Raw genomic sequence first — 56,782 nt, forward strand, 5'->3', positions numbered from 1 at the left:
ACGTGCGCAAGGCCACCACGGAGTTGCGGAACTCCTGCTGCTCCACCCCACCCCACGGCGGGGTGATGAAGATCCGCGACTTCTCCACAATCTCGATGGCCGGGTGCATCGCCAACAGCTCGTAGGCGCGTTCGATCTGTGCGGTGGGGCTGCCCACGTCGCCGGGCATGTTCGAGCCGATTCCCAGGAAGGCCGTGATCATCGCTTGGACCTCCGAGCTACCACCCGCACGTCGCCGAACGGGTGGGCGATCGGCGCCTGCGGCTTGTGCACCGTGACCTCCACGGCGTACACCCCGCCCAGCTCTGCGATCTGGTCCGCGATGTTCGAGGCCAGGGTTTCGATCAGGTCGTGGCCTTCCTGCACCTCCACCGCGTTCACCGCGATGTCAGCCAGCTGCACGTAGTTGATCGTGTCTTCCAACGAGTCCGAATCTGCCGCGGCGCGGAAGTCCGTCCACACCACCATGTCCACGATGAACTTCTGGCCGGTGTCCTTTTCGTGCGAAAACACGCCGTGGTGGCCGAAAGCCTCCACGCCGATGAGCTCGATGCGGTCAGCCACGTCGCGCCCTCCATTGCTCGTCGATGTCGGGGCCGCGTCCGGTGGCCATCGCGTGTGCGACGTCCACTGCGGCCCGTGTCGGGGCTACCTTATGCACCCGGACGGCCCACGCGCCAACTGCCGCCGCCAGCGCGGAGGTGGCCGCCGTCGCATCGTCCGCCGATTCCGGGCTGCCGGGGTTGCCGTCGCTCGCGGGGCGCAGCGCGGTGAGAAAACGCTTGCGCGAGGCCCCCACCAGCACCGGATAGCCCATCTGCACCAGCCGGTCGGTGGCGCCGAGCAACTGCCAGTTTTCCTGCGGAGTTTTCGCGAACCCGATGCCGGGGTCCAGGTAAATCTGTTTCTTTGTGACGCCTACCGCCTCCGCCGCTTCGATCCTCTGCTCGAGCCAACCGATGACGTGGCCGACGATGTCCTCGCCGTGGTCGTGGTAGCCCTCGGCTCCGGCGAAGTCCGCAGCGTTTCCCTTGTTCCAGTGCATCAGAATGATCGGCAGGCCGGATTCCGCGGCCAGCGGAAGCATGTCTGGATCCGCCAGGCCGCCGGAGACGTCGTTGAGGTAGGTGACGCCCGCTTTCCAGGCGGCCCGCGCCGTGGATGCCCGCATCGTGTCGATGCTGGTGGCGATTCCCCGGCGGGACAGTTCCTCGATGACGGGGGTGATGCGGGCGGCCTCGACCTCTGGGGCGACACGGGTGGCGCCCGGGCGGGTGGACTCTCCGCCGACGTCGATGATGTCCGCGCCGTCGGCGACCATCGCCTCGGCGTGAGCCAGCGCGGCCGCGGTGTCCGGGTAGGCCCCGCCGTCGGAGAAGGAATCCTCAGTGACGTTGAGGATGCCCATCACGAGAGTGCGCTGGGGGTTGTTCGCGCTGGGGTCAGTCACAACAGAACCCGTCACGGCCGAATCAGCGCCATTGCCTCTGCGCGGGAGGCCGCGTTCTTCTGGAATCCGCCACGGACCGCGGAGGTCACCGTGTTGGCGCCGGGCTTACGGATGCCGCGCATGGCCATGCACAGGTGCTCGGCCTCCAGGACGACGATCACTGCGGAAGGATCCAGCTTGTCCACCAGCGCGTCGGCCACCTGCGAGGTCAAGCGTTCCTGAACCTGCGGGCGCTTTGCCAGGCCGTCGATCAGGCGGGCCAACTTGGACAGGCCTGTGACCTTGCCGGATTCACCGGGGATGTATCCGATGTGCGCCTTGCCGAAGAAAGGCACCAGGTGGTGCTCGCACATGGAGTAGAAGGTGATGTCGCGCACGAGCACCAGCTCGCGGTGATCCTCGCTGAAGGTCTTGTTGAGAACCTCCGTGGGGTCCTCGTACAGCCCGGCGCACGTCTCGCGGTAGGCGCGAGCCACACGGGCCGGGGTTTCCTGCAGACCCTCACGGTCGGGGTCTTCGCCGATGGCGAAAAGGAGTTCGCGGATGGCCGCCTCTGCCCGCTCCTGGTCGAAGGAGCCGGGGTCGAGCGGCTGCTGTGGGTTATTCACTACTTGTCTTCCTGCCTGTGCTGGCCACCGGACTCGTTGCCGTTGTAGCCACCGTTGTGCTTATCCCAAGGGAACGTCTGCTCCGGCATCTCACCGCGGCGGTAACGCGCCTGCGATTCCTGTGAGTCTTGCGGACGCTGCTGCTCTGCCTGCGCGGACTTCTCTGCCTGTGGTCCAGGCTGCGCGGGCTGCACAGCTTGCTTCTGCTGCGCGGGCTTCTCCGGCTGGTGATCTGGCTGCTCGTTGTCGGGCAGGCGGAAGCCGCGCTCCTCCTCCGGCGCCACCGGGCGGGCGGTGCCCTGACCCTGCTGGGCGTGCTGACCCTGCTGGCCATGCTGCAGGCGCTCGGCCTGGCGCTGCTCGTTCTGCGCCTTGCGCTTTTCCATGCGGGCACGGCGGGCAGCGGAGAAGAAATTGGTCTTCTCCGGAGGCTCCTCGCCACGCTCGCGGGCCAGCTCGACCGGGGTCTTCACCGGCTCGCGGTGGTCGCACGGGCGATCCAGATCCTGCATCGGGAAGATGTCTGCAACCTCGCGGGTATCGATGCCCTCGAAGATGGCCTCCAGGTCCGGGCGGCGCAGAGTCTCCTTCTCCAGCAGCTTGGAAGCCAGGGTGTCCAGGTAGTCCCGGTTCTCACGCAGCACGTCGTAGGCCACCTGCTGGGCCTTGTTCATCAGCATGCGCACCTGCTCGTCGATCTGGTTGGCCACATTCTGGGACGGCTGATTGCCGCTCTGGCCGCCACGGCCGACAAACGGGTCGCCGTCGTCCTGGCCGTATTTCACAGCACCCACAACCGGGCTCATGCCGTACTCCACCACCATCGCGCGGGCGATGTTCGTAGCCATCTCAATGTCCGCAGAAGCACCAGTGGTCGGGTTGCCGAAGACCAGCTCCTCGGCAGCGCGACCGCCCATGGCGAAGACCAGGCGGGCGAACAGCTCGGAGCGGTTGTACATGCCCTTGTCGTCCTCGGGGGCGGTCATGGCGTGGCCACCGGTGCGGCCTCGCGCCAGGATCGTCACCTTGTAGACGCGGTCGATGTCCTTCATCGCCCAGGCGGCCAGTGTGTGGCCGCCCTCGTGGTAGGCGGTGACCTTCTTCTCGTGCTCAGAGATGATCTTCGAGCTGCGGCGCGGTCCACCCACCACGCGGTCGGTGGCCTCTTCCAGCGCGTCGGCGGTAATCACGTTGCCGTCCACGCGGGCGGTCAGCAGGGCGGCCTCGTTCAGCACGTTCTCCAGATCCGCGCCGGACATGCCCGCAGTGCGCTTGGCCAGCGACTTCAGGTCCACGTCCTTGGCCAGCGGCTTGTTCTTCGCGTGCACGTTCAGGATCTGCTCGCGGCCCGCCAGGTCCGGGTTGGTCACCGGGATCTGGCGGTCGAAGCGGCCCGGGCGCAGCAGCGCCGGGTCCAGAATGTCCGGGCGGTTGGTGGCGGCCATCAGGATCACTCCGTCGCGGTCGCCGAAGCCGTCCATCTCCACCAGCAGCTGGTTCAGGGTCTGTTCACGCTCGTCGTGACCGCCGCCCATGCCGGCGCCACGCTGGCGGCCGACCGCGTCGATCTCGTCGACGAAGATGATGCACGGCGAGTTCTCCTTCGCCTGCTTGAACAGGTCGCGCACGCGAGAGGCACCCACGCCGACGAACATCTCCACGAAGTCGGAACCGGAGATAGTGAAGAAGGGCACGCCTGCCTCGCCGGCCACGGCGCGGGCCAGCAGCGTCTTACCCGTACCGGGCGGGCCGTACAGCAGCACACCACGCGGGATTTTCGCTCCCAGCGCCTCGTAGCGGCTCGGGTCGGTCAGGAAGTCGCGGATCTCGTCCAGCTCCTCCACAGCCTCGTCGGCCCCGGCGACGTCGTCGAAGGTCGTGTCCGGGTTGTCCTTATTCAGCTGCTTGGCAGTGGACTTACCAAAGCCGAAGGCGCCCATGCCGCTGCCGCCCTGCATGCGGGACAGCATGAACATCAGCAGGCCGAAGATCAGCAGCATCGGCAGCAGCATCACCAGCAGGCTGCCCAGGAAGCTATCCTCAGTGACCTTGGTGTTGTACTTCTCCGCCTCGGACTTCTTCACCGCGTCGAAGATCTCAGGCGCGGCCCGGCCGGGGTACTTCGCGATGACCTGCTCGATGTCCTTCTTGCCTTCGACCTCGATAGAGTCCTTCAGCTTCAGCTGTACCTGCTGCTCACGATCGTTGATCTGAGCTTCCTTGACGTTCTTGTCTTCCAGCTGCTTCAGGGCTATTGAGGTCTCGACCTCGTCGTAGCCGCGGGCGTCATCAGTTAAAACACCGAACGCATAGATCGCGATGAGGATCACAGAGACAATGCCCGCGATCCTCAATACCTTCTTCTTGTCCATATTTCCTAGAGTGTTGTTGGTTTAAATTGCCGTGCGAACAGCGCTATTTGGAGCTTAATGGATTTCAGCCCAGCGCTTTACTGGTAAACGCGCGGGTTCAGGGTGCCCACGTAGGGCAGGTCGCGGTAGCGCTCGGCAAAGTCCAGGCCATAGCCCACAACGAACTCGTTGGGGATGTCAAAGCCGACCTCGGCCAGGTCGATCTGCACCTTCTGCGCCTCCGGCTTGCGCAGTAGCGTAACGACGGACAGGGACTTCGGGTTGCGGTTGCGCAGGTTCTTCAGCAGCCAGGAAAGGGTCAGGCCGGAGTCGATGATGTCCTCGACGATCACCACGTTGCGGCCCTCGATGTCGCGGTCCAGGTCCTTCAGGATGCGCACCACACCGGAGGAGCTAGTGGAGTTTCCGTAGGAGCTCACGGCCATGAACTCCAGCTGCGTCGGAATGTCGATCGCCCGCGCGAAGTCGGTGATGAAGAACACCGCGCCCTTCAGCACGCAGATCAGGATGAGGTCGTCTTCCTCGTCGCGGAAGCGGTCAGCTGTGGCTTTGGCCAGCTCGTTGATGCGGGCGTGCAGCGTTTCCTCGTCGATGAGGATACTTTCTAGATCGTCGCCGTAAGGGTTTTCCGGGACATTGAAGTTCTTCTCGCTGTGCATCGCAGACCTCGTTTTCCTCGTTTGTTTCGCAGTGCTTTCGCAGTGTGGCTTCGCTGACTTGGCTCCGCTGCATTGGCTTCGCCGTTTTGTGCCTGCCTGGCATTCTAGCGCGCAGCTACGACCTGGGGACAGTCGCTAACTGCAGGTACCCATCGCGACGTTGCACGACCAGGCGGTGGGTGCGCCGTTGCAAGGTGGATGCAGGTTGGTTCTGTGGCCACGGCACTGCTGCCCCTCCCTGCCCTTTCCATGCGATGACCAGCGCGTCTATCGCGTTGAGGTGCGCGCTCGTGAGGGGTCCGGCTTTGTCTGCCAGCCATTGTTTGAGCACCCTACGCCGCAGTGCCGCTGGTTGCTGTTGTAGTTCAGTGCAGTTTAATGACGCCCCCTCCTCCGCCGCCTGCAGCTCCCGTCCAGCGAGCTCGTCGAGTAGCTCGACGTCTTCGCGGAGCATCCGCGCGGTGCGGGCCATGTTCGCACCGATGTGCTCCCCGAGCGCATCTTGCAGGTAGGGCAGCACATGGGTGCGGATGCGGCTGCGCAGGAAGGTGTCGCTGGAATTGTGCGGATCCTCCCACCAACTAAGGCCGGCGGCGCGGCATTCTGCCTCCGTATCCGCGCGAGTGCAGTTCAGCAGCGGACGGCCGAGCCACACGGCCCCCGCGGCCACGGCCGCGTGGTCGGTGTGTACGGATCGCATCCCGGCGATGGCTTCCGCCCCGGATCCGCGGACCAGCCCGATGAGCATCCCTTCTGCGTCGTCATCCGCCGTGTGAGCCACCAAGAGAGGCCGCCCGGCGGCTGCCACGCCGAGGACTTCGTAGCGCGCCTGGCGCGCCGGCCCCTCCCCTGGGCCTTCCACTTCGACGGTGCGGATCTCCGCCGCCGCCCCGAGGGAGCGCGCGGTATCCGCGGCCTGCCGCGCCACCTGTGCGGAGCCTTCCTGCAGCTGATGGTCCACCACCACCGCGTGTACCTTCACCCCGCAGCGCAGCAGGCCGTGCACCAGAGCCAGGGAGTCTGCCCCGCCGGATAGCCCCACTGCCACCCCGGCGCGAACCTGTTCCGCGCGCGCTGCGAACTCGGGGCTGGTTTCCAGCTCTCGCAGCCATGCCCGGATCTGCGACTGCACACTCATGGCTTACTCGGCTGAACGCACCGCGTTCGCCAACCGATCCAGCGCCGGGCGGGCGGAGTTCGGATCGGACTCATTGGAGAGGAACGCAAACGTCAGCGCCCGCCCCGAGTCCGTCATAACAGTCCCGGCCAGGGCGTTCACTCCGGAAAGAGTGCCAGTCTTGGCGCGCACCCAACCGGCGGAGTCCTCCGCACCGGAGCCGGAACCATAGCGCGCCTCCAGGGTGCCCTCCACGCTGGCCACCGGCAGCATGTCCAGAATGTCGCGCACCTCCTTGTTGGAGAGCACCCCGTCTAGCTCGTGGGCAGTCAGGCGGTTCTTCTCGCTCATGCCGGAGTTATCAAAGAGCGTTGCATCCTTGGTATCGATGCCGTGTTCCTTCAGCACGTCGAGGGTCGCGCTCGTGGCGCCCTCGAAGGTCTGCGGTTTACCTCGAGCCTCCGCAATCTCCCGGCCAATGGCCTCGGCCATGATGTTGTCGCTGTGCACCAACATGTCGCGCAGGCGCACGCTCAGCGGCGCGGACTTAACGCTTGCGATGGGGTCTTGGTCACCGAGACTGGGCGTCACTTCCTTAGAAACAGTGACCTCCGCATCCGCGCCGAGCGCATTGGCGAGAGCGCGCCCCACATCCTCGCCAGGGTTGTGGGAACGGGCGGAGTCGGAGGTATAAGGATCGAGGCGCCCGGCATCGAGCATGACGGCATCCAGGTTGGCGACATTGCCGCCGTCGATATCCTCGCGATCCCAGGTCTTGTTGAAAAGGTCGCCGGAGCGGATCGAATTGTCCACGACGATGGAGGTCACGGCCTGGCCGCCCAGCTTCTTCTTCACCTTCTCGGCCAGCTTGGCTACCGAGGCGGCATCGGTGAAGAAGCCATAGCCATCGCGGGACAGCGAAATATCGCCATCGCTGCGCAGGATCAGCCGACCCGGATCGTTCGGATCCTGCAGTAGGTCGGTGGACCAGCGGCTATCTTCCTCCAGCGCCAGGATCGCGGCGGCCGCCGTGTACAGCTTGGTGGCAGAAGCCGGGGTGAGCTTCCGGTTCTCATCCTTCGCCCACAGCACCTCGCCGGTCTCAACATCGGTGACGGAGGCGGACAAAACTCCCAGCGCCGGATCCGCTGCAGCGCGCTGAATAGCGGCCTGCACATCCGGTACTTCCCCCTCGGGTGCGTGCATCGCCGGGGTGGGCTCAGCCAGCTGCTCGGCGGCCTGCACCTCGTAGCGACCGTTCAGCGACCACACCACAGCAGCCCCCACCACGACCGCGACAACGACCACGAAGGCGAGGATGCTCCACAGCCATACTTTCAGGGACTTCCGCTCACTCACTCGTTTCACCCTAGCCGAAAAAAGGCGCTCGGTTAGAATGGTGCGCATGAGCAAAAAAATCGAAGTAACCGTTGAAATCCCGAAGGGTTCCCGCAACAAGTACGAGATCGACCACGAGACCGGCAAGGTTCACCTCGACCGCTACCTGTTCACCCCGATGGCATACCCGGCCGACTACGGCTTCATCGACCACACCCTGGGCGAGGACGGCGACCCGCTGGACGCACTGGTGATCCTGCCGGAGCCGGTCTTCCCCGGCGTGATCGTTGAAGCCCGCCCGGTTGGCGTGTTCAAGATGACCGACGAGGCCGGCGGCGACGACAAGCTACTGTGCGTGCTGGACGACGTCCGCTTCGACCAGTTCCAGGACATCGAGGACATCGACCAGTTCACCAAGAACGAGATCGAGCACTTCTTCGTCCACTACAAGGACCTGGAGCCGGGCAAGGAAGTCAACGGCTCCGGTTGGGGCAACGCTGAGGAAGCAGTGAAGATCCTCGACGAAGCCATCGAGCGCTACAAGGGCTAACTCACAGCCGCTTGCCGGCGGGCGGCGATCTGGTGCACAACCTCAATGAGCACCGCCCCGCCCGCACCCACGGCCAACCCCGTGAACATCAGCTTCAGGTTGCCCGTGTGCAGAATCAACAACTCACGTAGCGGCGGCACCAGGAAGATCACCAGGTAGCCGCCCACACAGCCGGCCAGCAGAAGCACCTTCCACCAATTCAGCGGCCGCGCCACAATCCCCAGCACCCACAACCCCATGACGATCAGCGCCAGCAGCACGGCAGTACCGGCCTGTTGCCGCTGAATCTCCGGCACCTCCGCCCCGGGGTAAATAATGATCCACATCGTAACGCAGATACCTCCGATGAGCACACCGGAGGGAATCGCCAATGACAGCACGCGCCTGACGAACCCGTCCCGCGGACGCTCCGTGTTCGGAGCCAGCGAAAGTATGAACGCCGGAATGCCGATGGTGAACCAGCCGGTGATCGTCACGTGAATCGGCTGGAATGGGAAAGAGATTCCCAGCACCGCCACCAACAGCGCCAGCACCACCGAGTACACCGTCTTCGTCAGAAACAGGTGCGCCACGCGCTCGATGTTGCCGATCACCCGGCGTCCCTCGGCCACCACTCGCGGCAGTGCGGAGAACTTGTTCGTCAGCAGCACTAGCTGCGCCACGCTGCGCGTTGCGGGTGCGCCCGAGCCCATGGCCACTCCAATGTCTGCCTTTTTCAGCGCCAGTACGTCGTTGACGCCGTCGCCGGTCATGGCCACCGTGCGGTCCTGGCGGTGCAAAGATTCCACCATCTGCTGTTTTTGCTCCGGGCTGACCCGCCCGAAGACATTTCCCCGTTTGATCTCCGCATCGAAGGCTTCGTCGTCCAGGCTGTTCAGCGTGCGGGCGTCCACCGCCACGAGATCCCGGTCGGTTGCCTTGCGCGCGACCGCCGCCACGGAATCCGAGTTGTCGCCGGAGATCACCTTGATGTCCACGTTCTGATCGTCGAAATACGCGAGCGTTTCGCGGGCGTCGGAGCGCAGTTGCTGCCGAAGCACCACGAGCACCGGTTTGGTCAGCTGCGGGGCGGAATCCATGCTGAGGTCGTCCGTGTTGGCCCAGGCCTCCCCGTCGGCGCCTTCGAGCTTGCCGAACACGAGGATGCGCAGCCCCTGATCGCCCAGCTGTTTGGCCGTTTCTGCGGCGCGACCGCCTTCGCGCAGAAGCACGTCGGGGGCGCCCATGATCCAGGCGGTGGCGTCCGAGCAGGCGAACCCGGAGAACTTGTAGCGCGAGTTAAAGGGAATCTCGTGGCCCTGCCACTGGTCGGGCTCCACACCGCGCTCGCGCAGCCCGGCCACAATGGAGCGGGCAGTGTCGTTCAGGTCGTCCTGAGCGTTCAGCATGGAGGCGAGGTTGCGCGCCCAGGCTTCGTCCGCTTCGCTACCGTCCGCGGCGACGATGGAATCCAGCTCCATTTCATTGGTGGTGAGGGTGCCGGTTTTATCGGTGCATACCGTATCGACGCGCGCGAGACCTTCGATAGCGACGAGCTCATTGACCAGGGCTTTGTACTTGCCGAGGCGAATCACGCCCGCAGCGAAGGCGATGGAGGTCATAAGAACCAGCCCCTCCGGCACCATCGGGACGATCGCCGCAGCCATGGAAAGGATGGATTCGCGCAGACCCGTATCGGAGCGAACCAGCTGGGTCCAGATCGTAAGGATGCCGGTGGGGATAAGCAGCCAGGTGATTACCTTGAGGATGCTGTTGATGCCATTCATAAGCACAGAGTCGGTCAGCGAAAACTCGCTGGCCTGCGAGGCCAGGCGTGCGGCATAGGCCTCGTCGCCCACCTTATCTGCGCGGAAAACTGCGGAGCCTTCGTTGACGAAGGATCCGGAGAGGATCTCGTCGCCCTCGCCCTTGCTCACAGCATCGGCCTCGCCGGTCAGCTGGGACTCGTCGACGCGCAGCGAGCCGGCCACCACCGTGCCGTCCACCACGACCTCGTCCCCACTGCGCAGCTTGATGATGTCCCCGAGGACGACCTCGTGCTGCGGGATGGTCCTTTCCTCACCGTCGCGGATGACGGTGGATTCCGATTCGCCGACGATGCGCAGTTTGTCGAGGGTCTTCTTCGCACGCAGCTCCTGGACCACACCCACCGCGGAGTTAGCAATAATGAGCAAGCCGAAGGCGGCGTTGATGACCGAACCGGTAGACAGAACGATCGCGCACAGCACGCCGAGGATGGCATTGACGCGGGTGAAGATGTTGGTGCGCAGGATCTGCGCCACGCTCCGGCCCGTTCCGCGGCTCTGCGTATTCACCTCGCCGCGCTGCGTGCGCTCCTCTACTTCGGCGGCTGTGAGACCTCGCGAAAGGTCAGCCTGTTCTTCGGCATCGGCTTGCTCGCTGGCGTGCGCCAATTCAACCTCCTGCGTAGACGACCCGGCGGCATTCCACCGGGGTGCCCCATCCATTTAACTCCATCTCGCTGGTTGTCCACACCTTTGCCACCTTGCCTACAATGGGGCGCCATGAGTGATTTCGAAACAGTACAGCCCACCGATGTTCCTGCTGGCGCCCAGCTGATCGACATTCGTGAGGTGGATGAATACAACCAGTGGCACGCCGAGGGCGCGACCAACCTGCCACTCTCCGAGCTACAGGCCCGCTACGGCGAGCTGGATCTGAACGAGGACATTTACCTGATTTGCCTGTCCGGCGGGCGCTCTGCACGCGCCTGCCAGTGGCTGGAGCAGAACGGCATCGACGCGATCAACGTCGCCAATGGCACGGCCGGTTGGCGAGACGCCGGACTCCCCATCGTGGGGCAGCCCCACAATTAGACAAGACCCATGGTCGGCGTTATATTTGTGGCATGTCCGAAAACACGCCGCTACCCGCTGACTTGTTGTCTTCGCCCTCATTCCAGCTTGAGCGCCTACGCCGCCGCACCCGCGACTTCGTAGAGACCGCGCTCGCGGATAAGGGCTTCAACCTGCGCGAATTCTGGGTTCTTGCGTGCCTCGTCGATGGCGATGCAGCAAGCCAGGCCACACTAGGCGAAATCCTTGGAGTGGACCGCTCCGACATGGTTCGCCTGGTTGACTCCCTGGAAGAGCGCTCCCTTGCTAAGAGGGTTAAGGATCCCAAGGATCGTCGTCGCCAAATCATCTCGGTGACCAAGAAGGGCACTAAGACCTACACCAGTCTCTCCCCTCTGGTCGCCACCGCAGAGGATAAGGCGCTGGACGAATCCACTTCCAAGCAGCTTAAGCACTTGAGCAAGCTGGCAAAGGCCATTATCTCTACCGAGGAGGCCTAGGCGAAAGGTGCAGATTCCTTCCCGGTACCTCCGTTCCCACGAGGCACCGGAGCCACGCACGCTCATCGACATTGTGCGTGCGACAGCTTCGGCGTGCCCTGAAGCCCCCGCCATCGACGACGGCAAGGGGGTCATTACCTATTCCGAGCTGCTCGACGAGATCAACGAAACCGCCGAGTGGCTGCATAAACGTGGCCTCGGGCGCGGCGACCGCATCGGCATTCGTGTGCCCAGCGGTGATCGCTCGCTCTACATCGCTATTCTGTCCACCTTGGCCGTCGGTGCTGCCTATGTACCTGTTGACGCCGACGACCCGGAGGAGCGAGCCTCCCTCATCTTCGGCGAGGCCGGCGTGGCCGCGATTTACGGCGCTGACGGGCTGCAACTAGTCGACGCACACCTGCAGGCAGCCCCTGGGGCAGCCTCCAGCAAGGCATTCGGCCCGGACCTGGAGACCGATGCGTGGATCATTTTCACCTCCGGTTCCACCGGCAAGCCGAAGGGCGTGGCGGTCACCCACCGCAACGCGGCTGCCTTCGTGGACGCGGAGGCAGAGATGTTCCTGCAGGACGAGCCACTGGCCCCCGGAGACCGCGTGCTGGCCGGACTGTCCGTGGCCTTCGACGCCTCCTGTGAGGAAATGTGGCTGGCATGGCGCCACGGCGCCTGCCTGGTACCCGCCCCGCGCGCCCTGGTCCGCTCTGGCGTGGATCTGGGCCCTTGGCTGGTTTCCCGCAGCGTCACGGCCGTTTCCACCGTGCCGACCCTGGCCGGTCTCTGGCCCGATGAGGCCCTGGATGCCGTGCGTCTGCTGATCTTCGGCGGCGAAGCCTGCCCGCCAGAGTTGGCCGCCCGCCTGGCCACCGATTCCCGCGAGCTGTGGAACACCTATGGCCCGACCGAGGCCACCGTCGTGGCCTGCGGCACCACCATGGACGGAGTGCGCCCGGTTTCCATCGGCACTCCCCTGCGCGGCTGGGATCTGGCTGTCGTTAACGAGAACAACCAGCCGGTGGGCTGGGGCGAGACCGGCGAGCTGATCATCGGCGGCGTCGGCTTGGCCCGCTACCTGGATCCGGAGAAGGATGCGGAAAAGTTCGCGCCCATGCCGGAGCTCGGCTGGGAACGCGCCTACCGCTCCGGCGACCATGTGCGCCTCGAGGAAGACGGCCTGTACTTCGTCGGTCGTATCGACGACCAGGTGAAGATCGGTGGGCGTCGAATCGAACTCGGTGAGGTAGACGCCGCGCTGTCCGCCCTCCCCGGAGTACGCAGCTCCACCGTCGTGGTGCAGACCACCGGCGGTGGCGACAAGGTGCTGGTGGGCTACGTCTCCACCGAGGGCAACGTCGAGGACTTCGACCAGCAGCAGGCGCTAGACCAGCTGCGTGATTCCATGCCCGCTGCCATGGTTCCTCGCCTGTGCGCGCTGGACGAGCTGCCGGTGACGACCTCCGGCAAGGTGGACAAGAAAGCCCTGCCATGGCCGCTGCCTTCCAGTGGCAACGCGGAGTTCGACAACCCCACCCAGCAGTGGCTGGCGGGGCTGTTCGCCGACGCGCTCGGCACGGCCGTAACCAGCCCGGATGCGGACTTCTTCAACCTCGGCGGCACCTCCCTGGGTGCGGCCACGCTGATCAGCCGCGTGCGCCGGGAGGTTCCGACCGTCAGCGTGCGTGATCTCTACGATCACTCCCGCCTGGGCGCGCTGGCAGACCACATCGACTCTCTGCGAGAAAAGTCCGGCAGCGCGGGCACTGGCCAGGCCGCACAGGCTAAGGACGTCACACCCGCCAAGCCGGTGGGCATCGGCACCCGCCTTGCGCAGGCCCTGATCCAGATTCCGGCGCTCACCCTCGCGGGCGCGCAGTGGGTCACCTGGATCCTGGTATTCAACGCGATCCTGTTCCACGGTTCCTCGTGGTCGGGCGACGTGCCGTGGGTGGTAGACGTTCCTTGGGCCGTGGTCATCGCCGCGGTGATCGTCTTCGCCACCCCGCTGGGCCGCCTGCCTTTGTCCGCACTGTTGATCCGCCTGATTACGGCGGGCATCGGCGAGGGCGACTATAAGCGCGGTGGCTCTGTTCACCTGCGCATTTGGGCTGCGGAGCGCGTGGCGGATTCCTCCGGCGCGCGCGATGTCTCCGGTGCTGCATGGATTACCACTTATGCCCGTTGGCTGGGCGCGAAGGTCGGAAAAGGCGCTCAGATGCACACCCTGCCGCCCGTCACTGGCCTGCTAACCCTGGGCAAGCACTGTTCCATCGAGCAGGAGGTGGATCTTTCCGGCTACTGGCTGGAGGGCGATGTGCTGCATGTCGGCAGAATCGAGGTTGGCAAGGACGCCTCCGTCGGCGCCCGCTCCACCCTGTTCCCCGGTGCCCGCATCGGCGCCCGCGCTCACATCGAGCCCGGCTCAGCCGTCACGGGAGCCAAGAAGGTCAAGGCCGGTTCGCAGTGGGCAGGTTCGCCTGCGGTGAAGGTCGGCAAGGCCCGCAATCGTTTCCCGGAGCACGCCGCCCCACGCCGCACCCTGTGGTTCTGGCTCTACGCGCTGAGCGCCATCGCGATGTCGTTCCTGCCCCTGGTGGCTCTGTTCGTCGCTGCAGCGTTTGTGCTGTGGCTCGTTCCTGTTGACGCCCCCTTGCTGGTGCTTCCCATCGCCGCAGTTGGTGGTCTGGTGGCATTTGCAACGTACGCAGCACTGACGTGGCTGTCCGTCCGTCTGCTGTCCACAGGCCTGAAGCCGGGCGTGGTGGCCGTGCGCAGCCTCAGCGGCTGGCGCGTCTGGGCAGTTGAGCGCCTGATGGACAGCGCCCGCACTCAGCTGTTCCCGATGTACGCGGCACAGTTGACCCCGCTGTGGTTCCGCAGCCTGGGCGCCAAGGTGGGCAAGGATGCGGAGATCTCCACCGCCGTGATGGTGCCGCGCTTCGCCGAGGTGCGCGAGGGCGCGTTCCTGGCGGACGACACGATGGTCGGCGGCTACGAGCTCGGCGGTGGCGGCTGGATGCTTACCGGTAACACGAAGGTGGGTAAGCGATCCTTCCTGGGCAACTCCGGTATCGCCGGCCCGGATCGCACGCTGAAGAAGAACTCCCTGGTGGCCGTGCTCTCCTCTACCCCGGTGAAGACGAAGTCCGGCAGCAACTGGCTGGGCTCCCCGCCGGAGCGCCTGCGCCGCGTGGCCGTGGAGGCCGGTGGCGAGTCCCGCACCTACAACCCGGGCTTCGGCCTGAAGGTGGCTCGCGGCATCGTGGAGACCCTGCGCCTGCTGGCGCCGATGACCTCCGCCATGATTGCGGCGGGCGTGGTGCTGGCGCTGCAGTGGATGCTGCTGAACCAGGGCATCTGGCAGGCCTTCGCGGTCTCCGGCCTGGTTCTGGTCGGCGCTGGCTTCGTGGCCGCAGCCGTGACAGTACTGATGAAGTGGCTGTGTGTGCAGCGCATCAAGCCAGGCGAGCACGAGCTGTGGTCGGCCTTCGTATGGCTCAACGAACTGCAGGACCAGTTCGTGGAGACCGTGGCCGGCCCGTGGTTCCTGGCGAACACGATGGGCACGGGCAGCCTGAACATGTTCCTGCGTGCGTTGGGCGCGAAGATCGGCCGGGGTGCGTGGCTGGATTCCTACTGGCTGCCCGAGGCGGACCTGGTCAGCATTGGCCGGGGCGCCAGCGTGGGCCCGGGTTGTGTGGTGCAGACGCACCTGTTCCAGGACCGTGTGATGAGCCTGGATACCGTCACCCTGGGCGACGGCGCGACGATGGGATCCCACAGCGTGGCTCTGCCCGCCGCAGCGATCGAACAGGCGGCGACGGTCGGCCCGGCGTCACTAGTTATGCGCGGCGACCACGTGCCCGCCGCAACGAAGTGGCAGGGCAATCCAATCGAGATCGTGGAAAGCTAGCCTCTACATACACAAGCCCCGGTCGCCCTACGCAGGGCAGCCGGGGCTTGTTCGCGTACTGGCTTTTTCTGGCCAGCCCGGGTGGGTGCTATTAGTCGCCGATCTGATCGCGGCCGCGCTTGACGATCTTCGGATCCGGCTCGCCAACGACCTCGTGGTCCTTGTCCGCGTACTCGAACTTGGACAGGACGTAGCGCATCGCGTTGATGCGGGCGCGCTTCTTGTCGTTGGACTTAATGGTGATCCACGGGGACTCGTTGGTATCCGTGTAGCGGAACTGCTCTTCCTTGGCACGGGTGTAGTCATCCCACTTATCCAGGGAGGCCAGGTCCATCGGGGAGAGCTTCCACTGGCGAACCGGGTCCACCTGACGGATGGCAAAGCGGGTGCGCTGCTCCTTCTGGGTGACGGAGAACCACAACTTAGTCAGAGAGATGCCCGAGCCCATGATCATGTTCTCCAGCATCGGAACCTCACGCAGGAACTCCGCGTGCTGATCGTTGGTGCAGAAGCCCATCACGCGCTCGACACCAGAGCGGTTGTACCAGGAGCGGTCAAAGAAGACGATCTCGCCGCCGCACGGGAAGTGCTGGACGTAGCGCTGGAAGTACCAGGAGGTGGACTCGCGCTCGGAGGGCTTCTCCAGGGCCACAGTGCGGGCACCACGGGGGTTCAGGTGCTCGTTGAAGCGCTTGATGGTGCCACCCTTACCGGCAGCATCGCGACCCTCGAAAATAATGATGTGCTTCTGGCCGGTGTCCTTGGTCCAGTTCTGGAACTTCAGAAGCTCGATCTGCAGGGCGCGCTTGGTGGTCTCGTACTCGTCGCGGCTCATACGCTCGTCGTAGGGGTACTGGTCGCGCCAGGTATCAACCCGATGGCCGTCCGGAGTGATCAGTACCGGATCGTCTTCATCCGAGTCGTCCACCAAGTAGCCCTCGGTAGCGGCAAGATCAACCATGTGGAATTCTTCTTCGGCCATGTGCCTGGGTTCTCCTTCGCCTGAAGATTTTTAAATTTAAGTAGCACTTTCCATTCTAGTGCTTTTAGCCCAGCTATACAGATGTGCCGGAACCATACGGGGTAGGAAAGGCATGAAAAAACCCCGGCCGAAGCCGGGGTTTTAGCTGTTAAGCGGAAGCTTACTTCGCAGCCTTGCCGTTAACCCACTCGTTGATAACGCCGGCAACCTTGCCCAGGCCCTCGAAGATGCTCTTGAAGCCGCCGAAGAAGTCGGTCAGCTGGGTGAAGATGTTGTTGATCTGCTCGAACATACTAGTTTCTCCTCTTGTAGAGATTGGGGGCGCCAGTTCCTCTGAGCCCGATAATTTTCTTGTGGTAGTGACGCCCCCTCTAGGCCGTCTGGGGAATAGAGTAGCGGATCTGCGAAAAGCTACAACCCCTGGGCGGATCCTTCTTCAGATCCACCCCCACCAGGGGGTAACGATTCGATAAAGATCCAGCTCAGGGGCTGTTTTTACGGCGAGTCTACCTAGGTTAAATCAAGGAAAACTAGCTATTTTTAGCTGTTTTACACGGGGCTTAGAAGCCGCCCATGCCGCCCATCTCGTCGGCACCAGGCATTGCCGGTGCCTCCGGCTCCGGCTTGTCCGCGACGACAGCCTCGGTCGTCAGGAACAGTGCCGCGATGGAAGCAGCGTTCTGCAGCGCGGAACGGGTGACCTTCACCGGGTCGGAAATGCCAGCACCCAGCAGATCGACGTACTCGCCGGTTGCAGCGTTCAGACCCTCGCCTGCAGGCAGGTTGGCAACCTTGTCCACGACTACGCCCGGCTCTAGGCCAGCGTTGTGAGCGATCTGCTTCAGCGGGGCTGCCAGGGCCGCGCGTACGATCTGCACACCGGTAGCCTCGTCACCTTCCAGGCCCAGGTTGTCGTCCAGCACGTTGGCGGTCTGCAGCAGGGCTGCGCCACCGCCGGCGACGATGCCCTCTTCTGCGGCTGCCTTAGCGTTGCGCACGGCATCCTCGATGCGGTGCTTGCGCTCCTTCAGCTCCACCTCGGTGGCGGCGCCGACCTGCAGCACTGCAACGCCGCCGGACAGCTTAGCCAGGCGCTCCTGCAGCTTCTCTGCGTCGTAGTCAGAGTCCGCGTTCTCGATCTCCTGGCGGATCTGCTTGATGCGGCCAGCCAGCTGCTCTGCGGAGCCTGCGCCGTCGACGATGGTCGTATCGTCCTTGGTCACCACGACCTTGCGGGCGGTGCCCAGCATCGGCAGGTCTGCGGTCTCCAAGGAGAGGCCAACCTCTTCGGCGATGACCTGGCCGCCGGTCAGGATCGCGATGTCCTGCAGCTGCGCCTTACGGCGGTCGCCGAAGCCCGGTGCCTTCACGGCGACAGACTTGAAGGTGCCGCGGATCTTGTTAACAACCAGGGTGGACAGAGCCTCGCCCTCGATGTCCTCGGCAACGATCAGCAGCGGCTTGCCGGACTGCATGACCTTCTCCAGCAGCGGCAGCAGATCCTTGACGTTGGAGATCTTGGAGCTAACCAGCAGGATGTACGGGTCCTCCAGCACAGCCTCGCCGCGCTCCACGTCGGTGGCGAAGTAGCCGGAGATGTAGCCCTTGTCGAAGCGCATACCCTCGGTGACCTCGAGGTTCACGCCGAAGGCGTTGGACTCCTCGACGGTGATTACGCCGTCCTTGTTCAGCTGGCCGTCGCCAACCTTGTACATAGCCTCGGCGATCAGCTCGCCGATCTTCTCGTCAGCAGCGGAGATGCCGGCGGTAGCGGCGATCTGCTCCTGGGTCTCGATCTCCTTGGCGTGGCTCAGCAGCGCCGCCGTGATCTTCTCCACGCCAGCCTGGATGCCGCGCTTAATGCCCATCGGGTTGGAGCCAGCGGCAACGTTGCGCAGACCCTCGCGTACCAGGGACTGTGCCAGGACGGTAGCGGTGGTGGTGCCGTCGCCAGCGACGTCATCGGTCTTCTTGGCGACTTCCTTGACCAGCTCGGCGCCGATCTTCTCGTAGGGGTCTTCCAGCTCGATTTCGCGAGCGATCGTCACACCGTCGTTGGTGATCGTCGGGGCGCCCCACTTGCGCTCCAGGACGACGTTGCGTCCCTTCGGGCCGAGGGTTACCTTAACCGCGTCTGCCAGGGTGTTCAGACCCTTTTCCAGTCCGCGGCGTGCTTCTTCGTCGAATGCAATCATCTTAGCCATGAGGCTTTTCGATCCTCCGTTTAGAGTTGGCGACACATACGGCTCAGATCAAGCGCCCGCGACGGCATGGGTGAATGAATGTCGCGACATTCACCCTCACTTCATCTGACGGTTATTTTCTGGCACTCCCTTAGTTCAAGTGCTAAACCCGTTTTTAGCACTCTCCCCCATCGTCTGCAAGGTGCCGTGCATACAAATCGACTGTCCCGTCCGGTCGCTACAGTAGTTATCTATGAGCGATACCAACAGTGAATCCAACAGCGCATCCAACACCTCGCAGCTAGACCTGGCCCGTACCGCCATCGCGGAGCAGATGCCACAGCTCAAGGAAGATCTCACAACTCTCGTCTCCTTCGAGTCGGTCCACTCCACGCCGGGTCTAGAGGAAGCCAATGCCGCCGCCGCGCAGTGGGTCATCGACGCATTCACCAGCGTGGGCATCCCCGTCGAAGGCCACATCACCACCGACGGCTCCACCTCCGTCATCGGCCTGCGCGAGCCCGCCGAGGGCTACCCCACGATCCTCCTCTACTCCCACTTTGACGTGCAGCCCGCCGGCGACATCGAGGCGTGGACCGATGACCCGTGGACCCTCACCGAGCGCGATGGCCGCTGGTATGGCCGCGGTACTGCCGACTGCAAGGGCCACGTGGCCATGCACGTTGCTGTGCTGCGTGCTCTTTCTATTCTTTCGGACGCCCACTTCCCCGCCGCCAAGAATCTCGGCATCCGGATCGTCGTCGAAGGCTCGGAGGAGCGCGGTGGTTATGGCCTGGAGGACCTGCTGGCCGAAAAGCCGGAGCTCTTCGCCGCCGACACTTTCCTCATCGCCGACTCCGGCAATGACGCCCTGGGCGAGCCGAGCCTGTGCACCGCGCTGCGCGGTTCCGCGCCGGTCACGGTGCGCACCCGCACGCTGGCACAGCCGATGCACTCCGGCCAGTTCGGCGGCTCAGCTCCGGATGCACTGGTCGAGCTAGTGCAGCTTCTTTCCACTCTCCACGACGAAAACGGTTTGGTGGCCGTCCCGGGCTTGGAGCCGAAGGAGCGCTGGGGTGGCGTCGGACCAACAGAACAGGAATTCCGCGACAACGCCGGGGTAACCGACGGCGTGGAGCTGTACGGCGCCGGCGAGTGGCAGCCAAACGACCTGACGGTAATGAATCCGTCAATCACGATAACGGGCTTGGATGCGCTGTCGGTGGCGGACTCGGTGAACTCCGTGCCCGCAACCGCAGCGGCCGTGGTGAGCCTGCGCGTGCCGCCGGGACGCGAGCCGCAGGAGTGCCAGGATCTACTGGTCAAGCACCTGGAGAGCCAGAAGACAAACGCGCAGGTGGAGATCGAGCGCGGTTCCCTGGCCGAGGCATTCCAGGCGGATACCTCCGGCCCGGCGCTACAGCGGCTCAGCGAGGCGCTGGGCGAGGTGTACGGCAAAGAGACGATGGAGGTTGCTTCCGGCGGGTCGATTCCGCTGACGAACAAGCTGCTGAGCGCGTATCCGCAGGCGGAGCTCGCGCTGTACGGCATTGAGGAGCCGAAGTGCGCCATCCACTCCGCGGACGAATCCGTGGATCCGGGCGAGATCGAGGCCATCGCGACAGCCGAGCTGCTATTCCTGTTGCGCACCGCAGAGGCGCACAGCTAGTCGCCCAGAATCTCACCTAATGAGAAATGGGTAACAGTTTGAATCTCAGAGTGAGACGGATTACATTATTTAACTAGCAGTACTTTATATAGGTACCCAACTTTATTTGGGCACCCATTCAGCGGGTGCCCAAGGCCAACTAGATCTTGTTCCAGAAAATCGAGTCATCATGAACGTTTCCTCTACGAACACCACGACCTTGATCCGCTTCGCCAGCTCGGACCAGGACCTGGATCTAGACGCGCCTGTGTACACCCCGCTACCCAGCGGTCGCCGCTCCACCGCGAAGACTTACAGCGAGCCGGTGCACACCCGCATCGAGAAGCGCCGCAAGCGCACCCGCACCTTCGCGGAGGATCCATTCCGCGCCCGTTTCGGCCAGCGCCTGCCTGTGGGCATGCGCCAGGAAGCGCGTGGCATGGAGTGGAAGAAGTTCATCCGCACCTACGCGCCCGGCGCGATCCGCGTGGACTACCTGAAGGCCACCCGCCTCTCGCTGGGCCGCCACGACTTCGACATGCAGGTCAGCGGCCTGCGCGCCGATGGGCAGTCCACCCGCGTGGAAATCACCGCAATGGGCGCATCCTCGGCAATGTCGGAGACCCTGGCCGACCACGGCTTCCCCGTGGAGGTCGCAGAGTTCCACCAGTACGACATCTTCGAGGCCACCGTGACCTTCACCTACGCGGTGCACAAGTCCAAGCGCGTGTGGGCAGTCGGCTTCGGTGCGGACCGCGATACCTCCATCGCCAGCGCCCTGTGCAACGCGGCTGCCCGCCTGCACATCTAGCGCGAAGCTACAGCGACTTCCGCAGGGAATCGACCGTCAGGTCCACCGCGGCGATCCACGCCTCCGGCTGCGTGAAGCCGCCCTCTACCCCATCGTCCCCACGGGTGCGGGTGCCGGGCTCCGGCGCGGCACCGTGCTCACGGGCCGCGGCGCGCTGCAGCGCATAGTCTCCGCCACGGGCGATCAGCTTGCGCACATCCTGCAGCTCCGCTGCGCATCCCAGCTCCTCGGATAGCGGGGCGAGCCTATCCACCCAGGCGTCCAGCTCGTCGGTGACCAGTGCCTCGTTGGTCTCCCGGTCGGTAATGATCAGCGCGTCCAGGCCATAGCGGGCCGCGCGCCACTTGTTCTCCGCGACATGCCAGGGCTGCAGGGTCGGCAGCTCGTGGCCGGCGTCCAGGCGGCGCTCGAAGTACACCACCAGACAGTGGGTGTAGGCGGCGATGGCGGCGAGCTCCCACAGCTCCATCGTGGCGTCCGCAAAACGGGTTTCCACCGTGCCGTACTTGGTGGGGCGCACGTCGAAGTGCATGGAGCCGGTGTGGTTAATCACTCCCGATAAATCCTGGTCCCGGTTGAACTCTTCCCACTGCTCCCAGTTTTCAAACTGGTAAGGCATGCCCGCAGTCGGCAGCTGCTGGTACAGCAGGGTGCGGTTGGAGGAATAGCCAGTATCCAACCCCTCCCAGGCGGGCGAGCTGGCGGACATGGCCAGGATGTGCGGGTACTGCGTCATCAGCGCATTGATGATGGGCCACACCTTTTCCTTGGAGCCCACGCCCACGTGCACGTGAATTCCCCAGATCAGCATCTGGCGGCCCCAATACTGGGTGCGCTCGATGATCTCCTGGTAGCTCCCCTTTTCGCTGAGCTGCTGATCCCCCCAGTGCGCGAACGGGTGCGTGCCCGCGGAAAACAGGTTCACGCCGATGTCGTCCGCGCATTCCAGCAGCTGCTTCGCCTGCACGTGCAGGTCCTCGACTGCCTCCGGGATCGTGTCGTGCACGCTGGAGACCATTTCCACGGTGTTGGCCAGGAACTCGCGGACGACCTTGTGGCCAGGGTACACCTCGTCCATCCGCGCAATCAGTTCGGCGGCGCGCGGAACCAGGTCGCGGGTTTCGGGGTCGACGAGGGCGACTTCCCACTCAATACCGACGGAAGGTGCGGAACCCGGGAAGTCCATTGCGGCCCCTTAGAAGATATGTAGACAGAAGTTAAAAGAACGCTTTTACTCTAGCGGGGCATGTCATTTGTTGTCACAACCACGACACCCGCGGGGCGCTCCCCCTCCAGCATCTCTACGCCTTCGATGGCCCGGTCGGTAGCCTCGTCACGCTCACGCGCCTGGATCCCCAGGTCCTTGGCGAGCTGCTCGGCCAGCTGACGCTCGGCGTCATTACCCTTCGGGTAGAGCACCACAGACGTCGGGAAGACACCCGACTCGTCCGGCAGGTTGCCCACGCCGGTCTTGTTCCACTGCTGGTCGCGCATCTTGTTGACGACGTCGCCGGCGAGGCCGTTGATGGGACTGTTATTGATTACGGCTACGTAGGTATCTTCTTTATTGACGCCACCTTCCGCCGCTGCCGCATCACCATCGCGACGCTCGTCAGCGCGATCACCCTCCCGGTTTTCGCGCTCGTCTTCCGGCTTCGGCTTCTCGGAGTCCTCCGCGTCCGGGCGCTTGGGATCCTCAGCCTCAGAGGCGGAGGGCTTCTCACCCTGCTTAGCTTGCTCGCCCTGCTGGCCCTGCTGACCCTGCGTCTGCTGGGTCTGGCTGGCCTGCTCGGATTCATCGGAATCATTGCCGGACAGGGAGAATACGCCCCAGCCAATCAGCAGAACGGCTACGGCAATCAGGATCATGGCCAGGCCGCGCAGCGGGAGGCCGAGGTTCTCATTATCCGCGTCGTCGTCGAGTGCATGGCGTGGTCGATTCGGTTCAGTCACGTCACAAATTTTAACTTCTGCAACATTAGTAACAAGTCTGACACGCGCTGTGCTTCATTCTTCGTCACCGCGCTTCATTAGAGCTCTTTGCCATTAACCTTCATCCCCGCACTAAGTCAGCGCGCTGTATCAGAGATCTTCATCACGGCGGCGCAGTAGCATCCGCACCAGGACGGGGTCGAAGTCCAGGGCCTCCGGGCGCTCAATCAGACGGTTGAGCTGCTGGAAGTAGCGGACCGGATCCACCCCAAACTCGCCGCGGATGTGCTCATTCTTCGCGCTGGCATCCAGCCACCAGCGGCGCTCGAACTCCAAAATGGCGATCTCTCGGTCTGACAACATGGAACTAGATTCTAGACTGTCTGTTATGACCATCATGCCTATCGTCATCTGTGGCGACCCTGTACTGCACAACCCCACCACCAAGGTGGACCCCAGCGAGATCGCTGACCTCGCCCCGCTGATCGCGGATATGTACGAAACGCTCTCCGCTGCCAACGGCGTGGGCCTGGCCGCCAACCAGGTGGGCGTAAACAAGCGATTCTTCGTCTACGACTGCCCCGATACCGAGCGTGGCGAGATGCGCCGCGGCTGCGTGATCAACCCCGTCCTGGAGACCAGTGAAATCCCAGAGACCATGCCGGACGAGGAGGAAGACGAGGAAGGCTGCCTGTCCGTCCCCGGCTACTCCTTCCCCACCGGCCGCGCAGACTGGGCGCGGGTAACCGGCCTGGACGAAAACGGTGAAGAGGTCACCGTCGAGGGCACCGGCTTCTTCGCCCGCTGCCTGCAGCACGAGGTCGGCCACCTGGATGGCTTCCTGTACACCGACACCCTGATCGGCCGATGGAAGCGCAAGTCCAAGAAGGCCATCAAGGCCGAGGGCTGGGACCACGCAGGCAACACCTGGACCCCGGGCGTAGACGAGGACCCGTTCGGGCATGAATAAAGACACGACGTTCTCCGCCGCCCACGCAGGTGCGCGGCGCGTGGAGGGCTTCGGGTTCCCCATCAGCCGCCGCACCGACCCCGTGAGCATCCGCCCGGGAACGCGGGTGGTCGTGCGCTACCGCGTGTCGGGCGATGCTGCTTCCGGCCTCGGGGCGGGCAGCACCGTCACCGACGCGATCGGCGTGCTGCGCAGCATAAGTCCATTGCAGGTGGACGACCTGGTGATCGCCGACGAGGACGTTGTGGTGCTGAAGACCCTCAGTGCCAAGCCGGTGCGCAATAGCGACATCCGCGCCCTCGAGGCCGCCAAGGCCGCGGCCTTCCCCGGCATCGAAAACCAGATGATCGGCGGGTGGCTGGCGCGCGCGGGCGATGGAATCACCGAGCGCAGTAACTCCGCGGTGCCCATCGGCCCGAGCGCCGGACTGCAGGAGGTTCCGCTGGCGCAACTGGAGGAGTTCTACCGCTCCCACAACCTGCCCTGCCAGCTGATGATCCCCGACCGGATCGGCCGACCCGCCGAACACCTACCGGGCGAACGCGGCCCGGAGATCCTGGTGATGAGCAAGGAGCTCGGCGACTCGGCACAGCTCTCGGGGCAAGACTCGCCGCAGGCTTCGGCTCCGACTTTGGACGCGCCTCTGGACGACACGCTGGATCCGTCCCTGGCCGACACGCAGATCGAGCTGGCCGTCGACGAAACTCCGGATGCCGACTGGTTCTCCATGTACAAGTTCCGCGGCCAGCCCCTGCCGAAGAAGGCGCTGGATCTGCTGTGCCACCGCATCGGCGGCCAGCTGGGCTTCGCCCGCCTCACCGTCGACGGCCAACTCGCGGCCATCACCCGCGCCACCATCACCGACGGCTGGCTGGGATACTCCGCTGTGGCGGTGGCACCGGACTTTCGCCGCCGCGGCCTGGGCACCCTCCTGTGCCAGCACCTGCTCAGCTGGGGCGCGGACAACGGTGCCGAGCGCGCCTACCTGGACGTTATCGATTCCAACACCGCCGGCAAGGCGCTGTACCACAAGCTGGGATTCAGCGAACACCACCGCAGCCGCAGTCTGCGCACGCGCTAGAATGCTTAACCATGCGCATCGCCACCTGGAACATCAACTCCGTACGCACCCGCGAGGAGCGGGTGCGCGAGTTTCTGCAGCGCAGCGACGTGGACGTGCTGTGCCTGCAGGAGACCAAGTGCACGGACAAGCAGTTCCCCGACTTCACTGACACGGGCTACGAGCAGGCCCACTTCGGGCTGCACAGCTTCAACGGCGTGGCCATCCTGTCGCGCGTGGGCCTTGCGGACGTGCAAACCGACTTCGGCCAGCCTGGCTTCAACAAGGACCTGGATGCCGAACAGGCCTTGGAGGCGCGCGCAATAGGCGCAACCTGCGGCGGCGTGGAGGTATGGAGCCTGTACGTTCCGAACGGTCGCGAGATCGCGGACCCGCACTACTCCTACAAGCTGCGGTGGCTCGACGCCCTCGCGGCGTATGCGGCGGGTTCGGGCGTGGGGGCGTCCCAAAGAAAGAGCAGCGAGAAGCTGTGCCTGGTCGGCGACTACAACATCGCCCCGCGCGACGAGGACGTGTGGGATCGCAGCTTCTTCAACGGCCACACGCACGTGACTCCCAACGAACGCGCCCGGCTGCGCGCCCTGGAGGACGCGGGGATGACCGCCGCGACGGACCTGATCGCCGACGAATACACCTACTGGGACTACCAGGCCATACGCTTCCAGAAGGGCGAAGGCATGCGCATCGACCTGCAGTATGTCCGCGGAATCACACCCACCGCCGCGCGTGTGGACCGCGATGAGCGCAAGGGCAAGGGCGCCTCCGACCACGCGCCGGTGATCGTGGACTACACCATCGACGGTGAGGCCTAAAACATGCCCTTCCCCGACCTCCTCGGCCTGTTTAGCGAGTTCACGGACGATCTGCAGTGGTGGCAGGTCACGCTGGTCGTTCTGGACTACGCGCTGAAGATCTTTGCGCTGGGCTGGGTTCCTAAGGAACGACGCCCAACGTCCGCCATGGCCTGGCTACTCGCCATCTTCCTGATCCCCTTCATTGGCATCTTCCTATTCCTGCTGATGGGATCGCCAGCGATCAACCGGCGGCGCCACCGCATCCAGAACCAGGCGAACGAACTGATCCGCACGATGAGCGCCGACGAGCCTGACGTTCCCGAGGGCAGCGAGCTCAGCGACGAGCTACGTTCGCTGGTGCGACTCAACCGGGAGCTCACCGCACTGCCCGCCGTGAACGGCACCATGCAGGCCCTGCATTCGGACTACGAGGAATCGATCGCCGCGATGACCCGCGCGATCGACTCGGCCAAAGATTACGTGAACGTCGAAATTTACATCATGGCCTGGGACGATACGACCGAGCCCTTCTTCGAAGCACTCGGCCGGGCCGCGCAACGCGGAGTGACCGTGCGCGTGCTGTGGGACCACATCGGCGCGCACAAGTACAAGGGCAACAAGAAGCTGGGTAAGAGGCTGCAGGCCATGGGCGTGGACTGGCAGGTCATGCTGCCCCTGCAGCCGTTCAAGTGGCGCTTCCGCCGCCCCGATCTGCGCAACCACCGCAAGCTGGTGGTCGTGGACGGCCGGGTGGCCTTCATGGGCTCGCAGAACATGATCGAGGCCCCCTACCAGAAGCCGAAGAACCACAAGATCGGCCGCGAATGGGTGGACGTAATGGCGGAGCTCACCGGCCCGATCGTCAGCACCATCAACTCGGTGTTCGCCGTGGACTGGTTCACCGAAACCAACGAGGAACTGGACCTCATCAACCCCACCGATGCCAAGCAGTGGCTGGATACGCACGACCAAGATACCGGCGCGGACATCATGCAGATCGTGCCCTCCGGCCCCGGCTTCACCACGGAGCCGAACCTGCGTCTGTTTACCTCCATAGCGCACCACGCCAAGCACACGCTCAAGCTGATTAGCCCGTACTTCATCCCCGATGAGTCCCTCATGGAAGCCGTGACCACCGCCTGCTACCGCGGAGTTCGGGTGGAGCTGTACGTCTCCGAAAAGTCAGACCAGCCGATGGTGGGCCACGCGCAGGCCTCGTACTACTCGGAGCTGCTGAAAGCCGGGGTGCACATGTACCTGTACCCCTACCCGAAGGTCCTGCACTCTAAGTTCGCCATCGCCGACGGCGAAATAGCCGTGATGGGCAGCTCCAACATGGATATGCGCAGCTTCGGCCTGAACTACGAGATCTCGCTGATGGTCGGCAAGGGCGAGCTGCTGGATGCGCTGCGAGCCCTCACGGAGGAGTACCGGGAGCGCTCCGCCCTACTGACCGCCGAGCAGTGGAGCACCCGCCCGCTGTACAAGCAGTACGTGGATAACGTCGCCCGCCTGACGAGCGCGCTGCAGTAGTACTGCACTAACGCTGCAGTAAAGCGCCGTGTTGGCGAATTGATTGTTTTCATTATCGCCGATTAGTGCAATAGCACTTTTGCCGTCATATAGGGTGAATCACAAGTTACTTACATACGCACACCAAAAGAAAGTTTCGCCCGATGACCCCGTCACCCCAGAAGTCGCCGCAGACGCCTTCCCACCCCCCGGTACGCGGCCGCAAGGCACCCGAGATTCTGCCGGAGATCGACGTCGCAGAGATCGCCACGGCAGTATATGACTTTCTTTCCGCCACCCGCCGCCTGATGGAGCGGCCCAACCAGTCGCTGGAAATCTCCCAGTCGGAGATCGAGGTACTGCAATTTATCTCCCAGCACCCGGGCTGTGGTGTGTCGGATGTCGCCCGCCTGCGCTTCCTCCGCGCCTCTAACGTCTCGGCGACCGTGCGCCGCCTCATCAACGCGGGATTGATCCGCCGCCAGGCCAACCCAGAGGATAAGCGGGCCCAGGATCTTTATCTCACGGACGAGGGCGTGGACATGATGAACTCCATTACCGACGAGTGGGCGCTCATTATCACTAAGGCCACCGACCGGATGGACGCGCGCGACATCGCGAAACTGCGCCGCGGCGTGCCCGCCCTGCGGAACCTCTCCCTAGCTGCGGAGTCCCTCGTCGACGACCTGCAGCGCAACCCGGACTAGCCCCGGAAAACGCAAGCCATCCCCAAAGCTAAAAAGGCCCCACCTGGCATCTCAATGCCGGTGGGGCGAAGGGGCGTCACTAAGAAAAAGCGCTTAAGCGTCTCGCTTCTTCAGCATCACTACGCCGACGACAAAAAGCACCACACACCAGGCGGCGAAGTACAGAATCGAGCCGGTCTGACCCCACGGCGCCCCGTCGAGATCCCGCATGCCGGTGTAGGCCTCAGCGTTGGTGAACGGCATGTACGGTGGCAGCCAGTCGCGGACCTTCGGCACCAGCTGCACCAGTGTGCCCTCGATCACCAGGTTCCACAGCAGCATGATTGCGATGCCGCCGGCGGTGTTGCGCACCAGGTAACCCACGCCGATGGCGGCGGCGATGGTTAGCAGCAGGTACAGCTCAATGCGCCCGATCTGCTCCCACAGGCCATCGGCGCCGAGACCCACCTTGCCCAGCAGCTCTTCCTCCTCCAGCTTCCAGCCGAGCGACCAGCTGGCGAGAATCGTTCCTAGAACGTTGGAGATCAATGCGAGGATCGAGGCGATCACGCCGTAGACCAGAAACTTTGCGATAGGAACTTGCCAGCGCGTCGGAGTCGCCAGAAGAGTGGTCTTGCTGGTGTTCGCGCCGTATTCGGTGGTCACCAGCATCACGGCCTGGATCATCACGATCATCATACCGAAGGAAAGGAAGCCGCTAAGCCCCATGTCGGAACCGATGCCCGCCGCGACGGACATGTACAGCTCTGGGTCCTTTTTCGCTTCATCACTGGTCAGCAGCGAGCCGGTCATGGCGCCGTTTAGCAGCGCGAAGCCGAGCGAGAAGAACAGAATCAGCCCGGAGGTCCACCACAGGGCTTTGGTGCTGCGGATCTTAATAAGCTCCGATTTGATCAGGTTCACCATTACTTGTCCCCTTCCTTCTGCACGCGCACGGCGTTGCCGGTTGCCTCGCTGTTTTCCTTAGCGCTCTTTTCTTTATGACGCCCACCTGCGGACTCCGCCGCTTCCGGCACCACCTTGGGAGCGGCCTTTTCCGCGGCCTCGGGCTTGCCGGGCTTGGTCTCAGCCTCGGTCTTGCCGGGCTTGGCTGCCGCCTCGGTCTTGCCAGGCTTGGCCTCAGCCTTACCGGCCTCGAGCTTGTCGGACTCGACACTGGCGTGGTACTCCACGTGCTCCTGAGTCATGCGCAGGTATGCGTCCTCCAGGCTCGGGCGCTTCTCCGACAGCTCGCGCAGGCGCAGCCCGTAGCTATAAGCCAGGGCACCGATCCAGTCGCTTTCCTGTTGCGGGATGGTGAGCGTCGGGCGGCCGTCCAGATCCTTCCCCTCCTGGAACGCCACCGACTCCTCCGTCAGCGCGGCCTTCATCTCCGCGATGTGGTCGGTGCGCACGACGGTAGATACCTCGGAGGTGGACTTGATGAACTCGTGGGTGCTCTGGTTTGCCACCAGGCGCCCCTTACCGATGACGATCAGGTGGTCGGCGGTCTGTGCCATCTCGCTGAGCAGGTGCGAACTGATCAGCACGGTGCGCCCCTCTCGCGCCAGGGCCCGAACGAAATCGCGCACCCAGCGGATGCCCTCCGGGTCCAGGCCGTTGACGGGCTCGTCCAGGATCAGCACCTCCGGGTCGCCCAGCAACGCACAGGCCAGGCCCAGACGCTGCCCCATGCCCAGCGAGAACTTGCCGGCCTTGCGGCCCGCCACATCGCTCAGACCCACGATGCCCAGGACTTCATCCACGCGCTTTTTAGAGAATCCGTTGGCAGCGGCGACCCAGCGCAGGTGTGCCGCGGCGCTGCGGTTGGGGTGGACCCACTTGGCGTCCAGCAGCGTGCCGACCTTCTCCAGCGGGCGCTTGTACTCGGCATACGCCTTTCCATCGATACGGGCAGTTCCCTTGGTCGGCTCATCCAACCCCACGATCATTCGCATCGTGGTGGACTTGCCGGCACCGTTGGGTCCCAAGAACCCGGTGACGATTCCGGGTGAGACCTCAAAATTTAAATCGTTGACTACCGTGTTGCCTTTATAGGCTTTGGTTAGGGAACTGACCGTAATCATGCGTTCTAGTCTGCCACAATAAGGGGAGTTTAAGCAGACTTTGTGGGCACACAATTACTTAGGCTGTATATACTTTATGGCTATGCCCCCAGTGACTGCGTTCGAGGCAGACCGGTGGATGGACAGCGATGAGCACCCCACCGGTCGAGGCAGCTCGTTCAAGGGGTTTGTGAACCCGGCGCTCGAAGCCCCGCGCCGGTTCCTGAAGTTCGCCTCCACCTCCCCCGGCCTTCTCACCATCGTCTCGACAATCCTGGTTTTGGCCATTCTCGCCGCGGGCGGGGCAATGGTCTACAGCTCGCAGAACCGCCAAGCACAGCTGAATACATTGGTCAACCAAACGGAGCCGCTGTCGGATGCGGCGCAGGAACTCTTCAACTCCCTTTCCGTGGCTGACTCGGTGGCCACCACCAGCTTCCTGCGCAAATCCACCACCGACGCCGCCACACGGGACTACGACGCCGCAATGTCCAGCGCCTCGACGTCCATCATCCGCGCCACCAGCGGCATCGACGATATCGAGTCCCGGGAAATGGAACTGGTGCTGCAGATCCAGAACTCCATGCCGGACTACCTGAAGCTGATGTCCAACGCGCAGACGCACGACCGTATGCGCAACCCCGTCGGCGCCTCCTACCTGGCCCAGGCCTCCACGCTAATGCAGGAGACTATGCTGCCGGCCGCCCAGGAGCTCTACTCCCGCACCTCGGAGGAGGTCTCCACTCAGCAGGCGAAGCTCTCCGCTCCCCTGTGGTTCCCACTGTCCGGCATCGTGGCGGCGATCATCATGCTGGTGATAGCCCAGTTCTGGCTCGCGGCATTGACCAATAGGCGCCTCAACCTGGGATATGTGGCGGCTACTGGGCTTATGCTGTTCGCCCTCGTATGGGCGTCAATAAGCGCTGCCCTGACGTGGCACGCGGGTAACCAAGACGTGCAGGGCACCGTGCGACCGCTCGAGCAGCTCACGGCAGTGCGCATCTCGGTGCAGCAGTCGCGCACCCAGGAGGCGCTGGGGCTGATTCAGCGCGACTACGGCGAGGATCGCCAGCAGGAATTCTCGGATGCCATGGCGGACATCGACAGCAAGCTCGAAGGACTCCGCAGCCAGGTGAGCCAACCCGAGCGCATCGATACGGCCCGGGAAGCGCTGCGCTCGTGGGATGAATCGCACGCGAAGATGGTCTCCGAGCTGCAGAACGGCCGTTACACCGAGGCTCTGGCCGCGGCTTTGGATACGAAGGTCCCCGAAGAAAACAAGGACGGCAAAGACAAGACCGACATAGACGGCAGAGACGGCAAGGATGACCTGCTCGCCACCGGTGAGGATACGTCCGACTACACCGTCGTGGACAACGAAATGCAGGAGCTCATCAGCAGCACCCGCGAAGAACTGCGCGACATTCTGGTGGAGGGGCGCACCGCCGCCGGCCGCGTAACCAACCTCGTACTGGCCCTGACGGTTCTATCCGCACTGTGCGTGTTCTTCGGCACTAGGCCCCGACTGCAGGAGTTCCTCTAATGAGAAAACAAGCGTTCAAACCTGTAGTCGCCGCCCTATCCACCGCGGCAATCACCCTCACTTCGGGCTGTTCCACGGATAGTCCCCGTCTACCAGAATGGCCCTCCGTACAGCACAATGCCAGCGACGATCTACCCTACGGCGCGACGTATGTGCAACCTCACGAGGTCCCCAGCGACGGTGACGCCGCAGCGGATACCAACACAGACATCGACAACACCGGCGACGAAGAACCCTTTGGCTCCATTAAGCCAGACACCCGCGAGCCGAAGGAGCGCGTGCCGCAAATCATGCGCCGGGGTCGTCTGGTGGTGGGCGTGGCCCAGTCTCTGAACCGACTGGGTTTCCGCGACCCGGTCTCTGGCGACGTCGCGGGCTTCGAAGTGGACCTCGCACGGGAGATCGCACGAGACATTTTCGGTGACCCGAACAGAATCGAATTCCGCTACGTCGAAAGCCGCGAGCGCGCCGAGGCGCTGAAGAGCGGCGACGTGGACATTGTGGTGCGCACAATGTCGCCGACTCTTTCCCGCCAATCAAAGCTAGAGTTTTCCATCCCCTATCTGCAGGTTCACTCGCGCCTGCTGGTATTGAGCGACTCTCAGATCGAGAGCTTCGACGACCTGCACAACAAAACCGTGTGTGTGACTCGCGACTCGACCTCCGCGGTGCGCGTCAAGCAATACGACGTAGGGCGGCTGCTGCTGACGCAGGCGTGGACGGATTGCCTGATGGCCATGCAGCGCTTCCAGGCAGACGCGATCTACACGGATGACGCGATCCTCACCGGCCTGCGGGCCCAGGATCCCTACACGACCCTGGTGGCCGACGCGCCGGAGACCAGCTACTACTCGGTGGCTATCTCCCCGCCGAGATTCCCAAAGCATACGACCGGGCTGGTGATGCAAGTGAACTCCACCATGGAGAGGATCCAACGCGACGGAACATGGAGGAACCTCTACGGGACGTGGCTGGCGGACTACTTAGGGCCGGCGTCATCACTACCGATTAAGTACCGCACCGAGGAAGAAACGAAGGAACTCAACAAGATCCGGCGAAGGGTGGCGAACGGCGATGCAGAGTAACGACCGCGAGCTCAGCGCCAGCAGAGACAGCAGCGTTGACAGCGAACCGGAAGATCGCACCGAAGCCGTAAAGTTCGATCCCTTCGCCGACAGCGAACCGGAAGAGCACACCGAGGCCGTAGAATTCGACCCCTTCTCCGACAGCGAACCAGAAGAACGCACCGAAGCCGTAGAATTCGACCCCTTCGCCGACGACGAAGACACAGACGCGACGGTGCAGCACACCGAACCCGTGGGCAACCCGGCGAACGCCGTGGACTCCGGCGAGCGCTCGCGCATCGAAGCACTATCGACGTTCCGCAAGAGGCGCGGCACGTACCGCTCCGGCGCCTCCGTGGCCGACGGCATGGTCCAACTGCCGTTCATCCCGCCGACGAACCCGGAAGACGCAGTCATTGACCCCAGCGCGGCGATCGAGAAAGGCGTGGAAGCACCGACACTGAAGGCCGGCGACATCATTGCAGGCCAGTACGAGATCCTCGGCCCCATCGCGCACGGCGGTCTGGGCTGGGTGTACATCGCCATCGACCACAACGTCGCCGACCGCTACGTGGTGCTCAAGGGCATGATGGCCACGGAAAACGAGCAAGAGCGCGCGGTCGCGGAATCCGAGCGGGCATTCCTGGCGGACATCACGCACCCCGGAATCGTGAAGATTTTCAACTTCATCGACGACCCGCGCTCCCCCGGCGGCTTCATCGTGATGGAGTACGTCGGTGGGCCATCGCTGCGCGGGCAGCGGCGGAAGCTATCGGCCGGGGTGCTGGACCTGGACGTGGCGATTGGCTACATCCTGGAGATCCTGCCCGCACTGGACTACCTGCACTCCCGTGGCGTGGTCTACAACGACCTGAAGCCAGACAACATCCTGATCACCGAGGACCAGGTGAAGCTGATCGACCTGGGTGCGGTGACGGGCATCGGCGCGTTCGGGCACATCTTTGGAACCAAGGGCTTCCAGGCTCCGGAGATCGCCAAGACCGGACCGACCGTGGCCAGCGACATCTACACCGTCGGCCGCACCCTAGCCGCACTGATCGTGAACCTGCCGGTGGAAAACGGAGTGTATGCCCAGAGGCTGCCCACCCCGGACGAAGAGCCGCTGTTCCGCGAGTACTTGTCCCTGTACCGCCTGCTGCTGCGAGCCACGGACGAGGATCCGGAGGCGCGCTTTAGCTCCGCCACCGCCATGGCTAACCAGCTGATCGGCGTGCTGCGGGAGATCCTGGCCATCCGCGACGGCCGCCACTACCCGCACTTGTACACCCGGTTCACCGCGCAGCGTAGTACGTTCGGCACCAAGCACATTGTGTTCCGCACCGACCAGCTGGTCGACGGCGTGGTGCGCTCCGTGGAGATCTCCGTGCCGGAGGTTGTCAGCGCCCTGCCCACCCCGCTGGCCGATTCGCAGGACCCGGGGTACGGCCTGCTTTCCGCCACCAGCTTCACCGAGGCCGGGGACCTGCTGGATACCCTGCGCGCCGCTTATGCCCAGCCGGAGCTGAAGCACTCCGTGGAGATTCCGCTGACGATGGTGCGTGCGCTACTGGATGTGGGCCAGACGCGCGAAGCCCACGATCTGCTGGACGAGCTGAAGCCGCGGTTGGAGAAAGACTGGCGCTTCCAGTGGCACTCCGGGGTGGCGGCGCTGCTGACGGGACAGTTCGCGGAAGCGCAGAAGTTCTTCAACCGAGTGCTGTACATCCTGCCTGGTGAGCCCGCCCCGAAGTTGGCGCTCGCCGCCACCGACGAGTTGCTGCTGCAGCAACAGGGCGTGAACTCTACGAAGCTGCTGAGCGAGCACGTTTCCCGTGCCGCTTCCGCCCTGGCCTATGCGCAGAAATTGCCGGTTAAGGATTACACCGGGGTGCCCAGCTGGGAGCACATCACGCTGGATCCGGTTTCTCTGCGCTTCCACGCCATGCGCCTTTACGGGTTGGTGTGGGCCACGAACCAGTCCACTGTTTCCAGCGCGTTTGGCCTGGCCAGGCAGCTGCGCGCGGAGGGTATGGTCGATTCGGCGGTGGCTGCGTTGGACCGGCTTCCGCAGGCCTCGCGGCATAATCGTCTGGCACGGTTGACGTCTATTTTGTTGCTTATTTCTGACGCCAACAGCCTCACCGAGTCCCGCATCCGCCGTGCGGCTAGACGTTTGGAGACCCTGCCGACTAACGAGCCGCGCCTGCCGCAAGTTCGCATCGCAGTGCTGAGCGCGGGCCTGAATTGGCTGCGTGGCGCTAGCGATGGCCCGGACGGCGCGGCAGGGATTACCGGAGTTGGAACTGGTGACGCGGGTGTTGGCGCCGGCAGTGCTGGGGCCGACAGTGGCCGCGGCTCTCGCAAGTCCAAGGGCAAGCGCAAGCGCAGTGCCGTGAACAGGGCAAACGGAGGTTCTCAGGTCAAGCGGAAGGCAGCTGCGGCTCCCCTGTTCGACATGCAATTTACCGAGCGCGGCCTGCGCACCGGCTTGGAAGCGAGCCTGCGCCAACTGGCTCGCCAGGCTCCCTTCGCCCGGCACCGCTATGACCTGGTGGACATGGCAAACCAGATCCGCCCCCGCACCTGGTTCTAACTGCACCCCCGCACCCGGTTTTAGCTGCGCATATTGTCCAATTTGCGCCCAAACTGCTCGCCTGTCCCTCAGGTTCTAACTGCACACATTGTCCTATTTGCGCCCTAACGGCGCACCTAGCCGCAAGGCGCTCCCGCCCTTCACGCAGAAAATGTCGGAAAAGTTGCAAAACGTGGAGAGGCGAAATCAGACACCACTGAGCGCAAGTCCATGACCTGCACCTTTGCGTTACCGAAAATTACCACCATTAACAAATTGCAACTTTTCCGACATTTCAGCTCCAGCAGGGCAGCCAGAGCAACCCAGCGCTTAGGCAAACCCCTACTGCTGCTCGGCCAGGTCAGCCCGTCTCGGCGCGCCAGATCCGCCCCTACTGCTGCTCGGCCAGCTCCGTCGCCTGGCGCGCGATCGCCAGCTCCTCATTCGTCGGAACCACGAACACCTTCACCTTGGAATCGTCCGTAGAGATCTCCCGCGCGCCGACGATCCCCTCGGAGTTCTCATTCCGCGCCTCGTCAATCTCAATTCCGAAGTTCTGCAGGTCAGCCATGGCATCGCGGCGCACCTGCACCGCGTTCTCGCCCACGCCCGCGGTGAACACAATCGCATCCACTCCACCAAGGATCAGCATGTAAGACCCAATGAAGCGGCGCAGCGCGTGGATGTACACGTCGTAAGCAAGCTGCGCATTTTCATCGCCGTCTTCGATCAAGGTCTTCAGCTCGCGGAAGTCGTTCACGCCAGCCATGCCCTTCAGACCGGACTCGCGGTTCAGCAGCTTATCCGCCTGGTCCACCGTCATCCCACCGGAGCGTGCCAGGTGGAAAATAATGCCCGGGTCAATGTCGCCGGAACGGGTGCCCATGACCAGGCCGGCGAGTGGCGTCAATCCCATCGTCGTATCAACAGCCACACCGCCACGAATCGCGGCGGCCGAAGCACCGTTACCCAGGTGCAGGGTGATTTGGTTGACCTTCTCGGCGGGCTTGCCCAGCAGGTCCGGCACCTTGGAGGACACGTACTCGTGGCTGGTGCCGTGGAAGCCGTAGCGCCGGATGTTGTACTCGTCGGCGATGTCCTTCTTGATGGCATAATTCGCCGCATGCTCCGGCAACGTGGAGAAGAACGCGGTATCGAACACGGCTACGTGCGGGACGTGTTCCAGCAGAGCGCGGGCATTTTCGATGCCGTCAATGTTGGCAGGGTTGTGCAGCGGCGCCAGCGGGATGAGCTCCTTGAGCTGCTCGATCACCTCGTCGTCGATGAGCACGGGCTCTGTGAACGTCGCGCCACCGTGGACCACGCGGTGCCCTGCTGCTACCAGGTCTAGGTCTTGGGGTCCGACGCCCAGTAGCGTCATCATGCCGAAGGCACGTTCTAGGCCAACAGAGTGGCTGAGGATAGGGCGATTGTCTTCCATCTTCGACGTTTCCGTCTGAATCTGGATGTGCCCCTTCTTTTCGCCGATTTTCTCGACAATACCGGAGACGAATGGGTCCGCCGTCGCGTTTGCTTCCGGGTCGAGGACTTGGAATTTGATGGAGCTGGAGCCCGAGTTGAGGACGAGTACGTACTTAGTCACTTTTCTTCTCTGTTCTTTTCTCTTCTTTTTTTGATGCCGTTTGCCGCTCAGCCAGCGGGCTGGGTGGCTTCCGCTGGCAAATGCCGACGACCGCACGGTTCGCGCCACGGCCGCCAGCTTTTCGGCTAGTTGGCCTGGATCGCGGTGATCGCCACGGTGTTCACGATGTCCGGCACGGTCGCGCCACGCGAGAGGTCATTCACCGGCTTGTTCAGTCCTTGCAGGATCGGCCCCACGGCCAGTGCATCGGCGGTGCGTTGGACCGCCTTGTAGGTGATGTTTCCGCAGTTCAGATCCGGGAACACGAACACAGTTGCCTGCCCGGCAACGTCAGAGCCCGGCAGCTTCTTCTGGCCGACGGATTCCACCACTGCGGCGTCGAACTGCAGCGGCCCGTCGAGTGGCAGGTCCGGGTTGTTCTCCTGGGCCTTCTTCACGGCGGCGGCGACGGCCTCAACGTCCGCTCCCGCGCCGGAGGTGCCGGTGGAGTAGCTCAGCATCGCCACCTTCGGCTCGATGCCGAACTGTGCGGCGGTCTGCGCGGACACGGTGGCGATCTCCGCCAGCTGGTCGGGGGTGGGGTTCGGGTTCACGGCGCAGTCGCCGAATGCCCACAGCACGCCGTCCATGACCATCAGGAAGATGGAGCTAACCACCGACGCACCCGGCGCGGTCTTGATGATCTGGAACGAGGGCTTAATGGTGTGCGCGGTCGTGTGGGCCGCGCCGGAGACCATACCGTCGGCGATACCCTTGTGGACCATCATCGTCGCGTAGTAACTGATGTCCTGCATGGTCTCGCGCGCCTGCTCCAGAGTGATGCCCTTGTGCTTGCGCAGCTCGGCGAACTCGGCGGCGAACTCCTCCAGCTGGTTGCCCTCGCTCGGGTCGGTCAGCGTGGCGCCGGAAAGGTCCAGCCCCAGCTCCTTGGCGCGGCCAGCAATCTCGTCCGGGTTACCCAGAATGGTCAGCCGACATACCTTGGCGCGCAGCAGCTGGTCAGCAGCGGTGAGGATGCGGTCGTCGTCGCCTTCCGGCAGCACGATGTGTGCATCCTTCTCGCGGGCCTTGATCAGCAGGTTGCGCTCGAACAGCTCGGGGCCGATCACGGGCTCCTTCGCAGCGCTCGCCTGCGCGGCACTCCCAGCCCCGCCAGCCCCTGCACCAGCATCAGCCCCGCCGGCTGCTGCCTGCGCGATGCCTTCCAGCGCGATGTGGCGAATCGCCTGCCCCTCCGCCTCGACGGCATTAGCTGCGGCGGCAGCTGCGGAGGCGGTGGCGTCAATAAAAGAAATACCGGCGGGCTTGCGACCAGAGCGCACGAGCTGCCCGGAGGCCAACTGCAGCGCCGTGGCATCGGCCGGGATGCCCGCGAGCAGGTAGAGGGAGGCACCCGCGGCGGCGGCGAGGCGCGAGTCGAAGTTGATCTCGCCGGTGCCGAGCAGTACGGCGCCAGCACCGGCAGCGGCTCCGGCGCCGACCTTAGCGCCGTAGGCCGCGTCGAGGGCGGCGGCGAAGTCGGGCGCGGAGGGGCGGATGGTGTCGAAGATGTCGACTGCCTCTGCCTCCCCCAGGGCGTCCAAAATGTCGGAGCGGCGCGCGGCGGCGCTCGCTATTGGTGAAATGACAGCGTTCGTGCCAGTTCCTTGGGACGCGGTAGACGACGCGATAGACACAGCTCACATACCTTCCTCAATGGAGTTCCAGTTCACTTCCATTGTGCCTTGGTAGCCCCGTACTAGCGAGGCGCGCGGGGAAGGTTCGCCCTCGTCCTACCCCCTGGCGCGTTCTTTCTCGCGCTGTTGTACCTTCGTTCCCTCTTCTTCGTAGTGACGCCCACTTGTCCGGCCCGAGGTGGCTTCCGCATCGCATTCCGCGGTGGCCTGTTGGGAGTCTTCCGGTACATCGTCGCCGGTCAGGGAACGTTCCAGCAGGGAGCGCTTGCGCACGACGACGAGGGCCACGATGACGGCCAGACCGATCAAGATGACGGCGACCACGCCGAGGAAGCCGAAGTAGTTCACCAGGCGGCTGGAGTTCAGCAGCATCAGCAGGCCGCCGACCACGCCGCCAAGTACTTCTGGCTTCATAATAGTTACGATCCAAGCGGCGATCGGTGCGGCGATGGCGCCGCCGACCAGTAGGCCGACGACTGGCTGCCAGTTATCCGCCAGTTCCGACCCCATGCCGGTAACGAAGCCAGCGGTGGCGGAGATTGCGACCAAGAACTCAGCGGTGTTTACAGTGCCGATGATGCGGCGCGGCTCAGCCTTGCCCACACTCATGAGGGTGGAGGTGGTAACCGGCCCCCAGCCACCGCCACCGGAGGCATCCAGGAAGCCTCCGGCCAGGCCCAGGCCTGCCAGGCCGAATCGGGAGCGGCGGGTGGTGGATACCGGCTGGGTATCTTCGTTCTTCTTCCACGGCACGGCCACGCTGCGCACCAGCACGTAGGCGCCGAGGAGTACGAGCAGGGTGGACACAACTGGCTCGGCAGCCTCGGTGGAGAGGTTACTGAGCACGTAGGCGCCCGTAAACGAACCGATGGCACCCGGCACGCCGAGGGCCAGGACGGTCGGCCAGTGGACGTTCTTCAGCCGCCAGTGCGACAGGCCGGAGAACAGCGTGGTGCCGACCTCCGCCAAGTGAACGGCGGCGGAGGCGTGGGCGGGGCCCAGGCCGGAGAAAATCAGCAGAGTGGTTGCCGTGATGCCGAATGCCATGCCCAGCGCGCCGTCGACCAACTGGGCGACCACGCCGACGAGGGCAAAAATCAAGACCTTCATGAGGGGTTAGTCCTTGCTGTCTATGAGGGCTTCTGTGAGGGGTAGAGAGGCTAGTGCGCTTGTTGCAGGGCGCGACAGGCGCGGTTGATGACGACCGGGGCTACGGCGTCACCGAGGTGGCGCGTACACTTCCGGCCGTTTGGCATTCGGATCTTGGCCTTGTCCCATAGCAAGCCGGGGCTGACGAACAGCGGGACGGTGACGGTGCGTTCGTCTGCGAATTCCAGTAGCGCCTCCGTGTCGCAGCCCGGGTTGTCCCCGGTGGCGACGAAGGCGCGGGTGCTGCGCATGTTCAGGCGGGCACCAACGCGGCCGGCGAACTCGGCGACGACCTCGTTCGCGCCCGGCTGGCTGGAACCCACTGAGTACAGCGCGAGCTTGTCGACGCTGCTGTCCGCGGCGTTCGCGGCACCAGCGCTAGCGCTAGCGCTGTCCACGGCGACACTGCCAGCGAGGTACTGGGCCGTGAAGTCGGCGACCAGCTCCTCCATATCCGCGCCGGTTCCCAACCCGTCAGTGAGGTGGAGGGTCAGGCCGGCGGACGAGGTGGCGTCAATAGACTCAACGGCCTCGGCAATCGCGGCAGGAACGTCGAAGCGAGCGTGAAAAGCCTGCGTGAACAGCAAAGGAACCACCACCGCCTCCGTGTAGCCCGCTGCGACGACGCGGTGGACGACCGTCGTGAGGGTGGCGGGGTGGAAGTCCAGGAAAGCCGCGAAGGCCGGCAGCCCAGTACTCTCGGAAATGCGCTCGGCGATCTCGAAGACCGCCTGGTCCGCCTGCGGGTGGCGGGATCCATGCGCCAAGCAGATGATGGGTGCCGGCCAAGTCATGCTAGTTCACCAAACCTGCGGTCAGAGTGTCGCCACTACCGGGGTTGATCAGCAGCAGCGAACCGACGCGGCCACCGCGGCGGTAGGTTTCGACGGGCAGCGGCTCGGCCACCGTCACGCGCACCTCCGCGATGTCGTTGAGAGCCAGCTCGTCGGCGCCACCGTGGGCGATCTCCTCCTCGCTGCGATTGCGGCCGGAGATGTCCACGCGACGGATGACCTCGTCCACGCGGCCACGCACCAGTGCGGTGCCGTAGCGCACCAGCACATTGCTGCGCAGGCGCACCGGAGACTCGGACAGGTGGAACACCGTCGCGGTGAACGACTGCTGCGGCTCCGGCAGATCCGGGGCGGCAATGATGTCCCCGCGGGACAGGTCGATGTCGCGGTCCAGGCGCAGGGAGACGGACTCGCCGCGGGTGGCGGTCTGCTGCTCCCCTGCCGGGCCGTCGATGCCCTCGATGATCGCCTCGCGGCCATCGGCCAGCACCTTATCGCCGACGGATACCTTGCCCGCGGTGATGCGGCCTGCATAGCCGCGGTAGTCGGTGGCGTGGTCGCGGATGACGATCTGGATCGGGAAGCGCAGGCCGCGCTCTACATCGGCGATGTTCTTCGCCGGCTCGGTGGTCTCCAGGATCTCCAACACGGACGGACCCGTGTACCAGGGGGTGTTCTGGCTGCGCTCAACGACATTGTCGCCCAGCAGCGCGGAGGTAGGAATCACGTCGACATGGGCCAGGCCCAGCTCGGAGACCAGCGCGTCCACGTCAGCCTTCACGTCGTTGAAGACCTGCTCGCTGAAATCGACCGCGTCGATCTTATTGACGGCCACGATCACGTGGGAAATCTTCATCATCGCCGCCACGGTCAGGTGACGACGGGTCTGCTCGATCACGCCGTTGCGGGCGTCAACCAGAACAATGACGAGCTCCGAGGTGGACAGGCCCGTGACGGTGTTGCGCGTGTACTGCACGTGCCCCGGGGTGTCGGCCAGGATGAAGCTGCGCTTGTCGGTGGCGAAGTAACGGTAGGCCACATCGATGGTGATGCCCTGTTCGCGCTCGGCACGCAGACCATCGACCAGAAGCGACAGATCCGGGTTCTCCAGGCCCTTGGCGTTGGAAACGCGCTCTACAGACTCGTACTGGTCGGCCAGGATGGACTTCGTATCGTGCAGCAAGCGGCCCACGAAGGTGGACTTGCCGTCGTCGACGGAGCCGGCGGTGCACAGGCGGAGGGTCGGCAGGTTGGTGGACATCAGAAGTAACCTTCCTTCTTGCGATCCTCCATGGAGGACTCACTGAGCTTGTCGTCGGCACGAGTGGCGCCGCGCTCGGTGGTGGTGGACTGGCGGATTTCGTCGATCACGTCCTCGATGGTCGTGGCGGTGGAAAGGACAGCGCCGGTGCAGCTCATGTCACCGACAGTGCGGTAGCGCACGGTCTTTTCGACCAGCTCCTCGCCTTCCTTCGGGCCACCCCACTCGCCCGGGGTCAGCCACATTCCGTTGCGGTTAAAGACCTCGCGCTGGTGGGAGTAGTAGATCGCCGGGACCTCAACGTCGCGGTCGCGGATGTAGTCCCACACGTCGGCTTCGGTCCAGTTGGAGATCGGGAACACGCGGATGTTCTCGCCCACCTGGTGGCGACCGTTGTACAGGCCCCACAGCTCGGGTCGCTGGCGGCGCGGGTTCCAGCCGCCGAAGCTATCGCGCACGGAGAACACGCGCTCCTTGGCGCGGGCCTTCTCCTCGTCGCGGCGAGCGCCGCCCAGCACCGCGTCGTAGCCGCGGTTCTGGATGGTCTCCACCAGTGGCACAGTCTGCAGCGGGTTGCGAGTGCCGTCCGGGCGCTCCTGGATGGCACCGCTGTCGATCCAATCCTGGACGGCGGCGACGTGCAGGGTCACCTTCGGATCCGCGGCGATCTTGTCGCGAAACTCGATGACCTCCGGGAAATTGTGGCCGGTATCCACGTGCACCAGCTCGAAGGGAACCGGTGCGGGGTGGAAGGCGCGCTTCGCCAGCTCCAGGACCACGACGGAATCCTTGCCGCCGGAAAACAGCAGCGCGGGGCGGTCGAACTGGCCTGCTACTTCGCGCAGGATCTCGATTGCTTCCGCCTCGAGGCTCGCCAGATGCGGCGAGAGGGCGGTGGTGTTTTCATTGCTCATGTGTGAAGTCCGCATTCTGTCTTGTTGGAGCCGGCCCAGCGGCCGGATCGGGGGTCCTGTCCTTCGGCAACCGGCAGGGTGCAGGTTTCGCAGCCGATCGACGGGTAGCCCTGCTTGGTCAGGGGGTTGATGATCAGGTCGTGGTCGTTGATGTACGCCTCCACGTCCTCGTCGCTCCAGGCGACGATGGGGTTGATCTTCAGCCGGCCGGTCCGGTCCACGTCCAGCACCGGAGTGTTGGCGCGCAGGGCGTTATCCACGCGACGCACACCGGTGATCCAGGCGTTGAAGGGGTTCAGCATCCGCGCCAGCGGCTCGACCTTGCGCATGCGGCAGCAGGCGGTGTTGTCGCGGGAGTACAGGCGCGGACCGTAGACCTTGTCCTGCTCCTCGCGGCTGAGAACCGGGGTGATGTTCTCCAGCGGCAGGTTGTAGCGCTGCTGGACCTTGTCGCGGGTCTCGAGCGTTTCGGCGAAGTGGTAGCCGGTGTCCAGGAAGACCAGCTCTGCGCGGTCTTCCGCCAGGCAGCCTTCCGCCAGCTCAGCCAGGACGGTGTCCTGCATGGACATGGTGACGGCGATCTTGCCGGGCACGTGCTCGGCCACCCAGTCCATGATTTCTTCGGCGCTGGCGCCCTCTAGCTTGTCGTTCCACTCGGCGACGAGCTGTTCGTTGGCTGCTCGCTCCTCGTCGCTCAGCGGCGTGGTCTTGGTCGGCGCGCCCTGCGGACTCTCGGCTGGGTCTCGGAAGTCATCCGAATTCCCGCCGAGCAGGCCGGTCGCATCTACCAGGCTCATGAGCTCCTCTTCTCGGGGTTGATGTTTGGTTTGTCGAAGTGTGCTTCTTAAGAACTCGGGGGAACTCTTAGTTATTCCCTAGACAGACTGATCGGTCTGTTCTGGTTTCCACCACAATAGACCAATCTGTCCATTCCTACAACCGGGTTCAAGATTCTTTGTGACGCCCCACCGCCGCGACCTGCCTAAAGGCCACGATTATCCCCTCAAGGGGTGGGGGGCGAGGGGGCGTCAATAAAAGGTCGGTTACAACAGCTGTCCGTGGAACTTGACGGAGAAAACCCGCATACACTCGCGGCACTGCCAGGCGTTGTCGGTCTCCGCGTCCGGGAACAGGTTCTGGGACATACAGTAGGGGCAGTTGTTCACCGTCGCACGGCGGGCATTCGGGTGGCCCACACGGCCGCCGACCTGCTCATTCACGCTCGGCAGAGAGTCTTTATCCGGAACACTCATCGGCTACACCAACAGCTCGTCGTCGGCGCGGACAACCCAATCGCGGAACTCCTCGCCCTCGGTGCGGTGGGACTTGAAGTTCTCCACCACACGGACCACGTAGTCGCCCAGATCCTTGGAGAAGACCTGGTTGCCGCGCACCTTCTTGCCGAAGTGCGGCTCCAGGCCGATGGTTCCGCCGAGGTGCACCTGGAAGCCCTCCACGCGCTCGCCTTCGTCGGTCGTGAGGATCTTGCCGGACAGGCCAATATCCGCCACCTGGGTGCGCGCACAGGAGTTCGGGCAGCCATTGAGGCTGATCTTCAGTGGAACGTCGAGGTCGCCCAGGCGATCCTCCAGCTCGTCCACCAGCGCGATGGCGCGCTGCTTGGTGACGACGTGTGCGAGCTTGCAGAACTCCAAGCCGGTACAGGAGATGATGTCGCGGCGGAAGGCCGAGGGCTTGGCGGACAGGCCGAGCTCCTCCAGGTCCGCAGCGAGGGCCTCCGCGGCCTCGCGCTCCAGGTCCAGGAACAGAAGCTCCTTGTCCGGGGTGGTGCGGATGTTGGTAGTGCCGTGCTTTTCCGCGAGATCGGCCAGCTGCTGCAGCTGCTTGCCGTCGGTGTGGCCGACGGTGGGCTTTACGCCCAGGTAGAAGCGGCCATCCTTCTGCTCGTGCAGGCCGACGTGGTCGCGATAGCCCGGATACTCCTCCGGCTCGGAGCCATCCAGCAGCGGGCGCTTGAGGTACTCAGTTTCCAGAACCTCGCGGAACTTCTCCACACCCCAGTCGGCTACCAGGAACTTCAGGCGGGCGCGGTTGCGCATGCGGCGGTAGCCATAGTCGCGGAAGATGCGGACCACACCGGCCCAGACCTCCGGCACCTCGTCGATCGGCACCCAAACGCCCAGGCGCTGGGCGAGCATCGGATTAGTGGACAGGCCACCGCCGACCCAGACGTCGAAGCCGGGACCGTGCTCCGGGTGCTCGGAGCCAATGAAGGCGAGGTCCTGGATCTCGTGGGTGACGTCCTGGCGGGCGTGGCCGGAGATCGCGGACTTGAACTTGCGCGGCAGGTTTCCAAACTCGGGGTCGGGCAGCAACTCCTTCTTGATCTTCTCGATGGCCGGGCGGCCGTCGATGATTTCATCCTTGGCGATGCCTGCGACCGGGGAACCGAGGATCACGCGCGGAACGTCGCCGCAGCCAAAGAAGGAATCCAAGCCGACCTTTGCCAGCTCGTCCCAGATGGTCGGGACGTCTTCGATGCGGATCCAGTGCAGCTGCACGTTCTGGCGGTCGGTGAAGTCGGCGGTGTTGCGCGCGTACTTCTCAGAGATCTCGCCGATAGTGCGCAGGCCGGCGGAGCTGACCACACCGCCGTCCAGGCGGATGCGCATCATGAAGTAGTTGTCCTGCAGTTCCGCATTGGTCAGGGTCGAGGTCTTTTCGCCGTCGAGCCCCTGCTTGCGCTGGGTGTACATGCCGACCCACTTGAAGCGCGGGGCGAGGTCCTCCGCGGGGATCGAGTCGAAGCCCTCCTTGGAGTAGATGTCGCGGATGCGCTGCATCACGCTGATTCCGGGGTCTTCCTGCTTGACCCGCTCGTCGTCGTTGAGCGGCTCGCGGCCGTCCACAGCCCACTGCCCCTGGGGCTTGCGCTGCTTCTTGCGACGCGGGCGCGCTGGCTTATTTTCAGCGGTCGGTCCGGTGGTGCCGGTGGTCGTTCCGGTGGTCATGGTGCCTCAAATTCCATCTAGACTGATCTGTCTGTCTACATTGTCCGGTTCAGCCTAGATGGGATCCGACACAAATTCAAGCGAAATGTTGATTTTTCTAGACAGAGTTGTCTATAGTTCGAGGAGTTACCCGCAGTGACCCGATTTAGCGACCCTGCGTGGATTTTCGCTACATTAGAATGTGTAAATTCATGAGCAGCTCGAACGCTTCATGCGGTTCACGCGGCGCAGCAACAAAACGCACCGCGCGAGCTCAACACCGCGGTTTACCCAATAACCGAAATACAACCCGAACAAGAAGGATTTGCACCTGACATGCCCGAAAATCGCCCACTTCGCATTGCAGTCATCGGCTCCGGCCCGGCAGGCATCTACGCCTCCGACGCGCTGACGAAGTCTGAGGCCGACGTCAGCGTCGACATTTACGAGCGCATGCCGGCCCCCTTCGGCCTGATCCGCTACGGAGTTGCCCCCGACCACCCGCGCATTAAGGGCATTATCAAGTCCCTCCACAAGGTGATGGACAAGCCCGAGATCCGCCTGTTCGGCAACATTAACGTCGGCAAGGACGTCACCGTCGACGAGCTCAAGCAGTTCTACGATGCGGTTATCTACGCCACGGGCGCTACCGACGACCGCCCGCTGAACATCCCCGGCGGCGAACACACCATCGGCGCCGGCGAGTTCGTCGGCTTCTACGATGCCAACCCGTACTTCGAGGACAAGTGGGATCTGTCCGCGGACTCCGTCGCCGTCGTCGGCGTAGGCAACGTCGGCCTGGATGTCGCCCGCGTGCTGGCCAAGACCGGCGAGGAGCTGAAGGTTACCGAGATCCCGGACAACGTTTACGACTCCCTGAAGGAGAACCAGGCCAAGGAGATCCACGTCTTCGGCCGCCGCGGCCCCGCGCAGGCTAAGTTCACCCCGCTGGAGCTGAAGGAGCTCAACGATTCCGACACGATCGAGATCGTTATCGACCCGGAGGACATCCAGTACGACGAGGGTTCCGAGGAGGCCCGCCGCGCGTCCAAGATTCAGGACATGGTCTGCACCCGCCTGGAGCAGTACGCCATCGCCGACCCGAAGGGTGCTCCTCACAAGCTGTACATCCACTTCTTTGAGTCCCCGGTTGAGGTTAAAACTGACACCGAAGGCCGCGTGACCGCATTCGTCACCGAACGAACCGAGCTCAACGGCGATGGCTCTGTCTCTGGCACCGGCAAGCTCACCGAGTGGCCGGTCGGCGCGGTCTACCGCGCCGTGGGCTACAAGTCCGACGAGCAGCCGGGCCTGCCATGGGATGAGCGTCAGAACGTGCTGCCGAACGTCGGTGGCCGCGTGCTGACCGAGGGGCCGACCGCCGATGGCATCGCGGGCGTTCCGGGTTCCGCTGACCCGGAGGCCGAGAAGCGCGAGCGCCTGCCCGGTGTGTACACCACCGGCTGGGTCCGCCGCGGCCCGGTCGGCCTCATCGGCAACACGAAGGGTGACGCCAACGAGGCCGTCGCCAACCTGCTGGAGGATGCCGCCAACGGCATCGGCTTTAACCCGGAGAAGCCGGATCTGGAGGCCGTCGAGGCTTTCCTCGAGGAGAAGGGCATCGCCCACACCACATGGGAGGGCTGGTACAGCCTGGATAAGCACGAGCGCGAGCTCGGCGAGGCCGAGGGCCGCGAGCGCAAGAAGGTACGCGAGTGGGACGAGATGCTGCACCACTCCCAGGGCAAGAACGTCTAAGTACGGACTCTCTGCAAAGACACTAGGCAAGGACACCGAAGACTGTGGCCAACACCCCCTCCCCCGCCGCCAGCTCAGCCTCTGGCGCCGCCGAGTTCCCGGATGTTCACTTCACCGGGCGCGCGCTGCTAGCGATGCCCGCCCAGCAGCTGCACCCGTTGTACAAGCTGCGCGTGGACGTGTTCGTCCACGAGCAGCAGACTCCCTTCGCGGAGATCGATGACATCGACCCGCATCCGAACACCCACCACGTGCTGGCCTACATTCACCCAGGCAGCGGCCCGGAGTATCCCTTCGGCCAGCCGGATCCGGGCTCTCCCCTGCGTCTGGTCGGCACTGCGCGCGTGTACGGCAAGCCGGAGGATCAGCACATCGGCCGCATGTGTGTGGCTAAGGACGTGCGCGGGCGTGGCATCGCCACCCAGATCATGGAGCAGGCCTTGGAGGTCTGCAAGGGTCGCGCCGCCGCGCTTGACCCGACCACCCAGGTCGCCCGTGTTTCCCTGAACTCCCAGGAGCAGGCGCAGGACTTCTACGCGAAGTTCGGCTTCCAGCCGGTCGGCGAGCCTTTCGACGAGGAGGGCATCCCCCACGTCACCATGGAGCTGGAGCTCTAGCTCGCCATCTCCGCTGCGACCTCGGCGCACTCCTTGCGCCCGCACGTGGCGCTCTCCGGGTCCGCGGCACACTCCTCGCATAGCAGGATCTGCTCGCGGCACTGCTCGTTCACGCAGTTGTGGAAGTCGTTGGTCGCGTGGCCACACGCCCGGCAGCGGCCCAGCGTAGCGGCGTCATCACTAAATTCCATGTGCATGCGCCCGTCGAAAACATACAAGGAACCCTCCCAAAGGCCCTTGTCCCCGTACTTTTCGCCGTAGCGGACGATGCCGCCGTCGATCTGGTAGACCTCCTCGAACCCGCGGTTCTTCATCAGCGAGCTCAAGATTTCGCAGCGAATGCCGCCCGTGCAATACGTGACCACCGGCTTGTCCTTCAGGTCGTCGTACTTGCCGGATTCGATCTCCCCGATGAAGTCGTGAGTGGTGCGCACATCCGGCACGATGGCGTTTTTGAACTTGCCGATCTCCGCCTCCATGGCGTTGCGCCCGTCGAAGAAGACAACCTCGTCGCCGCGCTCCTCTACCAGCTTGTTCACTTCCTCCGGCTTCAGGTGCACGCCGCCGCCGATCACGCCGTTTTCGTCCACCTTCAGCTCGTCCGGGGCGCCGAAGGCCACGATCTCGTCACGCACCTTCACGGACAGGCGCGGGAAGTCGTCCGCCGAGCCCGCGGACCACTTGAATTCCATCTTCTTGAAGCCGGGGAATTCGCGGGTACGGCGCACGTACTGCTTGCAGCTGGCCAGCGAGCCGCCGACGGTGCCGTTGATGCCGTGCTTGCTGATGAGGATGCGCCCCTTCAGCTCCAGCTGTTCGCATAGCGCGCGCTGCCACAGCATCACCGCGGTCGGGTCGTCGATCGGGGTGAAGCAGTAGTACAGCAGGATTCGGGTTTCGTTGAGGTCGGTTGCGCTATGTCCCATACCTCGGATTTTAGGGCTACTGCCCGTCTTCTGCGAAAACCGTCGGCCGCACCTCGATGTACCCGGCGGCCTCTTCGGCGCGCTGTCGAGCCTGGTCCGTGTCCTCGGCGGTGGCCACTGCCACTCCCATTCGTCGCCGCGCGAGTGCTCGGGGCTTGCCGAATAGGTAGACGTTGGTTTCTTCTACTGCCATTGCCTTGTTGACGCCCACGTATTCAATATCGCCGTCGTGCTTATCCTCACAGCGGATTACGGCGGAGGCTCCCGGGGAGATCAGCGTGGTATCGATCGGCAGCCCAAGGATGGCGCGTGCGTGCAGGTCGAATTCAGAGAATCGCTGGGTACCGAGGGTCACCATGCCCGTATCGTGCGGGCGGGGGCTGACCTCGGAGAAGTAGACATCGTCGCCCTTGACGAACAGCTCCACGCCGTACACTCCGCGGCCTCCCAGGGCGGTGGCGATGCGGGCAGCGATGCTGCGGGCGGTGTCCAGAGCATCCTCGGACATGTGCGCGGGTTGCCAGGATTCCACGTAGTCGCCGCGGTCCTGGCGGTGGCCGATGGGCTCGCAGAACCAGGTGGCCTCCCGGCCGGTGGCGGGGTCGATGGAGCGTACGGCCAGGATGGTGACTTCGTAGTCGAAGGGGATGTACTGCTCGACCATGACGCGCTGGGCGTTGGTGCGGGAGTGCTTGAGGGCTGCGTTCCAGGCGGCCTCCAGTTCGTCGACTCCTCCGACGTAGCTTTGGCCTGCGCCGGAGCTACTCATGACGGGCTTGACCACGCACGGGTAGCCGATTTCCTCGGCGGCGCGGGCGAGTTCGTCGGCGGTGGAGGCGAAGCGGAAGGTGCTGTTAGGCAGGCCCAGCTTGTCGTGGGCGAAGGTGCGGATGCCTTCGCGGTTCATGGTCAGGCGGTTGGCCAGGGCGGTCGGCACGACGGAAGCCACTTCATTGGCCTCGATCTCCTGCAGCACGTCGGCAGGGATCGTCTCCGAATCCGGGACAACGAAGTGCGGGCCGACCTCGCGGACCAGCTGGCGGATGGCATCCCCGTCGTGGATGTCCAGCACGTGAGCCTTGTTGGCCACGAGGTGCGCGGGTGCGCCGACATAGCGGTCCGCGGCATGCACCTCCACGCCCAGGCGTTGCAGGGCGATGGCGAGCTCCCGCCCCAACTCGCTGGCTCCGAGCAGGAGGACCTTGAGGGAGGAGGGAGTCAGTGGAGTACCAATTGCCTCGGGAATGTACATAGTCTTTCACCTTACTTATGCCCACATATTTACGCTGCCAGCCCCGCCCATCCCGCATGCCAGCCCCGCTGCCTTACGCGGCCAGCCCCGCCCAGCCTCGCCGCGCGCGAGCTTGTAGCCCGTGCGGCCTGATGGAATGATCGGTTTTATGAGTGCAATGCAGCCGAATCCCCAGCGTCACAGCTCCCTACCCTGTTCCCGCCGCTCGTTTCTGCGCGGGGTAGCCGTAGCCACCGCAGCTACCGCCTCCGGTGCCCTGCTGGCAGCCTGTGCCGGCGAGGAAGTTGTGGCGAAGGCCGATGCCGCGGATCTGGAGGTCGGCGGCGCGACGATTCTGGACGGCTGGGTGCTCTCCCGCCCCGGCGAGGACGAGTACAAGGCGTTTTCCACCTCTTGCCCGCACGCTGGTGGCACCATCAACTCCATTGAGAAGTCCGGAGACGTAACCGTGGCGGTCTGCCCGAAGCACATGTCCAAGTTCGACGTCGCCACCGGCGATGTGCTGGAAGGCCCCTCCCGCGACCCGATGGTTCCGGCAAAGAAGGTCGAGCGTAACGGCGACTCGATCGAGATCTCGGACTAGTTCGCCGCGCCCGGCGGGGCTAGCCCGCCATATCAATCCGCAGATCGCTGACCTGCGACGCAAAGCGCGCGTCGTGGCAGGTCCACAGCACCGTCGGCGCGCTTTGCGTGTGCCGCGCGCCCTGCCTGCCCGGCGCGCCCGCGCCACCAGGCTCGCCCGGCGCGCCAGAGCCGCCCCGCCCGATCAACCGCGCATATTCTCCATCCGCGTAGCGGTGCATCAGCTCCGCCAGCTCGCGGTAGCCCAGCACGTCCAGCCCCACGGTCGGCTCGTCCAGCATCACCAGATCCGCGCCGCGCACCATCGCCGCCGCGACCAGTACGATCCGCCGCTTCGCCGCCGGCACGTCCAGCGGATGGGTGTGCGCCCACTTGCCCAACCTGGCGAAGTCAATGGCCGCTGCGGCCAGCTCCTCGCCCGCTCCCACGGCCAGCTCCTCGGCCACGGTACGGCAGGTCACCGCCTGATCCATCTGCGTGGGCGCCCACCCCTTCAGCCCCTCCGCGCGCAGCGTCCCCCGATACTTCAGCAACCCCAGCGCGCCCAGGAACAGGGTCGTCTTGCCGCACCCGTTCGGCCCGGCCAGGTGCACCACCCGACCTGCAGGGACCTCCAGGTTTATGGGTCCGACGCCACCCCGGCGGAAAACCACATCCCGCGCCAGCAGGGCCGTCCGGGTGCTCCCCTGCTCGGTGATCTCCGGGGCCACCGACTCGGCTGCGGGTTTCGGCGCGGGGGAATCGGTCAGGGTGCCGTCGGCCAGCAGGCGCTGGTGCGAGGGGGCGTCATCACTTAAGGGCGAACCCGCACGATCGTAAACGGTGACGGGTCCCGGAAAGTCCGCGATGGTGCGGCGCAGGGTGTCGACGGCGGCGGCGTCCAGGCCATCGAGGGGGCAGTCGAGCACCAGCGCTTCGGGACGGGCCAGCAGCGCGGCGGCGATGGCCACGCGGCGGGTCTGGCCGGTGGACAGGGTGGCGGGATTCTGCTCGGCCTGGCCGTCCAACCCCCACAGTCGCAGGGCGGCCTCCACGCGCTGCTGCATCTCGGCGCGCGGCACCCCGCGTTGCTCCATGGGGAACGCGAGCTCTTCGGCGACCGTGTTGCGCAGCAGGGAGATGTGCGCGCTGGCCTCGTTGCCAACCCATGCCGCGCCCGTCTTTTCTGCGTGCGCCCAGGCATGTTCGGATAGTCCGACGCCACTATCTCCCCAAATGAAGGTACTCAAAGGCATTGTTCGCGCGGGATCTTTCTGGTCGTTCGCTAGTGCTTGCGTTTACTGGTGCCCATAGCCCAGCTAGTGCACTGCCCACCAGCATCCCACCACCAGGGCGGCGATGGCCAGCAGGCGCACGGCCCAGTCCAGGCCCGTATCCGGGACGGGACGCAGTACGGTACGCGGACCGAGCTCGCCGATGCCTGTGCGCTGCAGCGGGCGGGCGCGGGTGGCAGCATCGTCCACCATGCCGACGATCAGCGGCAGGATCATGCGGCACTTCGCCCCCAAGGTGGAAACGTCCACGCCGCGGGAGGCGCGGACCTGTTGGATTGTCAGCCAGCGGGCGCGGGCCAGCGGCAGCAGCCGGGCCGTCGCGCCGACGACGTACACCAGCTTGGCGGGCAGGCGCGGCTGGACGGTGCGCATCAGCTGGTCGAGGTTTACGAAGCTGCCGATGGTCAGGCCGATGGTGGTAGCGGCCAGGAAACGGCTACCCAGGGAGAGAGCGACCTGCAGGCCGTCGCGGGTGATGATCCACCAGCCGGGATCCTGGCCGAAGGGGGCGTACATCAGACCAAATCCGATGAAGGCCGGTAGGCCTAAGAGATTGGCTGCCAGGAAGGGACGACGGGGCGTCGAGAAGAAAAGAGCCACAAGGGCGCAGAGACCCCACGCGATAGCGCTCACGGCGAGGCTATCGGCGACGAGGACGAAGATCACCCCGCTGGCGGCGAGGGTGAGGTAGGTCAGTGGGTTCATGCGGCCTTGTCTGCTGCAGCGGTGTTGTCGGCAGCAGTGTTGCCATCCTTGCCCGCCGGCGCGAAGGTGCGGAGCGTGCGCTGCGGCAGGGCGCGGATGACCAGGTAAATGATGGTGAACACGATCAGCTTATCGAGCGGGTCGGAGGTCCAGGACTGCAGGAACACGGCCGTCATCGGCTCGAAGCCCAGCGAGCGGTAAGCCGTGACCAGCAGGCCCGTGCCTGTGCCCGCGGTGCCGCCGAAGATGAAGGAGGCGATCGGTGCGGAAAGCAGGGCCGTCAGGAAGCCAATCAGCAGCGCGGACAAGCCGATTCTCCAATACGCACCCGTCCACCACTTGCCCAGCAACCCGGCGCAGACGCCGACGAAGGCATAGGCGGCGGCGAAACCCACGACGGTCGGGTTGAACGTGCCCCACACCAGGGCGGACAGCACACCGGTGACCAAGCCCGCCCACGGGCCGGCCAGGGCACCGACCAGCACGGTGCCGATGGAATCCAAGTACAGCGGCAGGGGCAGGCCCATGTTGCCGATGATATGGCCGAGGATCACGTTGATAGCCAGGGCGACCGGCAACAGCGCGAGGGTACGCACGGGCAGGCGCGGGATCACGGCAATCAGCGCGAGGATGGCGGGGACGACGAAGCCGACCAGGGCGATGGTGGAACTCTTGGAGTCCGCGAGGGACTCGTAGTTGGAGTCGCTGGGCTGCCAGATGACGAGGGTCAGCCAGGTGGCAACGATGATAATCGCGGCTAGACTGAGCAGTACATAAGTGGCTTTTTGTGACAGGGGGCGCATGGGGTGGAACCTCAATTTTCGCTAGCTTTCGCACCGGCCGGCGCGGGCTGGGCGCAACGTCTATGTCACCTCGACGTTCCACCCGCGCATCACCCCGCGTGGCCAGTGGTTTTGATGTTGGTTAAATGCTTACAGCCTGCGGACCCGATGCACAAATCGCAGGGCTTTCGGCGGGGCGGCTCGGTGGGTTTTCGGATACGGGGGCGGGGGTTCTGGAACCCAGATCTAAGTGACCTAGTTGACAGACTAAGCTGTCTATTCTTAAATGGTTGAGCAAGCGACCCACGCACCGGCGAAGGCAATGCCTCGCCACTTGTGTGCGCCTTCTGGAGCCCCGGGAAAGGCGCACCCGCGCGGGAACCGCACTGGCAAGAATTCCATACAGCTTTACAGCTAGACACAGCCCCGCCCGGCGGGGTCGATAGGAAAAGGAAGACAGGAAAGACAATGACTTTCAACGCAACCGTCACCGGGGTGCCGCGCATCGGACCCGACCGCGAGCTAAAGAAGGCTCTCGAGGGCTACTGGCGCGATAGCTCCACCGGCCGCAACCTGGCTACCACCGCAACTCGCCTGGTCAACAACTACACCGACGAGCTGCTGGCCGCTGGCCTGGATTCCGCAGCCTTCTCTGGCCGCTCCTTCTACGACGCAGTGCTGGACACCACCGCCCTGCTGGGCCTGCTGCCCGAGCGCGTCGCCGACATCGCGGATCACGACAACGACGGCCTGCCGCGCTTCATCGACCGCTACTTCGCCGCCGCCCGCGGCACCAAGGAGCTGCCGGCCTCCGCAATGACGAAGTGGTTCGACACTAACTACCACTACATCGTCCCGGAGCTGGCCAAGGACTCCCGCGTAGAGCTGGACGATTCCGCATTTCTCGAGGACATCCGCGACCAGGTCACCCGCGCAGGCGAGGCCGTTCGCCCCGTGCTGGTTGGCCCGCTGACGTACCTGGCGCTGTCCCGCACCGTCGATGGTTCTGATGCCTTCGCTCACCTCGAGGAAATTTTTGACGCCTACTCCCGCCTACTCAAGCGCATCGCGGACCGCGGCGTGAAGTGGGTACAGTTCGACGAGCCGATCCTGGTCACCGACTTCGCTTACGCTGATGCAGCCGCCAACGAGGATCTGCTGAAGCGCACCCGCGCTGGCTACGAGAAGCTGGTTGAGGCTGCGGGCGCTGGCGATGAGGGCGTCAACCTCCTTATCCAGACCTACTTCGGCGACGGCAACGCAGCCATCGAGCTGCTGAGCGGCTCCGGTGTGGCTACCTTCGGCGTGGACCTGGTCACCGGTGGCGCTGCTGCCGCCGAACTGCCTGCCTGGACCGGCAAGGAGCTGCTGGCTGCTGGTGTTGTGGATGGCCACAACGTCTGGCGCACCGACTTGGACGCAGCGCTGAAGACCCTGCAGGGTCTGAAGGAGCGCGGCCCGGTTGCCGTCTCCACGAGCTGCTCCCTGCTGCACGTGCCTTACTCTCTGCAGCGCGAGCAGAACCTGAACCCCGAGGTACAGAAGTGGCTGGCCTTCGGCTCCGAGAAGATCCGCGAGGTCGCTGCCCTGTCCCGCACCCTGCGCGGTGAGCAGACCGAGGCCGACGAGCAGCTGTTCGCCGAGACCCGTGAGGCCATCGAGGACCGCAAGAACTCCACCCTGACCCACAACGCCGCCGTGCGCGAGCGCCAGGATGCCGTGACCGACGCCGACCGTCGCCGCGACTCCATCGAGGCCCGCCGCGAGGCACAGAAGGCAGAGCTGAACCTGCCGCCGCTGCCGACCACCACCATCGGCTCCTTCCCGCAGACGACGGAGATCCGCCAGGCGCGTGCGAAGCACCGCAAGGGCGAGATCGACGACGCAGCCTACACCCAGGCGATGAAGGACGAGGTCGCGGACGTTATCAAGCGCCAGGAAGAGCTGGGCCTGGACGTGCTGGTGCACGGCGAGCCGGAGCGTAACGACATGGTGCAGTACTTTTCCGAGCAGCTGGACGGCTACCTGTCCACCGAGCACGCTTGGGTGCAGTCCTACGGCTCCCGCTGCGTGCGTCCGCCGATCATCTTCGGTGACGTTTCCCGCCCGCACGCCATGACCGTCGACTGGTACAAGGTTGCAGCCGACCTGACCGACAAGCCGGTCAAGGGCATGCTGACCGGCCCGGTGACCATGCTGGCTTGGTCCTTCGTGCGTGACGATCAGCCGCTGGGCGAGACCGCCGACCAGGTTGCGCTGGCTCTGCGCGACGAGATCGACGACCTGATCGCCGCTGGCGCCCGCGTGGTGCAGGTGGACGAGCCCGCCATCCGCGAGCTGCTGCCGCTGCGCAAGGAGCAGCAGCCGGACTACCTGAAGTGGGCCGTTGGCTCCTTCCGCCTGGCTACCTCCGGCGCGGAGAACAAGGTGCAGATCCACACCCACATGTGCTACTCCGAGTTCAACGAGCTGATCGACACGGTCTCCAACCTGGACGCCGACGTGACCTCCATCGAGGCCGCCCGCAACGGCATGCAGGTTCTGGCTGCGCTGAAGGACGAGGGCTACGAGCTGGGCGTTGGCCCGGGCGTGTGGGACATTCACTCCCCGCGCGTGCCGAAGCAGCAGGAGGTCGATGACCTGCTGTCCGCCGCCCTGGATTCCGTGGATCCTTCCTTGCTGTGGGTTAACCCGGACTGTGGCCTGAAGACCCGTGGCTGGGAAGAGACCACTGCCTCCCTGGAGGTTCTGGTGGCTGCCGCTAAGAAGGCTCGCGAGCGCGTCTAGTTACGTCTAACGCCCCGCAGGCTGACCACTTCAGCTACCTGGCCACTGGTTAGCTGCGCCGCGTCGGAGACTTTTCGAAGTCCCGGCGCGGTGCTTTTGCTTTTCCAAGCCAATTCAGCCCCCCTCCGGCTCCAAACGCCGTCCGCACACCACCCGCTCGAATTCTGCGAAAACATCGGCCGGGTCCAGGGACTCGAGAATCCGGGCATTCGCCGGGCGATCCCAGTACGCGCCGCGCGCCTCTGCTCCCCCACTGGTCACAGCACCTTCACTGGCGGAAACCTCCGCAACTCGGTCAGCCACGGTAGTGCCGCGCATGAGGGAAGAGTCGGCTTCGACGTCCACGGTGGCGTCATAAAAAGAACAAGGAACGCGCCGCAACATCACCATGGCCGCGGCGAGGTCGTGGATCTGCGCACAATAGCCCACGCCGACCGACTGGTGGAATTCGAAGTAGAAGCGGAGGGCGTCGCCGAGGAGGGTCGCCAATTCTGGGCGCGTGGGGCGCAGCGCTTGCTGCCACCTGCGCAAACGTTCGGGATAGAGCAGGACTTGCTCGGTGACGTTAAGCGGGCAGATCGTCGGCAGCG

At 64.3% G+C, this 56,782-nt stretch carries 50 protein-coding genes (2 of these 50 only partly in view); 18 read left to right on the forward strand and 32 right to left on the reverse strand.

The annotated features are described in order from the left end of the window. The 8 genes from folK to dacB form a co-directional block, all read right to left on the reverse strand. A protein-coding gene (gene folK / locus QKE30_RS05465; RefSeq protein WP_239200510.1) for a 2-amino-4-hydroxy-6-hydroxymethyldihydropteridine diphosphokinase crosses the window boundary here: on the reverse strand, window positions 1-202 show its start. The gene continues 362 nt to the left of window position 1, outside the view; 202 of the gene's 564 nt are visible here — the first part of the coding sequence; its start codon is at window positions 200-202; its stop codon lies beyond the left edge, outside the window. After that, the gene (folB, locus tag QKE30_RS05470) at window positions 199-564 is read right to left on the reverse strand and encodes a dihydroneopterin aldolase (RefSeq protein WP_035004717.1); all 366 of its coding nucleotides are present in this window, start codon (window positions 562-564) and stop codon (window positions 199-201) included. Before folB ends, folK begins: the two co-directional genes overlap by 4 nt. Then, a complete protein-coding gene (gene folP / locus QKE30_RS05475; RefSeq protein ID WP_347934322.1) occupies window positions 557-1,408 on the reverse strand; it encodes a dihydropteroate synthase in 852 nt (283 codons plus the stop codon). Before folP ends, folB begins: the two co-directional genes overlap by 8 nt. Window positions 1,409-1,461: 53 nt before the next feature. Then, entirely contained in the window at window positions 1,462-2,058 is a 597-nt protein-coding gene (gene folE / locus QKE30_RS05480) for a GTP cyclohydrolase I FolE (RefSeq protein WP_011272992.1), read from the reverse strand. Next, entirely contained in the window at window positions 2,058-4,430 is a 2,373-nt protein-coding gene (gene ftsH, locus QKE30_RS05485; protein ID WP_347934292.1) for an ATP-dependent zinc metalloprotease FtsH, read from the reverse strand. Before ftsH ends, folE begins: the two co-directional genes overlap by 1 nt. Before the next feature lie 77 nt (window positions 4,431-4,507). Further along, a complete protein-coding gene (gene hpt, locus QKE30_RS05490) occupies window positions 4,508-5,089 on the reverse strand; it encodes a hypoxanthine phosphoribosyltransferase (protein WP_347934293.1) in 582 nt (193 codons plus the stop codon). Window positions 5,090-5,204: 115 nt separating this feature from the next. Next, window positions 5,205-6,227: a tRNA lysidine(34) synthetase TilS gene (gene tilS / locus QKE30_RS05495; protein WP_239200525.1), complete on the reverse strand. Its 1,023-nt coding sequence runs from the start codon at window positions 6,225-6,227 to the stop codon at window positions 5,205-5,207. 3 nt (window positions 6,228-6,230) lie between these two features. Further along, on the reverse strand, window positions 6,231-7,565 hold the full coding sequence (dacB, locus tag QKE30_RS05500; protein WP_347934294.1) for a D-alanyl-D-alanine carboxypeptidase/D-alanyl-D-alanine-endopeptidase: 1,335 nt from the start codon (window positions 7,563-7,565) through the stop codon (window positions 6,231-6,233). Between the two features lie 46 nt (window positions 7,566-7,611). Between dacB and QKE30_RS05505 the strand changes: the two genes are divergently transcribed. Beyond that, a complete protein-coding gene (locus QKE30_RS05505; protein ID WP_034987400.1) occupies window positions 7,612-8,094 on the forward strand; it encodes an inorganic diphosphatase in 483 nt (160 codons plus the stop codon). Here the strand turns inward: QKE30_RS05505 and QKE30_RS05510 are convergent. Next, on the reverse strand, window positions 8,091-10,562 hold the full coding sequence (locus QKE30_RS05510; protein ID WP_347934295.1) for an HAD-IC family P-type ATPase: 2,472 nt from the start codon (window positions 10,560-10,562) through the stop codon (window positions 8,091-8,093). The two genes, QKE30_RS05505 and QKE30_RS05510, sit on opposite strands and share 4 nt — an antisense overlap. Before the next feature lie 57 nt (window positions 10,563-10,619). Here QKE30_RS05510 and QKE30_RS05515 point away from each other — a divergent pair, with 57 nt between their 5' ends. Genes QKE30_RS05515 through QKE30_RS05525 form a run of 3 tightly spaced genes read left to right on the forward strand, consistent with a single transcriptional unit; the run spans window position 10,620 to window position 15,317 of the window. Beyond that, window positions 10,620-10,931 (forward strand): rhodanese-like domain-containing protein, encoded by a 312-nt coding sequence (locus QKE30_RS05515; RefSeq protein WP_035004725.1) that lies wholly within the window; start codon window positions 10,620-10,622, stop codon window positions 10,929-10,931. 32 nt (window positions 10,932-10,963) lie between these two features. After that, window positions 10,964-11,410, forward strand: a complete 447-nt coding sequence (locus QKE30_RS05520; RefSeq protein ID WP_239200553.1) for a MarR family transcriptional regulator — start codon at window positions 10,964-10,966, stop codon at window positions 11,408-11,410. Between the two features lie 7 nt (window positions 11,411-11,417). Beyond that, on the forward strand, window positions 11,418-15,317 hold the full coding sequence (locus QKE30_RS05525; RefSeq protein WP_239200563.1) for a Pls/PosA family non-ribosomal peptide synthetase: 3,900 nt from the start codon (window positions 11,418-11,420) through the stop codon (window positions 15,315-15,317). Between the two features lie 91 nt (window positions 15,318-15,408). On the opposite strand, the gene ppk2 is transcribed toward QKE30_RS05525, so the two are convergent. From ppk2 to groL, 3 genes are all read right to left on the reverse strand, one after another. Further along, a complete protein-coding gene (gene ppk2 / locus QKE30_RS05530; protein WP_034987296.1) occupies window positions 15,409-16,299 on the reverse strand; it encodes a polyphosphate kinase 2 in 891 nt (296 codons plus the stop codon). Window positions 16,300-16,459: 160 nt separating this feature from the next. Beyond that, entirely contained in the window at window positions 16,460-16,591 is a 132-nt protein-coding gene (locus QKE30_RS05535) for a PorACj family cell wall channel-forming small protein (protein ID WP_239200565.1), read from the reverse strand. Between the two features lie 268 nt (window positions 16,592-16,859). After that, complete coding sequence (groL, locus tag QKE30_RS05540) at window positions 16,860-18,503, reverse strand: chaperonin GroEL (RefSeq protein WP_347934296.1); 1,644 nt, start codon at window positions 18,501-18,503, stop codon at window positions 16,860-16,862. Window positions 18,504-18,735: 232 nt separating this feature from the next. Between groL and QKE30_RS05545 the strand changes: the two genes are divergently transcribed. Together QKE30_RS05545 and QKE30_RS05550 are read left to right on the forward strand one after the other, a co-directional pair. After that, window positions 18,736-20,151: a dipeptidase gene (locus tag QKE30_RS05545; protein WP_239200567.1), complete on the forward strand. Its 1,416-nt coding sequence runs from the start codon at window positions 18,736-18,738 to the stop codon at window positions 20,149-20,151. A 169-nt stretch (window positions 20,152-20,320) separates the two neighbouring features. Continuing rightward, the gene (locus QKE30_RS05550) at window positions 20,321-20,941 is read left to right on the forward strand and encodes a hypothetical protein (RefSeq protein ID WP_239200569.1); all 621 of its coding nucleotides are present in this window, start codon (window positions 20,321-20,323) and stop codon (window positions 20,939-20,941) included. 7 nt (window positions 20,942-20,948) lie between these two features. On the opposite strand, the gene QKE30_RS05555 is transcribed toward QKE30_RS05550, so the two are convergent. From QKE30_RS05555 to QKE30_RS05565, 3 genes are all read right to left on the reverse strand, one after another. Continuing rightward, complete coding sequence (locus tag QKE30_RS05555; RefSeq protein WP_239200571.1) at window positions 20,949-22,127, reverse strand: glutamate--cysteine ligase; 1,179 nt, start codon at window positions 22,125-22,127, stop codon at window positions 20,949-20,951. Between the two features lie 50 nt (window positions 22,128-22,177). After that, on the reverse strand, window positions 22,178-22,894 hold the full coding sequence (locus QKE30_RS05560; RefSeq protein ID WP_239200572.1) for a LytR C-terminal domain-containing protein: 717 nt from the start codon (window positions 22,892-22,894) through the stop codon (window positions 22,178-22,180). A 129-nt stretch (window positions 22,895-23,023) separates the two neighbouring features. Next, the gene (locus tag QKE30_RS05565; RefSeq protein WP_034987284.1) at window positions 23,024-23,236 is read right to left on the reverse strand and encodes a DUF3263 domain-containing protein; all 213 of its coding nucleotides are present in this window, start codon (window positions 23,234-23,236) and stop codon (window positions 23,024-23,026) included. Window positions 23,237-23,261: 25 nt separating this feature from the next. Here QKE30_RS05565 and QKE30_RS05570 point away from each other — a divergent pair, with 25 nt between their 5' ends. From QKE30_RS05570 to QKE30_RS05590, 5 genes are all read left to right on the forward strand, one after another. Continuing rightward, on the forward strand, window positions 23,262-23,843 hold the full coding sequence (locus QKE30_RS05570; protein ID WP_035004751.1) for a peptide deformylase: 582 nt from the start codon (window positions 23,262-23,264) through the stop codon (window positions 23,841-23,843). Next, the gene (locus tag QKE30_RS05575) at window positions 23,836-24,924 is read left to right on the forward strand and encodes a GNAT family N-acetyltransferase (protein ID WP_239200582.1); all 1,089 of its coding nucleotides are present in this window, start codon (window positions 23,836-23,838) and stop codon (window positions 24,922-24,924) included. Before QKE30_RS05570 ends, QKE30_RS05575 begins: the two co-directional genes overlap by 8 nt. An 11-nt stretch (window positions 24,925-24,935) precedes the next feature. Next, window positions 24,936-25,736: an exodeoxyribonuclease III gene (locus QKE30_RS05580; protein ID WP_239200585.1), complete on the forward strand. Its 801-nt coding sequence runs from the start codon at window positions 24,936-24,938 to the stop codon at window positions 25,734-25,736. Window positions 25,737-25,739: 3 nt separating this feature from the next. Then, window positions 25,740-27,251, forward strand: coding sequence for a cardiolipin synthase (gene cls / locus QKE30_RS05585; RefSeq protein WP_239200594.1), 1,512 nt, complete (start codon window positions 25,740-25,742; stop codon window positions 27,249-27,251). A gap of 143 nt (window positions 27,252-27,394) precedes the next feature. After that, complete coding sequence (locus tag QKE30_RS05590) at window positions 27,395-27,937, forward strand: MarR family winged helix-turn-helix transcriptional regulator (protein ID WP_239200596.1); 543 nt, start codon at window positions 27,395-27,397, stop codon at window positions 27,935-27,937. A gap of 93 nt (window positions 27,938-28,030) precedes the next feature. Here QKE30_RS05590 and QKE30_RS05595 read toward each other — a convergent pair whose 3' ends face one another. Together QKE30_RS05595 and QKE30_RS05600 are read right to left on the reverse strand one after the other, a co-directional pair. Continuing rightward, window positions 28,031-28,843 (reverse strand): ABC transporter permease subunit, encoded by an 813-nt coding sequence (locus QKE30_RS05595; RefSeq protein WP_239200598.1) that lies wholly within the window; start codon window positions 28,841-28,843, stop codon window positions 28,031-28,033. Next, a complete protein-coding gene (locus tag QKE30_RS05600; RefSeq protein WP_239200600.1) occupies window positions 28,843-30,003 on the reverse strand; it encodes an ATP-binding cassette domain-containing protein in 1,161 nt (386 codons plus the stop codon). The genes QKE30_RS05595 and QKE30_RS05600 overlap by 1 nt, the downstream gene beginning before the upstream one ends. 82 nt (window positions 30,004-30,085) lie before the next feature. On the opposite strand from QKE30_RS05600, the gene QKE30_RS05605 reads away from it, so the two are divergent. From QKE30_RS05605 to QKE30_RS05615, 3 genes are read left to right on the forward strand one after another with little or no spacing between them, the layout of a single operon-like run. After that, complete coding sequence (locus QKE30_RS05605) at window positions 30,086-31,525, forward strand: hypothetical protein (protein ID WP_347934297.1); 1,440 nt, start codon at window positions 30,086-30,088, stop codon at window positions 31,523-31,525. Then, a complete protein-coding gene (locus QKE30_RS05610) occupies window positions 31,525-32,610 on the forward strand; it encodes a transporter substrate-binding domain-containing protein (protein WP_239200604.1) in 1,086 nt (361 codons plus the stop codon). Before QKE30_RS05605 ends, QKE30_RS05610 begins: the two co-directional genes overlap by 1 nt. Next, on the forward strand, window positions 32,600-35,182 hold the full coding sequence (locus QKE30_RS05615) for a serine/threonine protein kinase (protein ID WP_239200606.1): 2,583 nt from the start codon (window positions 32,600-32,602) through the stop codon (window positions 35,180-35,182). Before QKE30_RS05610 ends, QKE30_RS05615 begins: the two co-directional genes overlap by 11 nt. Window positions 35,183-35,552: 370 nt before the next feature. Here QKE30_RS05615 and QKE30_RS05620 read toward each other — a convergent pair whose 3' ends face one another. The 9 genes from QKE30_RS05620 to QKE30_RS05660 form a co-directional block, all read right to left on the reverse strand. Then, entirely contained in the window at window positions 35,553-36,764 is a 1,212-nt protein-coding gene (locus tag QKE30_RS05620) for an acetate kinase (protein WP_347934298.1), read from the reverse strand. 125 nt (window positions 36,765-36,889) lie between these two features. Beyond that, on the reverse strand, window positions 36,890-38,440 hold the full coding sequence (gene pta / locus QKE30_RS05625) for a phosphate acetyltransferase (protein WP_347934299.1): 1,551 nt from the start codon (window positions 38,438-38,440) through the stop codon (window positions 36,890-36,892). Between the two features lie 96 nt (window positions 38,441-38,536). Next, window positions 38,537-39,550 carry a sulfite exporter TauE/SafE family protein gene (locus QKE30_RS05630; protein ID WP_347934300.1) on the reverse strand — a complete coding sequence of 338 codons (1,014 nt, stop codon included), beginning with the start codon at window positions 39,548-39,550 and terminating at the stop codon, window positions 38,537-38,539. Between the two features lie 50 nt (window positions 39,551-39,600). Next, the gene (locus QKE30_RS05635; RefSeq protein WP_347934301.1) at window positions 39,601-40,383 is read right to left on the reverse strand and encodes a CbiX/SirB N-terminal domain-containing protein; all 783 of its coding nucleotides are present in this window, start codon (window positions 40,381-40,383) and stop codon (window positions 39,601-39,603) included. Window position 40,384: 1 nt separating this feature from the next. Then, entirely contained in the window at window positions 40,385-41,644 is a 1,260-nt protein-coding gene (locus QKE30_RS05640) for a GTP-binding protein (RefSeq protein WP_347934302.1), read from the reverse strand. Beyond that, window positions 41,644-42,558 carry a sulfate adenylyltransferase subunit CysD gene (gene cysD / locus QKE30_RS05645; protein WP_005296951.1) on the reverse strand — a complete coding sequence of 305 codons (915 nt, stop codon included), beginning with the start codon at window positions 42,556-42,558 and terminating at the stop codon, window positions 41,644-41,646. Before cysD ends, QKE30_RS05640 begins: the two co-directional genes overlap by 1 nt. Next, window positions 42,555-43,355: a phosphoadenylyl-sulfate reductase gene (locus QKE30_RS05650; protein ID WP_347934303.1), complete on the reverse strand. Its 801-nt coding sequence runs from the start codon at window positions 43,353-43,355 to the stop codon at window positions 42,555-42,557. Before QKE30_RS05650 ends, cysD begins: the two co-directional genes overlap by 4 nt. Before the next feature lie 246 nt (window positions 43,356-43,601). Next, a complete protein-coding gene (locus QKE30_RS05655) occupies window positions 43,602-43,811 on the reverse strand; it encodes a hypothetical protein (RefSeq protein WP_005296957.1) in 210 nt (69 codons plus the stop codon). Window positions 43,812-43,814: 3 nt separating this feature from the next. Continuing rightward, window positions 43,815-45,530, reverse strand: coding sequence for a nitrite/sulfite reductase (locus QKE30_RS05660; protein ID WP_347934304.1), 1,716 nt, complete (start codon window positions 45,528-45,530; stop codon window positions 43,815-43,817). Between the two features lie 315 nt (window positions 45,531-45,845). Between QKE30_RS05660 and QKE30_RS05665 the strand changes: the two genes are divergently transcribed. Together QKE30_RS05665 and QKE30_RS05670 are read left to right on the forward strand one after the other, a co-directional pair. Further along, window positions 45,846-47,267 (forward strand): FAD-dependent oxidoreductase, encoded by a 1,422-nt coding sequence (locus tag QKE30_RS05665; RefSeq protein WP_347934305.1) that lies wholly within the window; start codon window positions 45,846-45,848, stop codon window positions 47,265-47,267. 44 nt (window positions 47,268-47,311) lie between these two features. After that, complete coding sequence (locus QKE30_RS05670; RefSeq protein ID WP_239200628.1) at window positions 47,312-47,884, forward strand: GNAT family N-acetyltransferase; 573 nt, start codon at window positions 47,312-47,314, stop codon at window positions 47,882-47,884. Here QKE30_RS05670 and QKE30_RS05675 read toward each other — a convergent pair. Both QKE30_RS05675 and purT read right to left on the reverse strand, forming a co-directional pair. Further along, a complete protein-coding gene (locus tag QKE30_RS05675; RefSeq protein WP_347934306.1) occupies window positions 47,881-48,810 on the reverse strand; it encodes a rhodanese-related sulfurtransferase in 930 nt (309 codons plus the stop codon). The two genes, QKE30_RS05670 and QKE30_RS05675, sit on opposite strands and share 4 nt — an antisense overlap. Before the next feature lie 16 nt (window positions 48,811-48,826). Further along, on the reverse strand, window positions 48,827-50,062 hold the full coding sequence (gene purT / locus QKE30_RS05680) for a formate-dependent phosphoribosylglycinamide formyltransferase (RefSeq protein ID WP_347934307.1): 1,236 nt from the start codon (window positions 50,060-50,062) through the stop codon (window positions 48,827-48,829). A gap of 148 nt (window positions 50,063-50,210) precedes the next feature. On the opposite strand from purT, the gene QKE30_RS05685 reads away from it, so the two are divergent. Then, window positions 50,211-50,645, forward strand: coding sequence for a Rieske (2Fe-2S) protein (locus tag QKE30_RS05685; protein ID WP_347934308.1), 435 nt, complete (start codon window positions 50,211-50,213; stop codon window positions 50,643-50,645). Window positions 50,646-50,664: 19 nt separating this feature from the next. Here QKE30_RS05685 and QKE30_RS05690 read toward each other — a convergent pair whose 3' ends face one another. The 3 genes from QKE30_RS05690 to QKE30_RS05700 form a co-directional block, all read right to left on the reverse strand. Next, a complete protein-coding gene (locus QKE30_RS05690) occupies window positions 50,665-51,879 on the reverse strand; it encodes an ATP-binding cassette domain-containing protein (protein WP_239200636.1) in 1,215 nt (404 codons plus the stop codon). Between the two features lie 63 nt (window positions 51,880-51,942). Continuing rightward, window positions 51,943-52,623, reverse strand: a complete 681-nt coding sequence (locus tag QKE30_RS05695; RefSeq protein ID WP_347934309.1) for an energy-coupling factor transporter transmembrane component T — start codon at window positions 52,621-52,623, stop codon at window positions 51,943-51,945. Continuing rightward, entirely contained in the window at window positions 52,620-53,426 is an 807-nt protein-coding gene (locus QKE30_RS05700) for an ECF transporter S component (protein WP_347934310.1), read from the reverse strand. Before QKE30_RS05700 ends, QKE30_RS05695 begins: the two co-directional genes overlap by 4 nt. Window positions 53,427-53,873: 447 nt before the next feature. Between QKE30_RS05700 and metE the strand changes: the two genes are divergently transcribed. Beyond that, entirely contained in the window at window positions 53,874-56,192 is a 2,319-nt protein-coding gene (gene metE / locus QKE30_RS05705; protein WP_347934311.1) for a 5-methyltetrahydropteroyltriglutamate--homocysteine S-methyltransferase, read from the forward strand. 114 nt (window positions 56,193-56,306) lie between these two features. On the opposite strand, the gene QKE30_RS05710 is transcribed toward metE, so the two are convergent. Then, window positions 56,307-56,782, reverse strand: the end of a protein-coding gene (locus QKE30_RS05710; protein ID WP_239200652.1) for a nucleoside hydrolase. 664 nt of this gene lie beyond the right edge of the window; the window shows 476 of its 1,140 coding nt (coding positions 665-1,140); its start codon lies beyond the right edge, outside the window; its stop codon occupies window positions 56,307-56,309.

Source organism: Corynebacterium sp. c24Ua_83, from assembly GCF_039907245.1.
Lineage (GTDB): Bacteria > Actinomycetota > Actinomycetes > Mycobacteriales > Mycobacteriaceae > Corynebacterium.

What these genes read in the sequence shown, in the direction of transcription:
- cysD (WP_005296951.1), bottom strand. Translation starts at nt 42,558, where the DNA reads ATGAGCAATGAAAACACCACCGCCCTCTCGCCGCATCTGGCGAGCCTC.
- folP (WP_347934322.1), bottom strand. Translation starts at nt 1,408, where the DNA reads ATGGGCATCCTCAACGTCACTGAGGATTCCTTCTCCGACGGCGGGGCC.
- QKE30_RS05570 (WP_035004751.1), top strand. Translation starts at nt 23,262, where the DNA reads ATGACCATCATGCCTATCGTCATCTGTGGCGACCCTGTACTGCACAAC.
- groL (WP_347934296.1), bottom strand. Translation starts at nt 18,503, where the DNA reads ATGGCTAAGATGATTGCATTCGACGAAGAAGCACGCCGCGGACTGGAA.
- QKE30_RS05610 (WP_239200604.1), top strand. Translation starts at nt 31,525, where the DNA reads ATGAGAAAACAAGCGTTCAAACCTGTAGTCGCCGCCCTATCCACCGCG.
- QKE30_RS05520 (WP_239200553.1), top strand. Translation starts at nt 10,964, where the DNA reads ATGTCCGAAAACACGCCGCTACCCGCTGACTTGTTGTCTTCGCCCTCA.
- QKE30_RS05600 (WP_239200600.1), bottom strand. Translation starts at nt 30,003, where the DNA reads ATGATTACGGTCAGTTCCCTAACCAAAGCCTATAAAGGCAACACGGTA.
- QKE30_RS05595 (WP_239200598.1), bottom strand. Translation starts at nt 28,843, where the DNA reads ATGGTGAACCTGATCAAATCGGAGCTTATTAAGATCCGCAGCACCAAA.
- QKE30_RS05695 (WP_347934309.1), bottom strand. Translation starts at nt 52,623, where the DNA reads ATGAACCCACTGACCTACCTCACCCTCGCCGCCAGCGGGGTGATCTTC.
- QKE30_RS05550 (WP_239200569.1), top strand. Translation starts at nt 20,321, where the DNA reads ATGAACGTTTCCTCTACGAACACCACGACCTTGATCCGCTTCGCCAGC.
- QKE30_RS05510 (WP_347934295.1), bottom strand. Translation starts at nt 10,562, where the DNA reads ATGGATGGGGCACCCCGGTGGAATGCCGCCGGGTCGTCTACGCAGGAG.
- QKE30_RS05515 (WP_035004725.1), top strand. Translation starts at nt 10,620, where the DNA reads ATGAGTGATTTCGAAACAGTACAGCCCACCGATGTTCCTGCTGGCGCC.
- QKE30_RS05590 (WP_239200596.1), top strand. Translation starts at nt 27,395, where the DNA reads ATGACCCCGTCACCCCAGAAGTCGCCGCAGACGCCTTCCCACCCCCCG.
- QKE30_RS05580 (WP_239200585.1), top strand. Translation starts at nt 24,936, where the DNA reads ATGCGCATCGCCACCTGGAACATCAACTCCGTACGCACCCGCGAGGAG.
- QKE30_RS05575 (WP_239200582.1), top strand. Translation starts at nt 23,836, where the DNA reads ATGAATAAAGACACGACGTTCTCCGCCGCCCACGCAGGTGCGCGGCGC.
- QKE30_RS05635 (WP_347934301.1), bottom strand. Translation starts at nt 40,383, where the DNA reads ATGACTTGGCCGGCACCCATCATCTGCTTGGCGCATGGATCCCGCCAC.
- QKE30_RS05685 (WP_347934308.1), top strand. Translation starts at nt 50,211, where the DNA reads ATGAGTGCAATGCAGCCGAATCCCCAGCGTCACAGCTCCCTACCCTGT.
- QKE30_RS05640 (WP_347934302.1), bottom strand. Translation starts at nt 41,644, where the DNA reads ATGTCCACCAACCTGCCGACCCTCCGCCTGTGCACCGCCGGCTCCGTC.
- QKE30_RS05605 (WP_347934297.1), top strand. Translation starts at nt 30,086, where the DNA reads ATGCCCCCAGTGACTGCGTTCGAGGCAGACCGGTGGATGGACAGCGAT.
- QKE30_RS05690 (WP_239200636.1), bottom strand. Translation starts at nt 51,879, where the DNA reads ATGCCTTTGAGTACCTTCATTTGGGGAGATAGTGGCGTCGGACTATCC.
- ppk2 (WP_034987296.1), bottom strand. Translation starts at nt 16,299, where the DNA reads ATGGCCGAAGAAGAATTCCACATGGTTGATCTTGCCGCTACCGAGGGC.
- QKE30_RS05675 (WP_347934306.1), bottom strand. Translation starts at nt 48,810, where the DNA reads ATGGGACATAGCGCAACCGACCTCAACGAAACCCGAATCCTGCTGTAC.
- QKE30_RS05565 (WP_034987284.1), bottom strand. Translation starts at nt 23,236, where the DNA reads ATGTTGTCAGACCGAGAGATCGCCATTTTGGAGTTCGAGCGCCGCTGG.
- QKE30_RS05630 (WP_347934300.1), bottom strand. Translation starts at nt 39,550, where the DNA reads ATGAAGGTCTTGATTTTTGCCCTCGTCGGCGTGGTCGCCCAGTTGGTC.
- purT (WP_347934307.1), bottom strand. Translation starts at nt 50,062, where the DNA reads ATGTACATTCCCGAGGCAATTGGTACTCCACTGACTCCCTCCTCCCTC.
- ftsH (WP_347934292.1), bottom strand. Translation starts at nt 4,430, where the DNA reads ATGGACAAGAAGAAGGTATTGAGGATCGCGGGCATTGTCTCTGTGATC.
- tilS (WP_239200525.1), bottom strand. Translation starts at nt 6,227, where the DNA reads ATGAGTGTGCAGTCGCAGATCCGGGCATGGCTGCGAGAGCTGGAAACC.
- QKE30_RS05505 (WP_034987400.1), top strand. Translation starts at nt 7,612, where the DNA reads ATGAGCAAAAAAATCGAAGTAACCGTTGAAATCCCGAAGGGTTCCCGC.
- cls (WP_239200594.1), top strand. Translation starts at nt 25,740, where the DNA reads ATGCCCTTCCCCGACCTCCTCGGCCTGTTTAGCGAGTTCACGGACGAT.
- hpt (WP_347934293.1), bottom strand. Translation starts at nt 5,089, where the DNA reads ATGCACAGCGAGAAGAACTTCAATGTCCCGGAAAACCCTTACGGCGAC.
- QKE30_RS05660 (WP_347934304.1), bottom strand. Translation starts at nt 45,530, where the DNA reads ATGACCACCGGAACGACCACCGGCACCACCGGACCGACCGCTGAAAAT.
- QKE30_RS05535 (WP_239200565.1), bottom strand. Translation starts at nt 16,591, where the DNA reads ATGTTCGAGCAGATCAACAACATCTTCACCCAGCTGACCGACTTCTTC.
- QKE30_RS05615 (WP_239200606.1), top strand. Translation starts at nt 32,600, where the DNA reads ATGCAGAGTAACGACCGCGAGCTCAGCGCCAGCAGAGACAGCAGCGTT.
- QKE30_RS05555 (WP_239200571.1), bottom strand. Translation starts at nt 22,127, where the DNA reads ATGGACTTCCCGGGTTCCGCACCTTCCGTCGGTATTGAGTGGGAAGTC.
- QKE30_RS05655 (WP_005296957.1), bottom strand. Translation starts at nt 43,811, where the DNA reads ATGAGTGTTCCGGATAAAGACTCTCTGCCGAGCGTGAATGAGCAGGTC.
- QKE30_RS05700 (WP_347934310.1), bottom strand. Translation starts at nt 53,426, where the DNA reads ATGCGCCCCCTGTCACAAAAAGCCACTTATGTACTGCTCAGTCTAGCC.
- metE (WP_347934311.1), top strand. Translation starts at nt 53,874, where the DNA reads ATGACTTTCAACGCAACCGTCACCGGGGTGCCGCGCATCGGACCCGAC.
- QKE30_RS05545 (WP_239200567.1), top strand. Translation starts at nt 18,736, where the DNA reads ATGAGCGATACCAACAGTGAATCCAACAGCGCATCCAACACCTCGCAG.
- QKE30_RS05665 (WP_347934305.1), top strand. Translation starts at nt 45,846, where the DNA reads ATGCCCGAAAATCGCCCACTTCGCATTGCAGTCATCGGCTCCGGCCCG.
- QKE30_RS05650 (WP_347934303.1), bottom strand. Translation starts at nt 43,355, where the DNA reads ATGAGCCTGGTAGATGCGACCGGCCTGCTCGGCGGGAATTCGGATGAC.